General features: G+C 33.0%; 52 protein-coding genes (1 of these 52 running past the window's edge). 14 read left to right on the forward strand and 38 right to left on the reverse strand.

Going from position 1 to position 57,671, the window contains the following annotated elements; all coding sequences use genetic code 11:
- Positions 1-206 precede the first annotated feature (206 nt).
- Both GKG01_RS04435 and selA read right to left on the reverse strand, forming a co-directional pair.
- Positions 207-1,340 (reverse strand): hypothetical protein, encoded by a 1,134-nt coding sequence (locus tag GKG01_RS04435; RefSeq protein WP_094206888.1) that lies wholly within the window; start codon positions 1,338-1,340, stop codon positions 207-209.
- A gap of 263 nt (positions 1,341-1,603) precedes the next feature.
- Positions 1,604-2,992 carry an L-seryl-tRNA(Sec) selenium transferase gene (selA, locus tag GKG01_RS04440; protein WP_154254473.1) on the reverse strand — a complete coding sequence of 463 codons (1,389 nt, stop codon included), beginning with the start codon at positions 2,990-2,992 and terminating at the stop codon, positions 1,604-1,606.
- A 330-nt stretch (positions 2,993-3,322) separates the two neighbouring features.
- Here selA and GKG01_RS04445 point away from each other — a divergent pair, with 330 nt between their 5' ends.
- The 7 genes from GKG01_RS04445 (at position 3,323) to grdD (ending at position 10,039) form a co-directional block, all read left to right on the forward strand.
- Entirely contained in the window at positions 3,323-3,697 is a 375-nt protein-coding gene (locus GKG01_RS04445) for a GrdX family protein (RefSeq protein WP_094205388.1), read from the forward strand.
- Between the two features lie 21 nt (positions 3,698-3,718).
- Entirely contained in the window at positions 3,719-4,039 is a 321-nt protein-coding gene (locus GKG01_RS04450) for a thioredoxin family protein (RefSeq protein WP_002835444.1), read from the forward strand.
- Positions 4,040-4,138: 99 nt separating this feature from the next.
- Positions 4,139-5,431, forward strand: a complete 1,293-nt coding sequence (locus tag GKG01_RS04455) for a glycine/sarcosine/betaine reductase component B subunit (protein ID WP_094206886.1) — start codon at positions 4,139-4,141, stop codon at positions 5,429-5,431.
- A gap of 59 nt (positions 5,432-5,490) precedes the next feature.
- On the forward strand, positions 5,491-5,967 hold the full coding sequence (gene grdA, locus GKG01_RS04460) for a glycine/sarcosine/betaine reductase complex selenoprotein A (protein WP_080545251.1): 477 nt from the start codon (positions 5,491-5,493) through the stop codon (positions 5,965-5,967).
- A gap of 18 nt (positions 5,968-5,985) precedes the next feature.
- Positions 5,986-7,296, forward strand: coding sequence for a glycine reductase complex selenoprotein B (gene grdB, locus GKG01_RS04465; protein ID WP_154271629.1), 1,311 nt, complete (start codon positions 5,986-5,988; stop codon positions 7,294-7,296).
- A 39-nt stretch (positions 7,297-7,335) separates the two neighbouring features.
- A complete protein-coding gene (gene grdC, locus GKG01_RS04470; protein ID WP_154271630.1) occupies positions 7,336-8,883 on the forward strand; it encodes a glycine/sarcosine/betaine reductase complex component C subunit beta in 1,548 nt (515 codons plus the stop codon).
- Positions 8,884-8,893: 10 nt separating this feature from the next.
- Positions 8,894-10,039 (forward strand): glycine/sarcosine/betaine reductase complex component C subunit alpha, encoded by a 1,146-nt coding sequence (gene grdD / locus GKG01_RS04475; RefSeq protein ID WP_002835450.1) that lies wholly within the window; start codon positions 8,894-8,896, stop codon positions 10,037-10,039.
- 158 nt (positions 10,040-10,197) lie between these two features.
- Here grdD and GKG01_RS04480 read toward each other — a convergent pair whose 3' ends face one another.
- Together GKG01_RS04480 and GKG01_RS04485 are read right to left on the reverse strand one after the other, a co-directional pair.
- Complete coding sequence (locus GKG01_RS04480; RefSeq protein ID WP_154271631.1) at positions 10,198-11,070, reverse strand: YitT family protein; 873 nt, start codon at positions 11,068-11,070, stop codon at positions 10,198-10,200.
- 102 nt (positions 11,071-11,172) lie between these two features.
- Positions 11,173-11,958: a PfkB family carbohydrate kinase gene (locus tag GKG01_RS04485; RefSeq protein ID WP_154254469.1), complete on the reverse strand. Its 786-nt coding sequence runs from the start codon at positions 11,956-11,958 to the stop codon at positions 11,173-11,175.
- Between the two features lie 146 nt (positions 11,959-12,104).
- Between GKG01_RS04485 and murC the strand changes: the two genes are divergently transcribed.
- Entirely contained in the window at positions 12,105-13,490 is a 1,386-nt protein-coding gene (gene murC / locus GKG01_RS04490) for a UDP-N-acetylmuramate--L-alanine ligase (protein WP_154271632.1), read from the forward strand.
- 1 nt (position 13,491) lies between these two features.
- Positions 13,492-14,430 (forward strand): linear amide C-N hydrolase, encoded by a 939-nt coding sequence (locus tag GKG01_RS04495; RefSeq protein ID WP_154271633.1) that lies wholly within the window; start codon positions 13,492-13,494, stop codon positions 14,428-14,430.
- 70 nt (positions 14,431-14,500) lie between these two features.
- On the opposite strand, the gene GKG01_RS04500 is transcribed toward GKG01_RS04495, so the two are convergent.
- The 21 genes from GKG01_RS04500 to GKG01_RS04600 all read right to left on the reverse strand — a co-directional run bounded on the left by GKG01_RS04500 (position 14,501) and on the right by GKG01_RS04600 (position 37,745).
- Entirely contained in the window at positions 14,501-16,264 is a 1,764-nt protein-coding gene (locus GKG01_RS04500; RefSeq protein ID WP_256369387.1) for a catalase, read from the reverse strand.
- Between the two features lie 174 nt (positions 16,265-16,438).
- A complete protein-coding gene (locus GKG01_RS04505; protein ID WP_154271634.1) occupies positions 16,439-17,719 on the reverse strand; it encodes a dicarboxylate/amino acid:cation symporter in 1,281 nt (426 codons plus the stop codon).
- Positions 17,720-18,066: 347 nt separating this feature from the next.
- Positions 18,067-19,434, reverse strand: coding sequence for an MATE family efflux transporter (locus tag GKG01_RS04510; RefSeq protein WP_154271635.1), 1,368 nt, complete (start codon positions 19,432-19,434; stop codon positions 18,067-18,069).
- A gap of 19 nt (positions 19,435-19,453) precedes the next feature.
- Positions 19,454-20,299, reverse strand: coding sequence for a DegV family protein (locus GKG01_RS04515; RefSeq protein ID WP_154271636.1), 846 nt, complete (start codon positions 20,297-20,299; stop codon positions 19,454-19,456).
- Positions 20,300-20,311: 12 nt separating this feature from the next.
- Positions 20,312-21,073 carry an FAD-dependent thymidylate synthase gene (gene thyX / locus GKG01_RS04520; protein WP_094205377.1) on the reverse strand — a complete coding sequence of 254 codons (762 nt, stop codon included), beginning with the start codon at positions 21,071-21,073 and terminating at the stop codon, positions 20,312-20,314.
- Positions 21,073-22,461: a cysteine--tRNA ligase gene (cysS, locus tag GKG01_RS04525; RefSeq protein WP_154271637.1), complete on the reverse strand. Its 1,389-nt coding sequence runs from the start codon at positions 22,459-22,461 to the stop codon at positions 21,073-21,075. Before cysS ends, thyX begins: the two co-directional genes overlap by 1 nt.
- 8 nt (positions 22,462-22,469) lie before the next feature.
- Complete coding sequence (gene gltX / locus GKG01_RS04530) at positions 22,470-23,939, reverse strand: glutamate--tRNA ligase (protein ID WP_154271638.1); 1,470 nt, start codon at positions 23,937-23,939, stop codon at positions 22,470-22,472.
- Positions 23,940-24,024: 85 nt separating this feature from the next.
- A complete protein-coding gene (locus GKG01_RS04535) occupies positions 24,025-25,422 on the reverse strand; it encodes an MATE family efflux transporter (protein WP_154271639.1) in 1,398 nt (465 codons plus the stop codon).
- A gap of 1 nt (position 25,423) precedes the next feature.
- The gene (locus GKG01_RS04540) at positions 25,424-25,969 is read right to left on the reverse strand and encodes a GNAT family N-acetyltransferase (RefSeq protein ID WP_154271640.1); all 546 of its coding nucleotides are present in this window, start codon (positions 25,967-25,969) and stop codon (positions 25,424-25,426) included.
- A gap of 132 nt (positions 25,970-26,101) precedes the next feature.
- A complete protein-coding gene (hcp, locus tag GKG01_RS04545) occupies positions 26,102-27,763 on the reverse strand; it encodes a hydroxylamine reductase (RefSeq protein WP_154271641.1) in 1,662 nt (553 codons plus the stop codon).
- An 88-nt stretch (positions 27,764-27,851) separates the two neighbouring features.
- Positions 27,852-28,505, reverse strand: coding sequence for a Crp/Fnr family transcriptional regulator (locus tag GKG01_RS04550; RefSeq protein ID WP_154271642.1), 654 nt, complete (start codon positions 28,503-28,505; stop codon positions 27,852-27,854).
- 83 nt (positions 28,506-28,588) lie between these two features.
- Positions 28,589-29,608, reverse strand: a complete 1,020-nt coding sequence (locus GKG01_RS04555) for a Wzz/FepE/Etk N-terminal domain-containing protein (protein ID WP_154271643.1) — start codon at positions 29,606-29,608, stop codon at positions 28,589-28,591.
- Between the two features lie 2 nt (positions 29,609-29,610).
- On the reverse strand, positions 29,611-30,903 hold the full coding sequence (locus GKG01_RS04560) for a hypothetical protein (protein ID WP_094206867.1): 1,293 nt from the start codon (positions 30,901-30,903) through the stop codon (positions 29,611-29,613).
- A 59-nt stretch (positions 30,904-30,962) separates the two neighbouring features.
- Complete coding sequence (locus tag GKG01_RS04565) at positions 30,963-31,904, reverse strand: 2-hydroxyacid dehydrogenase family protein (protein WP_154271644.1); 942 nt, start codon at positions 31,902-31,904, stop codon at positions 30,963-30,965.
- Positions 31,904-32,695 (reverse strand): PHP domain-containing protein, encoded by a 792-nt coding sequence (locus GKG01_RS04570; protein ID WP_154271645.1) that lies wholly within the window; start codon positions 32,693-32,695, stop codon positions 31,904-31,906. The genes GKG01_RS04565 and GKG01_RS04570 overlap by 1 nt, the downstream gene beginning before the upstream one ends.
- A gap of 51 nt (positions 32,696-32,746) precedes the next feature.
- Positions 32,747-33,388 (reverse strand): deoxyribose-phosphate aldolase, encoded by a 642-nt coding sequence (gene deoC, locus GKG01_RS04575; RefSeq protein ID WP_154271646.1) that lies wholly within the window; start codon positions 33,386-33,388, stop codon positions 32,747-32,749.
- A 1-nt stretch (position 33,389) separates the two neighbouring features.
- Positions 33,390-34,094: a purine-nucleoside phosphorylase gene (gene deoD / locus GKG01_RS04580; protein WP_002835475.1), complete on the reverse strand. Its 705-nt coding sequence runs from the start codon at positions 34,092-34,094 to the stop codon at positions 33,390-33,392.
- 155 nt (positions 34,095-34,249) lie between these two features.
- Entirely contained in the window at positions 34,250-34,789 is a 540-nt protein-coding gene (raiA, locus tag GKG01_RS04585; protein ID WP_094209488.1) for a ribosome-associated translation inhibitor RaiA, read from the reverse strand.
- Between the two features lie 150 nt (positions 34,790-34,939).
- Positions 34,940-35,203 (reverse strand): metal-sensing transcriptional repressor, encoded by a 264-nt coding sequence (locus GKG01_RS04590; RefSeq protein ID WP_002841343.1) that lies wholly within the window; start codon positions 35,201-35,203, stop codon positions 34,940-34,942.
- Positions 35,203-35,403 carry a heavy metal-associated domain-containing protein gene (locus tag GKG01_RS04595; protein WP_154271647.1) on the reverse strand — a complete coding sequence of 67 codons (201 nt, stop codon included), beginning with the start codon at positions 35,401-35,403 and terminating at the stop codon, positions 35,203-35,205. The genes GKG01_RS04590 and GKG01_RS04595 overlap by 1 nt, the downstream gene beginning before the upstream one ends.
- Positions 35,403-37,745: a heavy metal translocating P-type ATPase gene (locus GKG01_RS04600; RefSeq protein ID WP_154271648.1), complete on the reverse strand. Its 2,343-nt coding sequence runs from the start codon at positions 37,743-37,745 to the stop codon at positions 35,403-35,405. The genes GKG01_RS04595 and GKG01_RS04600 overlap by 1 nt, the downstream gene beginning before the upstream one ends.
- Positions 37,746-37,859: 114 nt before the next feature.
- On the opposite strand from GKG01_RS04600, the gene GKG01_RS04605 reads away from it, so the two are divergent.
- The gene (locus tag GKG01_RS04605) at positions 37,860-39,308 is read left to right on the forward strand and encodes a nicotinate phosphoribosyltransferase (RefSeq protein ID WP_154271649.1); all 1,449 of its coding nucleotides are present in this window, start codon (positions 37,860-37,862) and stop codon (positions 39,306-39,308) included.
- A 78-nt stretch (positions 39,309-39,386) separates the two neighbouring features.
- Here the strand turns inward: GKG01_RS04605 and GKG01_RS04610 are convergent, their stop codons facing one another.
- Entirely contained in the window at positions 39,387-39,905 is a 519-nt protein-coding gene (locus tag GKG01_RS04610; protein WP_154271650.1) for an adenine phosphoribosyltransferase, read from the reverse strand.
- A gap of 184 nt (positions 39,906-40,089) precedes the next feature.
- Between GKG01_RS04610 and GKG01_RS04615 the strand changes: the two genes are divergently transcribed.
- Entirely contained in the window at positions 40,090-41,334 is a 1,245-nt protein-coding gene (locus GKG01_RS04615) for a hemolysin family protein (protein WP_154271651.1), read from the forward strand.
- Between the two features lie 270 nt (positions 41,335-41,604).
- Here the strand turns inward: GKG01_RS04615 and GKG01_RS04620 are convergent, their stop codons facing one another.
- Together GKG01_RS04620 and GKG01_RS04625 are read right to left on the reverse strand one after the other, a co-directional pair.
- The gene (locus tag GKG01_RS04620) at positions 41,605-42,213 is read right to left on the reverse strand and encodes a ribonuclease H family protein (RefSeq protein ID WP_154271652.1); all 609 of its coding nucleotides are present in this window, start codon (positions 42,211-42,213) and stop codon (positions 41,605-41,607) included.
- Entirely contained in the window at positions 42,206-43,651 is a 1,446-nt protein-coding gene (locus tag GKG01_RS04625; RefSeq protein WP_154271653.1) for an alpha-amylase, read from the reverse strand. Before GKG01_RS04625 ends, GKG01_RS04620 begins: the two co-directional genes overlap by 8 nt.
- A gap of 89 nt (positions 43,652-43,740) precedes the next feature.
- Between GKG01_RS04625 and rlmB the strand changes: the two genes are divergently transcribed.
- Together rlmB and GKG01_RS04635 are read left to right on the forward strand one after the other, a co-directional pair.
- Positions 43,741-44,475 (forward strand): 23S rRNA (guanosine(2251)-2'-O)-methyltransferase RlmB, encoded by a 735-nt coding sequence (rlmB, locus tag GKG01_RS04630; protein WP_094206856.1) that lies wholly within the window; start codon positions 43,741-43,743, stop codon positions 44,473-44,475.
- Complete coding sequence (locus GKG01_RS04635) at positions 44,465-44,998, forward strand: NYN domain-containing protein (protein WP_094205354.1); 534 nt, start codon at positions 44,465-44,467, stop codon at positions 44,996-44,998. Before rlmB ends, GKG01_RS04635 begins: the two co-directional genes overlap by 11 nt.
- A gap of 134 nt (positions 44,999-45,132) precedes the next feature.
- On the opposite strand, the gene udp is transcribed toward GKG01_RS04635, so the two are convergent.
- The 10 genes from udp to hprK all read right to left on the reverse strand — a co-directional run bounded on the left by udp (position 45,133) and on the right by hprK (position 56,903).
- Positions 45,133-45,906: a uridine phosphorylase gene (udp, locus tag GKG01_RS04640; RefSeq protein ID WP_094206855.1), complete on the reverse strand. Its 774-nt coding sequence runs from the start codon at positions 45,904-45,906 to the stop codon at positions 45,133-45,135.
- Positions 45,907-45,963: 57 nt separating this feature from the next.
- Positions 45,964-46,479, reverse strand: a complete 516-nt coding sequence (locus GKG01_RS04645; RefSeq protein ID WP_094206854.1) for a tryptophan transporter — start codon at positions 46,477-46,479, stop codon at positions 45,964-45,966.
- A gap of 391 nt (positions 46,480-46,870) precedes the next feature.
- The gene (locus GKG01_RS04650; RefSeq protein ID WP_094203338.1) at positions 46,871-47,323 is read right to left on the reverse strand and encodes an OsmC family protein; all 453 of its coding nucleotides are present in this window, start codon (positions 47,321-47,323) and stop codon (positions 46,871-46,873) included.
- Positions 47,316-48,491 carry a cobalamin-independent methionine synthase II family protein gene (locus GKG01_RS04655; protein ID WP_094206853.1) on the reverse strand — a complete coding sequence of 392 codons (1,176 nt, stop codon included), beginning with the start codon at positions 48,489-48,491 and terminating at the stop codon, positions 47,316-47,318. Before GKG01_RS04655 ends, GKG01_RS04650 begins: the two co-directional genes overlap by 8 nt.
- Positions 48,481-49,308 (reverse strand): PhnD/SsuA/transferrin family substrate-binding protein, encoded by an 828-nt coding sequence (locus GKG01_RS04660; protein ID WP_102164640.1) that lies wholly within the window; start codon positions 49,306-49,308, stop codon positions 48,481-48,483. The genes GKG01_RS04655 and GKG01_RS04660 overlap by 11 nt, the downstream gene beginning before the upstream one ends.
- A 15-nt stretch (positions 49,309-49,323) precedes the next feature.
- Positions 49,324-49,521 (reverse strand): acyl-CoA dehydrogenase family protein, encoded by a 198-nt coding sequence (locus GKG01_RS04665; protein ID WP_316058445.1) that lies wholly within the window; start codon positions 49,519-49,521, stop codon positions 49,324-49,326.
- A gap of 54 nt (positions 49,522-49,575) precedes the next feature.
- Positions 49,576-50,697, reverse strand: a complete 1,122-nt coding sequence (locus GKG01_RS04670) for an acyl-CoA dehydrogenase family protein (protein WP_154271654.1) — start codon at positions 50,695-50,697, stop codon at positions 49,576-49,578.
- Positions 50,698-50,705: 8 nt separating this feature from the next.
- On the reverse strand, positions 50,706-51,833 hold the full coding sequence (locus GKG01_RS04675; protein WP_154271655.1) for an acyl-CoA dehydrogenase family protein: 1,128 nt from the start codon (positions 51,831-51,833) through the stop codon (positions 50,706-50,708).
- A 294-nt stretch (positions 51,834-52,127) separates the two neighbouring features.
- Positions 52,128-55,808: a pyruvate:ferredoxin (flavodoxin) oxidoreductase gene (gene nifJ / locus GKG01_RS04680; RefSeq protein WP_154271656.1), complete on the reverse strand. Its 3,681-nt coding sequence runs from the start codon at positions 55,806-55,808 to the stop codon at positions 52,128-52,130.
- Positions 55,809-55,943: 135 nt separating this feature from the next.
- On the reverse strand, positions 55,944-56,903 hold the full coding sequence (gene hprK / locus GKG01_RS04685) for an HPr(Ser) kinase/phosphatase (RefSeq protein ID WP_154271657.1): 960 nt from the start codon (positions 56,901-56,903) through the stop codon (positions 55,944-55,946).
- Between the two features lie 222 nt (positions 56,904-57,125).
- Here hprK and GKG01_RS04690 point away from each other — a divergent pair, with 222 nt between their 5' ends.
- Positions 57,126-57,671, forward strand: partial view of a cell wall-binding repeat-containing protein gene (locus GKG01_RS04690; RefSeq protein WP_154271658.1) — the beginning only. Its footprint extends 1,161 nt past the window's final position; the window shows 546 of its 1,707 coding nt (coding positions 1-546); its start codon is at positions 57,126-57,128; its stop codon lies off the right edge, out of view.

Consider the following 57,671-nt stretch of genomic DNA (forward strand, 5'->3'; position numbering starts at 1 on the left):
TTCTTTTTTAAATTCATAACTATATTTCATAAAAATACCCTCCTTACTGGTTTGTCCAGTAAAGAGGGTACATATCAAATTAGGCTGTTTTTTTGTTAGATATTCGATTTTTACAATAAATTATTTTGTTATTAATTTATCTGATTAATAGTAAATTTTTATAAATAAACTCATTAAAAAGTCAGCGATACAAATCGCCGACTAATTTAATCTTCAAATTCAATATTATTTCTTTGTGCTGCTTCCATTCTTTGTTTTTTAGCTTTTCCAGTTGCACTTCTAATTATCATCCATGCTAATAGAACCATTCCTATATATCCATTAACAACGTAAACGATGTTTACTAATGAGTCAAACTTCAAAGTCAATCCAATGATTGCCCCAACAATACCAGCTATTAAAGTAAATAATTTGTATTTCTTAGTTCCTTCATCAAAGAATCTTCCTGTTACAGTCCATAACAAAGGAACAGATGTTGTAAATATACCCAACATTATAAATATAGAGAATATTGTTGCAAGAACTGGATGAATTTTACCGGCTAAAACCAATACCGGAATTTGTGAATCGTACAAATCAGGAATTGATAATATGATTGCTATACTCATTATGAATATTGCAACTGAAAATCCAGTAGAACCTATGAAAACACCAGCTTCAGCATCTTTTAAGCTTTTTGCAGTGTTTCCAACTTCTGCCAAGAACGCAACTAGCCATATCATATTGAACCCTACATATGATCCAGCTGCTAGGAAGAAGTTCTTACTAGCTACTTTAATTTCTCCACTGTTAACTAATTTTTCTATAAGATCAAGACTTGATTGTAAATTACCCATATTCATGAATATAGAAATTAACCCTATTACTATTGCCATTATCGCAATAACTGGTCCAATCTTACCAATAACATCTACAATCTTACCTAGTCCAAGCATTACGACTAAAATAACAACCGCAGCCATAATAGCTCCACCTACATATTTCGGTGCATTAAAGTGTTGAACAGCTGTCGCTTGTGCACCGGCAATCATTACTGTATAAGATAAAAAAATAAAAAATACCGCGTAGTAATCTACGATAGTTCCTATCTTATTTCCACACATTAATTTGTAAATTTGGTTTGGTTTTTCAAATTTTGAATAATAACCGTCGTTTAAGAATGATAATCCTGCAAACGTAAACAAACCAAAACAAATCATAATTCCTATAAGTCCATATAGTCTATATGAAGAAAAGAATTGTAAAATTTCTTGGCCCGTTGCAAATCCAGATCCTATAAGTAATGCGATAAACGCTCCAGCATAGGTGATTACCTGACCTATGTTATACTTTTTTTTCATAATTTACCTCCTATTGATTTTTCTTCTGATTGACATTATTTAATGTGTATCGTTTTCCAAAAAATGCAAAGAGTTAAATATTATTAACTTAAAAATTTTACATTAAAACAATAAACAATAAAAAAAACAAGGATCAAATCCTTTTTAGTCATTATAACATATTAATTCTAACTTTGTAAATATTTTCCTACATTTTTTCTAAATTTTTTGTTCAAATAGTCAAAAATCCCGAATTAAAAATCCGGGATTTTCCTCAGAGTTCTCTACGATAAATTAGATTTTATTACATTTACAATTCTTTCAAAATCTTTTTCAAAAACACACCTTAAATCCATGAAGAATGTATCATCATGAACAGTTCCAATAATATGTTCATCAGATAGTCTAAGTCTACGTTCAAATTCTGATACTTTCATTTTTGGTCTAATGGCAATAGAATACGAATTTAGTTTGTCTAATGGGTATGCCCCACCTCCAACTTCGCTTTGAGATTCCACAATTTCCATATTCAAATCTACTTCTTTTTCTATCATAGATTTAAGTTTTTCTGCTTTTTTGAGAATTTCTTCTTTTGGCATGGATATCATCTTCAATGTCGGGATATTTGCAATTGCCTTTTCATCATCTAAGTAGAATTTTAGAGTTTCTTCCAAAGCACCTAGTGTAAACTTATCAACTCTGAACGCTCTTAATAATTGATTTTTCTTAATTTTAGATATCAATTCTTTCTTTCCAACAATAATTCCTGCTTGAGGTCCACCTAAAATCTTGTCGCCAGAGAATGATACCAAATCAATTCCTTCATTAATACAATCCTTCACAGTTCTTTCATAACTAAGCCCAAACTTTGACAAATCTATCAACGAACCTGAACCCAAATCTTCTATTAAATGTATGCCTTTCTCATCACACAAATCTCTCAATTCATCTCCACTTACACTTTCGCTAAATCCTACTACAGAATAATTGGAAGTATGAACTTTCATTATAAGAGCAGTTTCTTCATTAATATTATCTTCATAATCATATAAATGTGTTTTGTTAGTTGAACCAACTTCTACTAATTTTGCACCAGATTTTTCCATAATTGAAGATATTCTAAAAGATCCTCCGACTTCAACTAGTTCTCCTCTACTTATAATAGCTTGTTTATTTTGAGCTAAAGTATTTAAGGCAAGAAAAACAGCCGCCGCATTATTATTTACAACTACAGCATCCTCTGCTTTTGTGATTCTTTTTAAAAGTTCTACAGCATGAACATATCTGGAGCCTCTTTTTCCTTCATCTAAGTCGTACTCTAAGTTAGAATAATTCCCTGCGATTTTACACAAATTATCAACTACTTTTTCATTTAATAATGATCTACCAAGATTTGTATGTAAAATAACTCCTGTAGCATTTATTACTGGTTTCAATGATGGAGAAAAATTTTTGTCCATCAGTTCAAATGCCTTATCAATAACATCTTTGTTATAAAAATCAAACTCTTCTTTATTTAATATTCTATTTCTAAAAAATTCTATGGATTCTCTCACAGAATCTTTAATTAAACTTTCAGGATATTCTTCATAAGCCTTTAAAATTTCTTCCGATTCTAAAATTTCTGAAACTTGAGGAAGTTTCTTGAACATTTCTTGTAAATTAGCTCCCATTTTTTTGTCCTCCATTTTCTTCTATATATTATATACGTATTTGACATTAACTTATGAGTAAATTATAATATAAGAGCAGAGAATTGTCTATCATATAGCGATTGGAAGATCGTAATCGCTTTTTAAATCAGAATAGAATTCGAATTTTTTATTTACGTTTTAATGTTTTGGTTTTAACAAATTAAATTTCATTTGATAAAGTAATTTGTGATTTTTTATGAGCGGTTATTATGATTTTCTATATATGATTACATTTGAGTGATTTTGTTATATAATAATATTGAGCTAGAAAATAGCTTATAACGAATCAAAAGACAGGTAGGGTAAAAGATGTTATTAATCACAAACAATGAATTTTTTAAAGATGCTATCAAAAGGAATGATGTAACAGTTGAATACATTGATATCGACTACATCGGAATTTTGAAAAAAGCTCGCGATTTAATTCATCAAAATTATCGCCTAGTCACTCACCCACTTTATGGATCAGTAAAACCAAACGAAACTGTTTTTAGATCTGTTATTTTGGAAAAGGGTGACAAATTTGATACTGATTCTTTGATGATGATTGAAGAATCTATCAACACTGCAACTAAGTTTATGAATATTTCTAAACCAAAGCGTTGGCCGCCCGAAATCTTAGATGATTTCAGGGTTGTCGATTTCGACATCATTAGTCAGACTTTGGATAGAATATTAATATAAAAATTTTAGGAGGCATTTGAAATGTTAGAATTAGACAAGAAAACTTTTGAACCAGAAGTATTAGAAGCTGAAGGATTAGTATTCGTAGACTTCTGGAGTGACGGATGTGAACCATGTAAGGCACTTATGCCAGGCGTTCATGAATTAGCTGAAAAATACGGTGACAAAATTAAATTCTGTTCACTAAACATTACTTCAGCTAGAAGAGTTGCTATCAAACAACAAGTATTAGGATTACCAACTATGTTAATGTACAAAGACGGTCAAAAAATTGATGAAATCAATAAAGATGACGCTAATTTGGAAAACATAGAAGCAATGATCCAAAAACACTACAACTAATCTAAAACTAGATTAAAGTAGAAGTAAATTAGTTAAAAACTCATTAGGGGTCACTCCCCTATTGAGTTTAAATAAAAAATTATTATAGGAGGTTAAGATATGCGTCTTGAATTAGGTAAGATTTTTATTAAAGACATCATCTTTGATGAAGGTGAGTCAAGAATCGAAGACCACATTTTGTATCTTAATAAGAAAGAATTAGCAGATGTATCAGGTGTAGCTGATGATGAACACTTAGAATCAATTGATTTTGATATCGCTCATCCAGGCGAAAGCACTCGTATAACACCAGTTAAGGATGTTAACGAACCAAGAGTTAAAGTTGAAGGTGGAGAAGTATTCCCAGGAATTTTAAACAAAGTTGATCCTGTTGGTTCAGGTAAAACTATCGCTCTTAAAGACATTGCTGTTGTTACAACAGGTAAAATCGTAGGATTCCAAGAAGGTATCATCGATATGTCAGGTTTAGGTGCTGAATACACTCCATTCTCTAAGACAGTTAACTTAGTAGTAACTATCGAACCAGTTGAAGGTGTTAAACAACACAATCACGAAGCTGGCGTTAGAATGGCTGGTTTAAGAATCACTGATTTCATCGGTAGATTAGCAAAAGATTTAGAAGCAGATGAATGGGAAACATTCGAAACTCTTCCAATCTTAGAACAAGTTAAACAATATCCAGAATTACCAAAAGTTGTATATGTTTACATGTTACAAACTCAAGGTTTATTACACGACACTTATGTTTATGGAGTTGACGCTAAGAAAATTATTCCAACTTTCTTATACCCAACTGAAATCATGGACGGAGCAATTTGTTCAGGTAACTGTGTAAGTGCTTGTGACAAAAACCCAACTTACGTTCACTTAAACAATGGTGTAATCAGAGAATTATACAAAGAACACGGTAAATCAATCAACTTCTTAGGAGTTGTAATTACTAACGAAAATGTATACTTGATGGATAAGATCAGACACTCTGACATGACTGCAAAACTTTGTGAATTCTTAGGAGCTGACGCTGCTATCGTATCACAAGAAGGTTTCGGTAACCCAGATACTGACTTAATCATGAACTGTAAGAAGATTGAAGGCAAAGGAATCCAAACTGTTATCATCACTGATGAATATGCAGGACGTGACGGTGCTTCTCAATCATTAGCAGATGCTGACCCAGCTGCAAACGCAGTAGTAACTGGTGGTAATGCTAACCAATTCATCACTTTACCAAAGATGGACAAAGTAATTGGTCATATCCAATTCGTTGACACTATCGCAGGTGGATCTGATGGAGCATTAAAAGATGACGGTACTATCGAAGTAGAAATCCAAGCAATTACTGGTGCTACTAACGAAACTGGATTCAACAGATTAACAGCAAAAACTTATTAATTAATATAAAAAAGATTTATTCAAAACTAAATAAAATATAAACTTAAGAAAGGATAATTATGGGATTTTTAGAAAATAAAAAAGTTATCATAATTGGAGACCGTGATGGAATTCCAGGTCTTGCAATTGAAACATGTGTAAACACAGTTCCTAACACAGAAGTAATTTTCTCATCTACAGAATGTTTCGTCTGAACTAGTGCAGGAGCTATGGACTTAGAAAACCAAAAGAGAGTTAAAGACTTCGCTGAACAATACGGAGCTGAAAACGTAGTGGTTCTTCTAGGTGCCGCAGAAGCTGAAGCTGCAGGTCTTGCAGCTGAAACAGTAACAGCAGGTGACCCAACATTCGCAGGCCCATTAGCAGGCGTTGAACTTGGATTGTTAGTTTACCATGTTGTTGAAGAAGAATGTAAAGAACAATTCGATGCTGACGTTTATGATGAACAAGTTGGTATGATGGAAATGGTTCTTGACGTTGATGAAATCGCTGAAGAAATGAACGATATCAGAAGCGATTATTGTAAATTTTTATAAAGAAAGGAAGTAAGCTTAATGGATAAAATTAAAGTTGTTCATTATATAAACCAATTCTTCGCTGGTATTGGTGGAGAAGAAAAAGCTGATATAAAACCATTTATAGCAGAACAATTACCTCCTATCTCTGCTCAATTAGCTAAAGCATTGGGAGAAGATTTTGAAGTAGTTAGAACTGTAGTATGTGGTGACTCATATTTCGGTGAAAATATGGAATCTGCTCAAAAAGAAGTATTGGGAATGATCAAAGAAGCTAACCCAGACTTCGTAGTAACTGGTCCTGCATTCAACGCTGGTAGATACGGTGTTGCTGCTGGTACAATGGCTAAAGCAGTTAAAGATGAATTAAATATTCCTGTATTAACAGGTATGTATCCTGAAAACCCAGGTGCAGATATGTACAAAAAGGACGTTTATATCGTAGAAACTAAGAATAGTGCCGCTGGTATGAGAGACGCTATGAAGAAAATCGGTAAATTAGGTCCTAAGGTTGCTAAGGGAGAAGAAATTGGCGCTCCTAAAGAAGAAGGATATATTGAAAGAGGAGTTCGTGTTAACTTCTTCTCAGACAAAATCGGTTCTCAAAGAGCTGTTGAAATGCTTATTAAGAAAATTAATGGCGAAGAATTCGAAACAGAATATCCAATGCCTGCATTCGACAGAGTTGAACCTGGTAAAGCTATCAAAGATTTATCAAAAGCAAGAATCGCTCTTGTAACTTCTGGTGGTACAGTTCCAAAAGGAAACCCAGATCACATCGAATCATCTTCAGCAACTAAATACGGTTCTTATGATTTCTCAGGAATCAATGATTTGACAGATGAAAACTCTGAAACAGCTCACGGTGGATACGACCCAGTATACGCTAATGAAGATGGCGACAGAGTATTACCAATCGATGTTATGAGAGAATTAGAAAAAGAAGGCGTTATTGGTTCATTACACGAAACTTGGTATTCAACTGTAGGTAATGGTACTGCCGTTGCTAACGCTGATGCTTTTGGTACAGAAATTGGTGAAAAATTATTAGCTGACAATGTAGACGCAGTTGTTCTTACTAGTACCTGAGGTACTTGTACACGTTGCGGTGCAACGATGGTAAAAGCAATTGAACGTACAGGACTTCCTGTTGTTCATATTTGTACAGTTACTCCTATCTCATTAACAGTAGGTGCTAACAGAATTGTCCCAGCTATTGCTATTCCTCACCCATTAGGAAACCCAGCATTAACTAAAGAAGAAGAATATAGTCTTCGTAAAAAGATTGTTATGAAAGCATTAAACGCTTTAACTACAGAGGTAGAAGATCAAACAGTTTTTGAAGACTAATTCAAATATAAATAAATAATAAAGGAGAATAGTTAACAGATGAATTTTCCAGTATTAAAGGGAGCTGGCTATGTATTAGTCAACACTCCTGATATGATTATCCAAAATGGATCAACATGTCAAACTGAAAGAGTAGTAAACCCAGATTCTGAATTCTTAAAAGAAGTTGGAAAACACATTAGAAGTTTTGATGAGGTAGTAAAATATCTTCCTAACCAAGTTTATATAGGAAATGTTTCTCCTCAAGAACTTGAAAATTACGAAATGCCATTTACTGATCACTCTTACGAAGAAGGTAAGGCTGATGGTAAAATGGGTAAAATCGTAAAACAAGACGTATTCATCGCATTATTACAAATGTCTGATGCATTCGACTTAGTAAAACTTTCTGAAGAATTCGTAAACGAAATCAAACCAGTTATCGAAGAAGAATATCCTATTTTAGAACCATATTTTGGTCACCTAAAAGGATCTGATATTTCAAATGCTCAAGAATTATTCGACACTCACATGGCAGAAGCTTTATACCATGACGGAAAAGTATGTGGTTATATCAAAGCAGCACATGATATCGACGTAAACTTAAGCGCTCACACAATGTTCGAAAACTTAGTAGTAAAAGCTTCAGGTGTACTAGCAGCTGTAGAATTAGTTACTAAGAATGACATTAACAGAGATGATATAGATTATGTAATCGAATGTTCAGAAGAAGCCTGCGGAGACGTTAACCAAAGAGGTGGCGGTAACTTCGCTAAATCTATCGCTGAAATCGTAGGATTACAAAATGCAACAGGCTCTGATACAAGAGGATTCTGTGCAGCTCCTATTCACTCATTAATCGAAGCAAGTGCTTTAGTTAAATCTGGTGTTTATAAAAATGTTATGGTAGTAGCAGGTGGTTCAACTGCTAAATTAGGTATGAACGCTAAAGACCACGTTAAAAAGGGCTTCCCAGTTCTTGAAGACGTAGTTGGTGGATTTGCAATTTTAATCTCAGAAAATGATGGTGTTCACCCAGTATTAAGAACTGACATCGTAGGACGTCACACAGTTAAGACTGGTTCTTCACCACAAGCAGTTATCTCAAGCTTAGTATCTCATTCATTAGAAGAAAATGGATTAAAGATTACTGATGTAGATAAATACTCTGTAGAAATGCAAAACCCAGATATCACTAAACCTGCTGGTGCTGGAAATGTTCCTGAAGCTAACTATAAGATGATCGCTGCCCTTGCTGTTAAACAAGGAGACTTAGACAGAAAAGAATTAGCTAATTTCATTAAAGAAAAAGGCTTAGTAGGTTGGGCTCCAACACAAGGACACATCCCATCAGGTATTCCTTATGCAGGACATGCTATTAAAGACTTAACTGAAGGAGATTACAACAGAGTAATGTTCGTTGGTAAAGGTAGTTTGTTCCTAGGTAGAATGACTAACTTATTTGATGGTGTATCTATCGTTATGGAAAGAAATGATGGTAAAATGGAAGATGAATCATCAGTTTCATCTGAATCAGAAAAGGATCAAATTAAGAAAGTAATCGCAGAATCCATGAGAAAACTAGCTGAAAATCTTTTAGCAGAATAGAGGTGTAGACATGGATAATAAAAAAATTTCCGAAGTATTTCTTGAAATATCTGAAGCTATCGAAAGCGGAAAATTTGGTAAGAAAGTAAAAATCGGTCTTACTACTTTAGGTAGTGAACACGGTGTTGAAAACATGAAAAAAGCTATTGAATTAGCTGATTCTGATCTTTTTGAAGTAGTTGTTATCGGTGAAAAAGTTGATGACGAACATGAAACTTATGAAGTTGACAACGATGAAGATATGTACAAAAAGATGGAAGAATTACTTGACAGTGGCGAAATTCAAGCCTGTGTAACTCTTCACTACAACTTCCCTATCGGTGTTTCAACAGTTGGTAGAGTAATCACTCCTGGTACTGGCAAAGAAATGTTCTTAGCTACTACTACAGGAACTAGTGATACAGAAAGAACAAAAGCTATGGTAAGAAATGCAGTTGCAGGTGTTATCGCAGCTAAATCTTGTGGTATCGCAAAACCAACAGTTGGTATTTTGAATATCGATGGTGCTAGACAAGTAGAAAAAGCTTTGAAACACTTCAAAGACAACGGATTTGATATCGAATTTGCTGAAAGCCAAAGAGCTGATGGTGGTATCGTAATGAGAGGTAATGACCTTCTTATGGGAAGCTGTGATGTAATGGTAACTGATTCATTAACAGGTAACTTATTAATGAAGATGTTCGGTTCATTCACATCAGGTGGTAACTACGAAACTACTGGTTTTGGATATGGTCCTGGTATCGGTGAAGGCTACGAAAGAAACATATTTATAGTATCTCGTGCTTCAGGTGCTCCTGTAGTTGCAAATGCTTTAAAATATGCTTACCAAACAGTAGCTGGTGGAATTGATAACAATAAAAAATCTATCTATAAACAAGCTGAAAAGGCTGACTTCAAAGGCATCTTAGATTCTTTAACTAAGAAAGAAGCTCCAAAGGAATCTTCTGAAGAAGTTAAAATGCCAGACAAAGAAGTAGTATCTGCAACAATCTCAGGAATTGATATTCTTGAAATTGAAGATGCTGTTCAAGCTTTATGGAAAGAAAATATATACGCTGAAAGCGGTATGGGCTGCACTGGTCCAATCGTTCAAGTGTCTGATGCAAACTTAGATAAAGCATCACAAATACTAAAACAAAATGGTTATATAGAATAATTCTATAGGCTTTTAAAAAGATGTGTGATTTTTCACACATCTTTTTTTTGAGCTATTTTAATATTTTTCTCAATTTTTCCCTACTCTTCTTCCCCACTAAAAAAACCTCAGATTAAAAGTTTAATCAAACTAATAATCTAAGGTTGTCTTTAATTAAATTACTCTATTATATTTCTCCATCTCCAACCGTATGTTTCACTTGCATTACAAACAATAACGAAAGCTAATGGATCTATTTCTTGGATGTATTTCTTTAGCATAATAAAATCTCTGTTGCTTACAACTGTTTGAACGATTTCTTTTTCCATTCCAGAATAAGCACCCTTTGCTGTGTATATATTAGCAGATCTTGTAAGATTGTCTACTAAGAACTTGCTTACTTCATCAGGCTTTGATGTGGTAATCGTGCAAAGTTTTGATGTATTCATACCATTGATGGTAAAATCTATTATTAAGCCATTAAGTACAGTACCTACAAGTGAGTATATAGCTATTTCTGTTCCGTAGGCATACCATGCTGATAATGTTATAAGGAAATCCACCATCAAACATCCTTTACCCAACTCAATTCCCAAGTATTTATTCAATATCTTAGCGAATATGTCAGAGCCGCCAGTTGATGCGTAGTTATTAAGTACAATTCCTACTCCTGTTCCGTAGATCATTACTGCTGCAATAAGTTGAATCATTTTTCCTTCAAACAATGGTTTGTCCATAGGAAATAAAATATCCAAAATCCACACCAATAAACTAAGTCCCAAAGAACATATTATAGTTTTAAGTCCAAATGCCTTACCAAGCATGATAAATCCTACAATAAATAAAACCGTGTTGATGATAATCAAAATTGGACCCGTTGAAATAGGAACGAAATTACCTATTACAATTGCCATACCAGCTGCCCCACCTAATGACAATTTATTTGGTGCTAAGAAAAAATGAATTCCCAATGCAATAAGAATGACACCAACTGCCATCATAATCACGCTTTTTCTTTTATTTCTCTTTTCTAAAGCGTCTAAATCAATCATATTATCCCCCTAGTATTTTTTTGCAATAATATTATAACAATTGAATATACAATTTACAACGATATATTCATTAATTTCTAATAATTATTTGATAATTCTAAATTACAAGATATCTATAAATCTTTCTATTGGTAGTCCACGAGCCTTGTCCTTAATATCCAAGGAAAGTTTCAGTAGTTCAGTCGTTTTTAAACTAGCATACTTTGCTGACTCAAATATTGATTTATTTTCTGAATATTGACTTATGAATAATGCTGAGAACAAATCCCCTGTTCCCGCATAAGATGTGTCGATGTATTCATAATATATTTTATCTGATACAAAATTCTCATCCATACAGAAAACAAAATGTTCATTATTTTCTTCTACACTTGTAATGACGGCGTATTTTGCACCCATTTGGATAAGTTTTTCTGCCACATCATTAATCGGTTCATTCATCTTACAAGTAATCATTCTAGCTTCTGTTTCGTTTGGAATAATTACTGTAGCTATATCTATAAGTTTTCTGAAATTTTCAATATTGTCATCGTCCAATCCATTATAAAGTTTTCCATTATCTGCCATGATTGGATCAACAATAACATCTGGTGAGTTTTTTTGTTTTTTTATGAAGTCTTTAATTATGTCCACTTGTTTTAAGCTATATAAAAATCCTGTAGCTATTAAATCAAAACTAAAGTCCAATTCTTCCCATACTTTTGTAGCTTGTTTCATGTATTCTGTCGTATCTAATATCGCAAATTTGCCATAATCCAAAGTGTTACTTACAACAGCTGTTGGCAAATTAAAAACGCTTTTACCTTTGTTGCTTAGCACAGGAATCATACAACTAAGAGCGACTCTCCCATATCCTGGCATATCGTTGATTAGTAATATATCTTTCATGTTTTCTCCTCCATCTAATTATAACACTAAAACTACATTTGTATATCAAATAAATCTTAATGTTTTTGTAGATTTTTAAGCTCTTAAAAGCTCATTATTTCTCAATTTTTTGTGATATAATATCAGTTGGAAATAAGGAGGGGCTTATGTTCAATTTTAATATAGAAGAGCACAAATTTAAATATATACATTTTATAGGAATCGGTGGAATATCAATGAGTGGTATCGCTGAATTGTTGAACCATTACGGATACAAAGTTTCTGGAAGTGATAGAGAAGAATCCGACGAAACTAATAGACTAAAAAGTCTAGGAGTTGAAATATTTATCGGACAAAAAAGAGAAAATATCAAAAATCCTGACTTAATTGTATACACTGATGCAATCTTAGACGACAACGAAGAATTAATCGCTGCTAGAGAACTAGGAGTAGATGTTGTAAGCAGGGGTGTCTTCCTTGGAGCTCTCATGAGAAATTACAAATACTCCATAGGAGTTAGTGGATCTCATGGCAAATCAACTACAACATCAATGATAGCGAAAATATTAATTGATGCAAAAGTTGATCCGTCTATACTTTTAGGTGGAAAACTTGACGAAATCCAAGGCAATGTTCACTGTGGAAATAGTGAATACATGCTTACAGAAGCTTGTGAATACAAAGCAAATATTCTCAATTACTATCCTTCAATGGCTATTATTTTGAATATTGATGAAGATCACTTGGATTACTATAAGGATTTGAACCACATTGTTGCAACATTCATTGGCTACATGAAAAACTTGGACGAAAATTCCAAAGCTATTATAAACATAGACGATCCAAACTGTGAACCTCTATTATCTCACATCAAAGGAGAAATCATAACATTTGGTATAGAAAATGAAAAGGCTGATTACAACGTTCACGATATAACTTTTAATGAAAATGGCAATCCTACATTTGTAATTTCATCTAATAAGTTTGACAAAGACGAAGAATTCTCACTTTCTATAATTGGACGTCACAACATATACGATGCAGCGGCTGCGATTATCGCATGTTACGAATTCCACATCGATATCGACACTATAAGAAAAAATATGAAGGAATACCAAAATCTTCATAGAAGAATGGAAACTGTAGGATTTTACAATGGTTGTGAAATAAAGACCGATTACGGCCATCACCCTACTGAAATCAAAAATACGTTGAAAGCATTAGATGAGCACAAAAAGGGTAAATTCTACTGCGTATTCCAACCTCACACTTACTCAAGAACAAAGATGTTATTGGATGATTTTGCAAATTCATTCTATGATTGTGATGAAGTCATTGTAACAGAAATTTACGCTGCAAGGGAAAAATTCGACAGCAGCATTCATTCTACAGATTTGGTCGAAAAACTAGTTAAAAATGGCGTGAATGCAAAATACTACAAAACTTTTGAAGAGGCACGTGATTATCTTCGTTCTAAAGTTTCAGAGAATGACATGGTATTGACTACTGGTTGTGGAAACCCTGATGTACTTGCGAAGATGATAGTGGAATAATATGTGTACAACAATTATTGTAGATTATCCACAAGGCTCTGTGATGGCACGTACGCTTGATTTTGAAGTTCCTTTGGAATACAACATGATTTATATTCCAAGAGGATTTCATTATGCTGATGATTTGTATCACAAACCTATGCGTTCAAAATACAAAATGATGGGAATGTGTTTTAGAAATCTGTACCCTATAAAAGATGGTGTAAATGAACACGGCCTGTGCGGTTGTACTAATATGTTTATCGCAAATAATTTATTTAGCAATCATCCAGTTGAAGGAAAAATAAACACAAATTCACTAGATTTTATGAATTTTGTACTTGGAAATTACAAAACTGTTGAAGAATTGTTAAATGATTTGGACAATATTCACCTAGCCAACAAAGATGTTGATGAAAATTCTGTGATATGCCCTGATTTCCACTTTATGTTTGTCGACAGAACAGGTGATTCAACGGTTTTGGAATACAAAAATCACAAATTAGTCCCATGTGGAGATAATCCTAAAGTAATGACTAATTCACCAAAATATTCTTCACACGTTAAGAGATATGAAAAATCCGTCGGTGATTTGTCCAAGTTTAATCAGATAAAAGATTTGACAGGAGCCTATGATCCTGTGAGTAGATTCATCAGAGCAAAATACATCCTATCAACTCACAAGAAATCTAATAATGTAAATGAAGCATACTCATCAGCATTTAGTATCTTAGAGCCTCTAAAAATCACTGAGGGCTTCTTTAAGAACGATTCACATGATTACTATACATTTACTAGGTATATAAGTGCTTTCGACACACAGACCGCTTCTATGGCTGTTAGAACACATTCTAATACTCAAACTTATTTGATAGATTTTGATGATATACCAGATGAAAATGAAATATACTCATACTATTTTGAAAACAAATTAGAATTTAAGAGAATTCAAAAAGGATAGGCACGGCTGCCTATCCTTTTGGTTTATAATGAAACAAATATCATACCTTGATATCATTAATTTCAATTATTTATAATAAATATGGGTCGTTTTCTGGATCTGATAAAATTTTTGGATCTTCTACATTTGTATCTCTGCCTTCTTCAGGTAAGTCTTTTGCTGATTTTGGATCAGCTGGTTTAGTTGGTTTTTGTAATTCTTTATATTTTTCTTGATCCTTTTCCCATTCTTCTCTCGATTTAGATTCCAATGGAGTTAAATCAACATCATTTAGATCAATTCCCAAAGCTTCTGCTACTCCTTTTCCATATTCTGGATCAGCTTGATAACAATGGTTGATGTGTCTGTACTTGATTTGAAGCGTTGAATCTTCCATATTTCTAGCAGTATTTTCAAATAATACTAATTGTTGTTCAGGTGTCATCGCTCTAAAAAGCATTCCTGGTTGTGTGAAGTAATCATGGTCGTCTTCTCTGAAGTCATATCTTTGAGAATCTCCACCTTTGTCAGCAGGAAGTTCAAATTCACGATGATCTTTCCATGCTCCATAACTGTTTGGAGTAATTGATATTTCAGAGCCTTTATTTCCATCTACCCTCATTCTTCCATCGCGGTGATAATCGTGAGGATTTTCAACTCCTAAAGGACTATTTACAGGAATTTGATGGTGGTTTACACCAAGTCTATAATTTTGTGCATCATTATAGAAGAATAGTCTTGCTTGTAGCATTCTATCTGGTGAGAATCCAATGCCTGGAACGTTATTTGATGGACTAAATCCAGCTTGTTCTACATCTTGGTAGTAATTTTCAGGATTTTTATTAAGTTCAAATTCTCCAACAGGAATCAATGGAAAATCTTTTTTGTACCATACTTTAGTCAAATCAAATGGATTATATTCAAGCTCATCTGCTTGTTTTTCAGTCATTATTTGAACATACATCTTCCATTTTGGATAGTCTCCTTTTTCAATGGCTTCAAACAAATCTGTTCCATTTGAATCTGGATCTTTCGCATTAACCATATCTGCTTCTTGGTCTGTCAAGTTTTGGATACCTTGTTGACTTCTAAAATGGAATTTTACCCACACTCTTTCATCATCTGCGTTTATAAAACTATAAGCGTGAGAACTGAATCCGTGCATAAATCTAAATGAAGAAGGAATTCCTCTATCACTCATAGTAATTGTCACTTGATGTAATGCTTCTGGAAGTGAAGTCCAAAAATCCCAATTTGTATTCGCTGATTTTCTATTTGTTTTTGGATCTCTTTTAACAGCGTGATTCAAATCTATGAAATTCATTGGGTCTCTTAAAAAGAATACAGGAGTATTATTGCCAACTACATCCCAGTTTCCATCTTCAGTGTAAAATCTAAGTGCAAATCCACGGATATCTCTGTCAGCGTCTGTAGCTCCTCTTTCTCCAGCTACAGTTGAAAATCTTGCAAACATTTTTGTTTTCTTTCCTACTTCACTGAAAATCTTCGCCTTAGTGTATTTTGTTATATCATCTGTTACAGTGAATTCTCCCCAGGCTCCCCAACCTTTGGCATGCATTCTTCTTTCTGGAATTACTTCTCTATTAAAATGTGTTTGTTTTTCAAAAAGCCAAACATCTTGCATAGATATGTGTCCTCTTTTTCCAGAAGTCATTGAATCGTAATTGTTATCAACTGGTTGACCTGATGCTCTTCTAAGATGAGGGTCTTTTACTTCATCGTTTTCTGATGGCAAATTTTCACCTAGACCGTTTTTTACGGAAGGTCCTTTTTGCATGTAAGCTACAGAATCTTTATCCATTTTCATGTTTTTTTCTTTCTTTTTATCTTTCATAATTTCCTCCTATTGATACCTTCAATCATAATTAGTATGCCTTCATCTTTATATTAATACCCAATTAATCTTTTAAGCTAAACTTATTTTGAACAAAATAATTGTATTTTCAACTGAAATCACAAAAAATAGAAGCTATTTTGTAACTAACAAAATGCTTCCATTTTTAATCAATTATGCATTATATTTTTCCATATCTAAATCGTGTTGCATAGCTGCTACCATAACACCAGTAGATCCACCTGCGTGAACGTTAGTTGAAGTACGTGCCATATCTGCAACACCTTGGATAGGGCTTAATACTAAAATCATTTCAACTGGCAATCCCATTGTAGCAAAGATTGCTGTAGCTTGAATTGTTCCTGTTCCTGGTACCCCTACTGTTCCCATTGAAGCGAACAAGCATGAACCAACCATGATTAAATATTGAGTAGCAGAGAATGGAATATTAAGAGCGTTAATTGTAAACATCGCTAATAAAATTGGCCATACTGCTGCACATCCTGGCATACCAAATGTAGTACCAATTGACCCTGCAAATGATGCAATTTCTGTTGGAGTTCCCATGTCTTCTTGTTCTTTAATGTTTGCTGGCAAAGATCCAATTGAACTTTGTGTAGTGAATGCTATCAACCATGCTGGGAAGAATTTACGTTGGAACTTGAATGGATTGATGTGTGCAATCAAGCTCATCATAGCTGATGTAGTGATGAATGTGTGGAACAAACATGCTACATAAACCATTAATAATAAGAATAATAATGATTTAACAAATGATAAATCCAATGTAGCTACTTGGTTAGCTAATAAAGAGAGAACTGCGTAAGGAGTAAATTCTATGATTTCTCCGATTACTTTGTTCATTACTTTGTTACCAGCTTCTACGAAATCTAAGAATGGTTTGATTTCTTCTTTATTATTGTATCTAAGTACAACAATACCGATTATAATTGCGAAAATTACTATAGGCACGATTTTGTTGTGACTCATACTATCAATAATGTTTTTAGGGAAGAAACTTACAAATACGTCTGCGAAAGGTGGAACTTCCTTAACCTTATCTGCAACATCCATTTTGATATTTGCATTCATTCCTATATTTACTAATTTACCTAAAATTATAGACAATATAGCAGCTAAAACATTGTGTAAAGCTAAAATTGCGATTGTTTTGCCACCCATTGATCTCAATTTTTCTGAGCTTTCCAAGGATGCAACTGTAGTTATAATTGAGAATAATAATAGTGGAATTACAAATGCTTGTAATAAACTTGCAAATACACGACCAAATATTGCTACATAGTCAGTGCTTCCTTTGAAAATAAGTCCTACTATAGCACCCATTGCTGTAGCTAATAAAATTCTAATCATGAATGAAGTACCTTTTTTCTTCAAACGATCGATAACTACGCACAATGCGAAAGCTACAACTAAAGCGATTAAGCTTTTAATCATTTCAACATCTCCTTTATATATTTTTGTCACACTAATCTTATCATATTGTCTTATAATAGACAATGATATTTAATTGATACTATCGTTTTCATCATGTCTTATTTATTGTATTATCCTATATATCAATTTTCTCTGTAAATTCTGAGGTTTATTGTGTTCTTTTCAAAATTTATATAAATAATGGTTTGATAAAGATTTTAAAATCATTTTGCAATTTATGCCAGTTATCGTTAATATATCAACGCTTTTTATTTATTTAATTTTAAATTGAAATTTACAAATATTATTTCATTTTTGTAATATATAGATTTTCTCAATAAAAAAAAGACCGATGTTAAACATCAGCCTTATCTTTCCCATCTACCTCGTTTGTAAATAATAAATCCCACTATAACTGTCAGAGCATTTGACACTAACATTGATATCCATATTCCTGTAGAACCAAGATTTGTCAAGCTCTTTAATATCATAATAAGCGGAAGTCTTAAAACCCATAGCCTTGCAAGTGACAAATACATTGTAAGCTTTGTTTTTCCAACACCTTGGAAGAAACCATTAATCGCTGAGAAATATCCCATGAAAAATGTAATTATCGCTGAGAAGTACATGTACTCACTCGCTTGTCTCCAAAGTTCAATATCTGAACGATCTTTGATAAATATGGATAGCAATTGATCTTTGAATAATAATATTATTATCGCAGAAGCTAAAGAGAAGAAAGTTATTATAACATTTGCCCTTTTGAAAATATCCTTACTTCTTTCTTTTTTACCTGCTCCCATATTTTGTCCAGTGATTGATGTTAACGCCATTCCAATTCCTATAGCCCCTTGGTTGAATATATCGGACAATCTGTTGCCCATTGAAAATGCAGCAAGTGTCGTTGTGCCGTATGATTGGATAAATCCATTAAGAACAGTAAACCCAATAGCCTCGCCACTTGATCCAAGTGAGGCTGGGATAGCGATGGAGAATATGTGTTTGATTATTCCCATATCTAGTCTGAAGTTTTTGAAACTAACTTCAATTTCAGATTCTTTTTTGACAACTCTTATCGCAAAAACTACAAGCAATACTTTAGATAACACTGTCGCCCATGCAGCACCTGCAAGCCCCATGTTGAGTCCTGGAATTCCCAAAACATTATCAAAAATAAAGAATGGATCTAATACGACATTTGTGATGGATGATATTGTCGAAATAATCGTCATGGATTTCGTTCTTCCTTGAGAATTGAGTATCGATTGATATCCGAAAAATATCATATCAAACAATAGCCCTACAGAGTTTATTGCAAGAAATATGTATGATTTGTATTCAAAGCTTCCTGTCGCTCCCATCCATCTCACAATAAATGGTGCAGTAATTACACCTAGAATGCTAAAGATAACTCCAAGTACTGTGGTAAGTATTAATGTATGCACAGCGTATATTGAGCAGTCTTTTAATTTTCTAGCTCCAAGTCTTTGACTCATTAAAGAAGTAGCTGCTACACTTACCCCAAGTCCCACTGCTATAAACAAATAAAGCACCGGCCAAGTAAAAGATGTCGCAGCATAATCTTCAGAACTGATTTGAGCTACATATATTCCGTCAGTTATACCATAAAGGGTTTTGATTAGGTTACTAATCATCAATGGGATACTTAATTTAAAAATCACATCCGTGATATTTCCGTTTGTAATAAATTCTATGTTACTTTTTTTATTTCCCATTCACTCGCCCCCTATTAATTTATAATTTAAAATATCCTATTCCAAATAATCCCGGTCCAGTATGGATACTTAATGTTGGAACGATTTGTCCTTCGTAGTAGAACTTTGCTCCTTCAATTAAATCATTCATACTTTCCTTGGCCTTTTCCATTGCGCTTTGATTATCACCGTTTAATAAAACCAAGTAATAGTCTTTGATACCTGATAACTCTTTTTTCACTATATCAATAGCGTGGTTGATGTTTTTCATTGTACCACGATTTTTTTCTACTGTATAATATTCTCCGTCTTCATTACAAGATATTATAAGCTTCAAATTTAATAAATTACCAACGATCCCAGTAATTTTACCTATTCTACCACCTAAAGACAAATATTTTAAAGTATCCAAAGTTATAACTGGTACTGAATCTTTGATTTTTTGTTTCATTTTTTCAATTACAGATTCAAAAGATAACCCTTCGTCGATTAATTTTCTCGCAAATATTGCAAAAAATCCCGTACCAATTGAAATATTTTTTGAGTCAAATACTTCTACTTGCACATCTTCCACTTGATCTTTCGCAAGCATAAATGCATTGTACATTCCACTTAGTTTTGAAGAAATGGAAATGCATATTATCTTGTCAAACCCCTTGTTTTTTATTTCATTTAATTTATTAACGATATCTCCAAGAGATGGGATGGATGTTTTTGGAACTTCTCTATCTATATTTTCATATATATATTTAGGATCAACAGTATAATCATCGTAGGATACATCTGAGTAGTTTATTTGAAGCGGCATCAATTCAATGCCGTATTCTTCTGCTATTTTTGGTGTAATTTCACTACCTGAATCTGTTAAAATTGCTATCTTTCCCATAATATCTCCTAACTAGTCAAGGCTATTAAAATATTCTCTAACTTCTTTTATTTTTCCACAAGTCATCTTTCCTTCTGGACAACTTCCTTTAACACAACCTGGCCCTGCTTTTTTGAAAATTTGTGGACACACTTTTTTCGCTTCAACAAGCATTAGTGTAGCCATTTCTCTGATTTCCCATTGCGCTCTTTGACAACACCTAGCTTCAAAGAAATGCAACAGCTCACGTGCATTCATTGTCATGACAATTTTTGTCTCAGTAGCATTTGAAAACACATATCTTGCATCTTCAATGGAGCTTTTTTCTGACATTGATTTTGCTTTTTTCTCGTCAACACCAGATTCGATTAATCTGTCGTATTCTTCTTGTATCAAAATTTCTGTGAGTTCGTTGTATGCATCAATCGTATGCTTCATGTGTTTCTCGTAGATTTCTAAAGCCTTGGGATTATTTTTTATTTTTGGAGGGATAATATACTCGTAATTATTCGCTCTCACATATCGTTGAGATTTTTGTGAGTAACTTGCTAATCTGTGTCTGACCAATTGGTGGGTCAAAGTTCTAGATACACCCTCAATTGCAAAAGTAAAACTAATGTGTTCGACTGGCGACATGTGCCCCAAATCCATTAATTTGTCTATGAAATTTTCTACATTTTCATCAGTTAGTCCTTCTTCAATCTCCATAACAGAACTATCAGAATAACAAAGTTTTGCACTTGATGCGACAAGCTTTTGTGCATCAGGAGTGTATCTAATTAGATTAACCTTCATTAATTACTTCTCTCCCATATAACTCCATCTCTTGTGTCTTTCAACACAATTCCCATAGATAAAAGTTTATCTCTTATTTCGTCTGCTTTTTTGAAGTCTTTTTCTTTCCTAGCAGCATTTCTTTGTTCAATCAAATCTTCGATTTCAGAATCCAAATCATCGTCTTCTTCTTTGAATAAAATTCCCAAAACATAAGAAATATCATCCATCAATTTCTTAGCTTCAGTTAGTATGTTTTTCGATGTGTTTTCATCGTAATTTTTGTTGATATATTTAATAAAATCAAACAATACACTAATCGCATCCGATGTGTTGATGTCATCATCCATAGCTTGTTCGAATTTTTCTCTGAATGTTTTTATATTATCATCTTTTTCTTCTTTTTCAGAAGAGTTATCCAAAATTCTATTCAAAAATTTCTTAGCAGTATACAATCTTTCCAGAGAGTTTTTTGTAGCAACTAATGTGTCGTGACTGAAATCAATCGGATTTCTGTAGTGAACTGATAACAACCACAATCTAATAACTTCCAAATCAAATTCTTTTTCTATGTCTTTTAATAAGAAGAAATTATTCTTTGATTTGCTCATTTTTTCCTTATCTACAGTTATCATTGAGTTGTGTAGCCAATAATTTGCAAAATGAGCTCCAGTGCATGTTTCTGATTGTGCGATTTCATTTTCGTGGTGTGGGAATTGCAAATCTTCTCCACCAGCGTGAATGTCAATAGTGTCACCCAAAATTGATTTACTCATTACAGAGCATTCCAAGTGCCAACCAGGTCTTCCCATTCCCCATGGACTTTCCCAAGCCGGTTCACTTTCTTCTTTTCTCTTTTTCCACAAAGCAAAATCCATTGGATTTTTCTTTTCGCTATTTACATCAATTCTAGCCCCAGCACGCAAATCATCGATATTTTTCTTGGATAATTTACCATAATCTTTTGCTTTTGTTATATCGAAGTACACATTGCCATCGACATTATATGCTGCACCTTTGTCTTCCAAAGTTTTCACGAATTTAATCATCTCATCGATATATTCAGTAGCCTTTGGATGAATTGTGTCTTCTTCGTCAAAATTAAGTCCAGATACATTATCCAAATAAGCTCCAATGTATTTCTTGGTGATTTCTCTGAAATCTATATCTTCATCTTTTGCTTTATTTATGATTTTGTCGTCGATATCAGTGAAGTTACTTACAAATTTAACACTATATCCTTTGTAAATAAAATATCTTCTCAAAGTATCAAATACCACAATCGGTCTTGCATTTCCAACGTGAATATAATTATAAACTGTAGGACCACATACGTATATACCGACATTTTTTTCTTTTATTGGTTTGAATTCTTCCTTTTTTCGTGTCAGTGTATTGTATAACTTCATATCTTCTCCTATCTATTTAAAGCTTTGTTTATCCTATCTAAAACTTCTTGTTTTCCTAAAACTACCATAATAGAATCCAAGTCTGGTCCGTGAACATTTCCAGTAATTACAGCCCTTGTAGTCATCCACAAATCCTTGCCCTTGATTCCTGTCTTCTTTTGAACTCTCTTCATAACTCCTGATGCAAATTCTTTTTCGATTTCATCAACTGATTCGACTTCTTCTTTTAGTGCATTCATCAATTCGTCTAATTTTTCGTAGTTTAGGAATTCCTTAGCATCATCATCCATTTCGTAATCCTTGAACAAGAATTCAACTTTTTCAGTAATTTCTTGTAAATAATCCAACTCTTCTTTGAATAATGAAGCAATTTCTAATAATTTGTAATCTGGATAATCTTCAGAAATCACACCATCTTCAACCAAGTATGGTTTTAACATTGATGCTAATTTTTCGTTTTCTATTTCTTTTATATAATGTCTGTTAATCCAGTTTAATTTTTCTGTATCGAAAACTCCTCCAGATTTTGAAACTCTACTAAAATCAAATTTATGTTCCAATTCTTCCATCGACATAATTTCTTGGTTATCTTCACTTGACCAACCTACTAGTGCAAGGTAATTATCGATAGTTTCTGGTAAATATCCTTTTGTACGGAAATCTTTGACTGCAACGTCGTCATTTCTCTTGGATAATTTCTTACCTGATTTGTTTAAAACAACTGGTAAGTGAACGAATTCTGGAACATCCCATCCGAAACATTGATACATATACACATGCTTTGCTGTTGAAGAAATCCATTCATCACCACGAACGATATGCGTGATTCCCATCAAATGGTCGTCAACTACAACTGCAAAGTGATAAGTTGGAAATCCGTCTGATTTTATCAACACTTGATCGTCCATATCATTAGTGTTGAAAGTAATCTTACCTTTAATCGCATCGTTAAAAGTGATTTCTTTGTTTTCAGGAAGTTTCAATCTAATAACATATTCTTCGCCGTTTGCAATTCTCTTCTTAGCATCTTCAACACTAATTCCTCTGCAAAGGCCGTCATATTTTGGCATCAAACCATCTGCTTTTTGTTGTGCTTTTACTTGATCCAATCTTTCTTTTGAGCAGAAACAATAATATGCGTAACCCTTTTCGATTAATTCATCGATATATTTTTGGTACAAACCTTGTTTTACTCTGTCAGATTGAACATAAGGACCACATTCTCCAACTTCAGTTACGTTTCCTTCATCATCAAGAACAACTCCTTCGTCCGGATCAAGCCCTGCCCATTTTAATTGTTCCAATAAATTTTCGATAGCACCGTCAACATATCTAGTTCTATCAGTATCTTCAATTCTCAAAAGAAATTTTCCGTTATTTCTTTTAGCATACAAATAATTATATAAAGCTGTTCTAAGTCCACCAATGTGCAAAAATCCTGTTGGACTTGGAGCAAATCTTACTCTTACTTCACTCATAATATCCTCCATAAAAAATAAATTTAACTTATCTTATTATATCACAAATAGCCAAATTCAACATTTATTAATAAACCCAAAGCGATTATTTCGCCAAGTTTTTTACCCAAATTTTCTTTCCAACTAAATACAATCCCAAAACAACCTTGTACAAATCAATCACAGAAATTATCAAATACATCAACACGACATTTAAATCTGTAAACTTTGCCAATAAAAACGAAATCGGATACGAAATCAAAACAATTCCTACAGAATCAAAAAGCAAAGTCAAAATAGTTTTGCCACCACTTCTGAGTGTAAAATATGATGCATTGTATAAAGCAGATATCCACAAAAACGCTCCACCAACTCTAAGCATATTTGTCGCCATCGATTTTACATCATCAGTTGTGTTGTAAAATTCTGGAAAAAGTGGCGCCAAAATAATCAACACAATTCCAACTACAAGTGCTAACATCAACGAGAACACAATTAATTTCCTGTCTGTGTCCACAGCTTCATCGACATTTCCACTACCTAAAAGTCTCCCTACCATAATTGAAATACAATCTCCCATCGCCAAATTAAAAACGATGAAAAGTCCTATAATTGTCTGAGAAATATTGTACGCAGCCAAAGCTTCAATTCCTCTTGTTGAATAAGATTGTGTAATCGCAGCAATCCCTACAGAATACAAAACTTCATTGATAATCAAAGGGATTCCCGCAACAGTTATATTCTTGAAAAGCCCTGTATCGACATGGAAATTTTTGAAAAAATTAGAATAAAATGTAAATCTAAGTTTGTTTTTGTTTGCAAAATAAATAAACAATGAAAGTTCAACAAATCTTGAAATAACAGTCGCAATCGCAGCGCCTTTTGGTCCCAATGCAGGAAATCCTAAAAGTCCGAAAATCAAAACCAAGTTGAACACAAAATTCACTAAAACAGTAATAATCGACGTTATCATCGGAAGTCTAGTTTCGCCATTCACTCTCATTGAGGATGAGATGGATTGTGAAAAAGCAAAAGGTATAAATCCTATAGTCATTATCTTGGTATAATCTAGTGCAAACTTCATAGTCGTATTAATATTTTTTACAGTATCCGTATCTGGATTCATAAATAAATACAATAATTTCTCGCCAAAAACCCAGAAAATTAACACACTAATCACAGAAACGATAAAAGATAACACGATATCAAAATACAAACAGTTTTGTACATTCTTGTAATCTTTCTTACCTGCAAATTGTGCCGCAAAAATACTAGCCGCTGACACAAGTCCAAAAATTGCCAAGTTAAATACAGTAATCAATTGGTTAGCAACAGAAACTCCACTCATCGCAAAAGTTCCAGTCTGTCCAACCATAATATTGTCCAACATATTTACAAACGATGTAATAAGTTGCTGAATAATGATTGGAATTGCTAGTATCAACACACCTTTGTAGAAATTTTTATCCCCGAAAAACTTACACTTCTTTAATACTAAATTCAATCTATCCCTCCTTCAAATTCTTTAAGTAATAATAGTGGCAAAGCTTATTTGTTCCATCAAAGTTTTCATACAGATGTTCACCATAAAATTTGAACCCACATTTTTCAATAACTCTTGCACTCTTTTTATTCTCAACAAAACAACTGCAAGAAACATAATCGTAGTCCAAATCCTTTAGCAAGTGATTTACAAAACACTTTACAACCTTTGTCATAATCCCACGATTCCAATAATTTTTGTTCAGACTGTAGCCAATTTCAACGCCTGTCTTATCTTCAAATTCTGGCTGTTCATACAAGTAATCGTCTTCGTATACTCCAATCATTCCTATCAGTTTGTCTTCCTGAAAAATACCATATTCTAATTTTGAATCGATGAAATCTTTGAGAATTTTCTTGGATTGTTCGATTGTTTTATGTGGTTTCCAGCCCGCAGATGGTCCCACCTCATTTTGCATAGCGTATTCATAAAAATCTCTCAAATATTTCATTTCCAACGCTTTTATTTCTACATCTTCACATTTTAAAATAAAATCTTCGTATTTCATTTGTATCTCCAAGTTTTTTCAATCTATATAATAATATATCTTTAAAAATTGGAAGTCAATCGATTTTAAAACAAGATTTTTTCAAACAAAAAAGAGCCCTTTCGGACTCTTAATTAAATGAATTTTCACGAATTATTTTGTTTTTATTCCAAATTTTTTCATATCTTCATCAACTTCTCCTATTGGAGCAATTCCAAAATTTTCTACCAAAACATTGGCTACATTTGGAGATAAGAATGCAGGAAGAGTTGGTCCAAGATGAATATTTTTAACGCCTAAGCTCAAAAGTGCAAGTAGTACGATTACTGCTTTTTGTTCATACCATGCAATGTTGTAGCTAATTGGCAAATCGTTGATATCATCAAGACCAAAAGCTTTTTGTAAAGCTTGTGCAATTACAACCAATGAATAAGAATCGTTACATTGACCTGCATCTAAAACTCTTGGAATTCCATTGATATCTCCTAAGTTTAATTTGTTGTATCTGTATTTTGCACAACCAGCAGTTAAAATAATTGTGTCATCAGGCAATGCTTTAGCAAAATCTTCGTAGTAATTTCTACCTTTTTGTCTTCCGTCACAACCAGCCATTACTACAAATTGTTGAATATCTCCATTTTTAACAGCTTCAACAACTTTGTCTGCCAAAGCTAAAACTTGATTATGTGCAAATCCACCGACTATTTTACCGTTTTCGATTTCTTTTGGTGAATCACATTTTTTTGCAAGTTCGATTATTTCTGAGAAATCTTTGTGGCCATTTTCATCTGCTACAATGTGTTTCATTCCAGGATATGCTGCAACGCCAGTTGTGAATACTCTATCTTTGTAAGAATCTTTTGGTGGAGTTATGCAGTTAGTAGTCATCAAGATTGGACCATTAAATGATTCGAATTCCTTGTCTTGTAACCACCAAGAATTTCCGTAATTTCCCACGAAATTATCGTATTTTTTGAAAGCTGGATAATAATTTGCAGGTAACATTTCACTGTGAGTGTACACGTCTACTCCTGTGTTTTGAGTTTGTTCCAAAAGCATTTCCATATCTTTCAAATCATGACCTGAAATCAAAATAGCAGGATTGTTTCTAACTCCTATGTTTACTTCTGAAATTTCTGGATTTCCGTAAGCAGATGTATTTGCACTATCCAAAAGAGCCATTGCTGCTGCACCATTTGATCCAGTTTGTAATGTTAAATCTATCAAATCTTCTACGGACAAACTATCGTCCATTAATTTTGCTAACGTACTTTCCATAAATTCGTCTACATTTTCATCGAATTTTCCCAAAACATTAGCGTGTCTATTGTAGGCTGCCATTCCCTTCAATCCGTAAGTAATAAGTTCTCTAAGACTTCTCTTATCGTCATCCAAAGTATTCAAAACACCGATAATTTGTGATTTCAATTTTAATTCATCATCGTCTTTTTCGTTATACAAAGCTGCCTTTGACAAGTTTTCTTTGTCATCTAAGCCCTCGATTAATTTTTGGTTCAAATCGATAGTTTCTTTTACTTTTTCTAACAAATCTTCATAGTAGAAGTTTGCGTTTGTAATTGTAGTAAACAAATTATTGTTGACATAAGAATGTAAATTAGAGATATCTTTGTTTTCTTTTCTCATTCTAGTTAGGATTTCGCCTAATCCTTTTGTAACCCAAACAAGCAAATCTTCGATGTTTGCAACATCTGATGTTTTACCACACACGCCTCGTTTTGTACATGCAATGTTTTTTGCAGTTTCTTGACATTGATAACAAAACATTTCTTCATTTTTTTCAATAGTTTTTTCCATTTTCTTTCCTCCTGATTTTTTCTAACTTATGGTTTAATTATAATTAATTTAAAGTTTGGGTTTCTGTAACATAAGTTACATTTGTTCATTACAATAAGTTTTCCAATTCTTCTCTGTTTTTAATTTTAATTTCAGATCCGTTTAATTCTATAAGACCACTATCTTCCATGCTCAATAATTCCCTTGATAATGAAGGTCTGGTCGTAGCCATAAAATCTGCCATCTGTTGTCTTGTCATTCCAGTTTTTGATACGTCTTTTTTTTCTGTTTGAATTAAAAAAGTTGCGATTTTTTGCCTCAATGAAAAACTAGACAACAATCTTACCTTGCTATTTAAGAAAAATGCTTTTTCTGCAAGAATCGTTATAAGATTAGTCATAATTTTATTTTTAATCGGAGTGGAGTTTTCAGATATATCGAAAAAACTTACAGGAATTTCAAGAATTTCGCAATCAGTGTTGCACACTAATGTAAAATCGCTAATTTTATTCAAATATGAATACACCTCAGCCATTACTTCCCCATGATTTTTGAAAATATTCACCACAGTATTTTTCCCATTAATATCCGTCTTTTCAAGACTGAGCTTTCCACTTTTCAAAACGTAGATTTTATTACAAATATCTCCTGGGGAAAATACGTACGAATTTTTGTTGTATTTGTTTATTATCGAATTTGATTCAATGAGAAATTGCTCAAATTCTTCTTCTGTAAAATTTTTAAAAAGTTTTGAATTTATCATTTAATCACCATTATTTTTATACCCAATAATTTTATATGTACAATAAAAAACGCACCAGAATTTTCATTCTAATGCGTTTGGCTTTAAGCGTATGGTAAATATTTTTTGTCGTCTGAATTGTATTTGGAGATTTCAACTGCTGCTATTGGATTAATTCCCAACGATTTTATGGCTTCTAATGTGTTTTTGATTTCTCCTAATCTTGAATCGTCTTTCTTGTAAAGTACGATTGCGTTTTGAATGTCTTTTGTCAAATCTGTAAGGTCTACTTTTTCTGAAATTGGACTTACAGCGGTAATTTTCTTATCGAAATTTGAATTGTATGCTTTGGCTAAATTTGCTGTGTTTTGATCAAAACTAAACACACCAACATTATCAAAATTATCTATTCTTCTGTTCAATAAGCTCAATGCACTATTTGAATTTTCATTGTAATCATTTGAAAGTACGCTAACTGTTTCAAGTCCCAATTTATTTTGCAATTGTTCTTTACTGAAAATATTAGGATCTTTGTAGTAAGAAGCGAATGCATATGCTAGACCGATTAACATTCCCAAGAACAATCCTATTGCTGTGTCCATTTTATTGACAAGTTGTTTGATTTTCTTCTTGGCATTAGGTGCATCAACGACTTGAATGTTATCTTTTTTCATTGTTTTTTTAGTCAAATCTGTAATAGCTTTTAATGATTCTTCCAATACTTTGTTAGTTTGTTCAGCGCTTTCACTTGAATATTCCATTTCAATAATTGATGTAGATGGAACGCTTTTTACTTTCAAATCTTTCTTTAAATCAGAAGAGCTAACACCATTTCCTACTTTTTCTGCTACTCTATCCAAAACAGAATTTGATTTAATCAATTGTTCAACATTTGAAACCAATTGTGTATTGATCATTGCGTCTACTTTGGAAACAACTGCTCCTTCTTTTTCAAAATCTTCTGGACTTCCCACCATTATTGAAACTTTTGATGAGTAAGAGTCCTTTCCCAAAACATTATTAAAAACATTTGTCAATAACGCACACACAAGCATTATTATTATAATGTGTGGCAATTTTCTAAGTATTGCTTGCCACGCTTCTTTTAAATTTAATTCTTCCAAGTTTATATCTCCTTAACTTTTTTATCTCTTTTACTCAATAACCACATTAAAATTATGCTCATTATCAATCCGTGATATAGAAGTCCTGTAAGTAAATCTACACTAATAAGATTGAACACAGGAACAATAGTTATTGCTATCGCTACCCACAAAGGCATTTTTTTGTATGAGATTTCATCCATAATTCCAATTAACCAACCAGTTACTGCAGAATAAGTTAACATTCCGTAAAAACCAAAGTTAGCGTATCCATTTGCAATGAATCCAGTGTTTACCCAAGTATTTGGATGACCGTAATAAATCATCGAAATCAATGCTTGGATTGGATAATTATATGGATACAATCTTCCACCAAATACCCAAGATTTGTCTGTCAAATACACGAAATCAATGTTTTTGAATGCATCGTAATATCTAAAATGATTATCTGCAGTTACCATGAAGACACGTCTTACAATTACACTTATCGGTTGCCAATTGTCAGTTATCAAATAAAAAGCTAAGCACAAAAATGTAAGCCCCGCTAGTCCCATAGTCATTAAATTTCCAGTGTATTTGTTTCCCTTTACGATAGCTATAAAAATTACCAAAACTGGATAAAATAGCATTGACTTATGTGAAGTAAATCCAAAGAAAAATACTTGGCAAATCAATGTGATTACAGTTCCTAATTTTTTTCTATCCCAAAGGCAGAACACCAACAAAGTTGGGTTGATAATTTTACCATACCAGTTCATAAAATATGCAAATGGTCCTGGGAAGATTACTTCCGCGATTTCCCTTCTAGTGTCGTAAACTTTTCTAAAATCGAAATTCAAATATTTTAGTCCGCCTCGCATTATTATCCAAGTAAACATCAATATTCCAACCAGTGCAAAAGCATAGACAATGAAATTTTCGTTGATTTTTTTATCCGAGAAAGATACTCTCAATTTCGGTGAATTAGCGAAAATTTGCATAGTATAAAACGATGCTATTAACATGTACATATATAATCTGGAGAAATCCTTATAAGGATATATATTTAAACATGGTATGATTATCAAAACATAAAATAGCATCAGATAAAAATCACTGACTCTCTCTACTTTATGCCTTATCGTATAACACATTATCACAACCAAAGCGTACGATTCTATCAATTTGTAAATATTTAAATTGTTTACAAGTCCCATATACGAAAACAACGGACTTATTGCATAAGAGTAGCTCAAATCCAAAAACAATTTAAACATCAATGATAAAAACACAAAAAACCCTTTTGATTGGAACAATGCTTTTATATCATCAGTCATAAAATCCCCTTTTCATTTTTTTACTAGATTAGTATACCATAATTAAACGCGATAATAAACTAATTTACTTTATTTTTAGGGATTTCTCCGTTTTTAAATTGCATAATATTGTCAAAAGTATATTCTCCCATTTGAACTCTCGCAAGTTTAGTAGCATTTCCCAAATGAGGCGCCAATAAAATATTCTTAGCATTTCTCAAATCTTCTGAAATTTTAGGTTCAAATTCGTACACATCCAATGCACAACCAGCAATTTCTCCATTATTTAATGCATTTATCAAATCTTGTTCGCTAATAACTTTGCCACGCGATGCGTTGATTAGAAAAGCTGTTTTTTTCATTTTTGAGAATGCTTTTGCATCTATTAAGTGATACAATTCGTCGCTATAAGCTGTGTGTAAAGTTATTACGTCACTGTTTTCAAGTAAATAATCTAACTCTACTTGCTTTGCTCCATCAACTTCTTTTTTGCTACGATTGTAGAATATCACATCCATGTCAAACGCATTGGCTTTTCTCATAACTTCAGTTCCAATTCTTCCAAGTCCAATTATCCCCAAAGTTTTTCCCTCCAATGTTTCTCCCAAACCATACACAGGCTTCCATCCTTCAAATGAATTATCATAGCAATCAGAATTCATCTTCGTAATATTTCTGAGTAAATCTATTATCAAACCAAAAGTCAATTCTGCAGTCGATTTTGTAGATGCAGATGCTGGTGCGTTTGTGACAATTATTCCTTTTTCTTTTGCGTAATCAATGTCAACATTATCAAAACCAGCGCCGTAATTTGCAATTATTTTCAAATTTTTCGCTGCATCGATAATTTCTGAATCGATTTTTTCACTCAAAGGACATACCAAGGCTTCTGCATCTTTTATTCTTGCTTTCAATTCTTCTTTTGACAAAAAATCCAAACTATCGTGATAATCTACTTCAAAATTTTCTTCGTATTTTTTAATAATTTCTTCAGGGATTCTATTAGTAATCAAAACTTTCATTACATATCCTCCATTTTAATAGTTGCCATTTTTCTATTTTCAAACATCGCCAAATACTTTGCATCCACACTTTTTAATAATTTGAAAGCATCATCAAAGTGATATCTGTAATAATTTTCATAGTGCGCATCGCTACCAACTGAGAATAATTTGCCCTTCATTTTTACGTATTTTTTGAGCGCAAATGTGTAATATTCTAAGTTGTCGTATTGGTACACACTTCTTGTGTTAAGCTCCAATGCTTTTTCATCATTAATGATTTCTGCAAAAACTTTTGTCAAATATTCATCTACAATGTCCATATTTTTAGATTCCAATCTGTTAAGTCTCAATGCATAATCAATGTGTGTTAATACGTCAAAATCCTTGAAATTATTCACAGCTTCCAGCATTTTTTCAAAATAATTTGTAAGAAACTCTCTTTGAGAGTAATCTTCTGGCTTTGGATTCATAAAATCTTTGCCATCGTATTGATGAACTGATAGAAGTTGAATGTCATAATCTCTGCTGTTCACAGTGTTTTTGATTTTCTCTAAGTTTTCGGTTGTGTATCCAATTTCTATTCCTTTTAAGATTTTTTGTGAACTTTTTTGGTTGTGTTCTTCAATCACTTTCGCGTATTTGTCATAATCAATGTCCACATCCTCAACTCTACCATCATTATAGGTAAATCCATAATCCAAGTGTTCAGTTGTTATTATGTCACCTTTGACAAGTTTCAAATAATTCTCAAATTTTTCTTTACTATCAAATGAAAATTCCGTATGACAATGTTGATCTCTATAATACATATAACTCCTTAAATGAACGAAAAGATGCTAAATATTTAGCATCTTTTACAATTATCCTTCTACTATTTTAATACCGCTTGATGCTCCGATTCTGTCTGCTCCATTTTCTATCATAGATAAAGCTTCTTCTCTAGAATGAATTCCACCACTTGCTTTTACCATAGCTTTGTCTCCAACAGTATCTTTCATCAATTTGACATCTTCTACTTTTGCTCCGCCTGTTGAAAAACCTGTAGAAGTCTTCACGAAATCAGCGCCACACTTCACGGAGATTTCACAAGCTTTTTTCTTTTCTTCATCAGTTAATAAACAAGTTTCGATAATTACTTTCAAAACTTTTCCTTTTGTGGCATCTCTTACAGCTTGGATATCTTTTTCAACATAATCATAATCTTGTTCTTTTAATTTGCCAATATTGATAACCATGTCAATCTCATCTGCTCCATCTTCGATTGCTGTCTTTGCTTCAAAAGCTTTTGATTTGATGCTCATAGCTCCAAGCGGAAATCCCACAACAGTGCACACCAAAACGCTTGAATTTTCCAAAGACTTTTTAACCAAAGATGTGTAACAAGAATTTACGCACACGCTTTTAAAATCGTATTTAACTGCTTCTTCGCAGATTTTTTTGATGTCAGCTGATGTTGCATCTGCTTTTAATAAAGTATGGTCGATATATTTATTTAATTCCATATTATTCACCTAATTCTAATGCTATTTCCATCATTTTTGTAAATGATGTTTGTCTTTCTTCAGGAGTAGTTTGCTTATCTGAATGGAATGAGTCAGAAATTGTCAAAATAGTCAAAGCTCTTGCGTTGTTTGCTTTTGCTGTCAAATACAATCCGTAGCTTTCCATTTCAACTGCTAGCACGCCCATTTTTTCCCATTTTTTCCATTCTTCAGATTTTTGGTTGTAGAAAATATCTGCTGAGAATACATTTCCAACATGAACGTCGATGTTTTTTTCTTCTGCAACATTTACTGCTTTTCTCAACAAATCATAATCACAAATCGCTGAAAAAGTTCCTTCCAAATCGAATTGGTGAGCAAAATTGGAATCTGAACAACTTCCCATCGCTATTACGACATCGTACAAATCCAAATCTTTACTGTAAGCTCCTGCTGAACCAATTCTAATTAGATTTTCTACTCCGTATTCGTTGATAAGTTCGTAAGAATAAATTCCTATAGATGGAATTCCCATTCCAGTTCCCATAACAGAAATTTCTTTTCCTTTGTATTTTCCAGTGTATCCGAACATATTTCTAACTGCGTTGAATTGTTTTACATCTTCCAAGAAATTATCTGCAATAAATTTCGCTCTCAATGGATCTCCTGGCAATAAAACTGTTTTTGCGATGTCTCCTTTTTTCGCTTCGATATGTGGTGTTGACATAATTACCTCCTAATAATTTACAATGACAACCTCAAAAATTTTTCTGATATATTTTTGATTGCATTTTTTCTTAAACTGATTTTAACATTATTTCCACTTAAATAAGAGAGAAATCCTGTTTCTCTCTTATTATATCATCAATTTGAACATTTTTGCTATTTTTCAAATCCTGGAACTAATAATCCATAGTTGCCATCTTTTCTCTTGTAAACAACATTTACATTATTAGTTTTTGAATCCAAGAACACGAAGAAATCATGATCGATTAATTCCATTTGCATGATAGCTTCTTCCTTGTCCATTGGTTTGATTCCGAATTCTTTTGTCTTAACGATAGCACCTGTTGGGATTTCTTTGTCGTTGTTTTCTTCAACAGCTTCAAATCTTATTGAATTACTTTCTGTAAATCTCTTTTGTAATTTTGTTTTATGTTTTCTTATTTGTCTTGCTAACGCGTCTTCAACTTTGTCGATAGCTGTTTTAATATCTTCGTTGGATTCTTCCGCCCTTAAAACAACTCCTTTATCTAAAATCATAGTGACTTCAACTCTCGCTTTATCTTTTTCTTTTTTGAATACTACACGAGCTTGTTGTTCGTCATGGAAATATTTATCTAACTTGTGTAATTTAGATTCTGCCATTTGTTTCAAATCATCAGTCAATTTGATATCTTTTGTTACATAATTAAGTTTCATAAAATTCCTCCTGTTTATGAATTAAGAAATAATTTCTTATTTTCTTATTCTATATATACCCAATTTACATTTTTGCAAACGATACTAATCACTAAATTAAAAAACAAAAAACTTCCCCTTACAAATTTTCATTTGCTGGGGAAGTCTTCATTATTTGATATATTTGTCAATAATGTTGATTACTTCTTCAATTTTTTCATCTGCATTATCATTTTCTATTGCATGCTTAACACATGTTCTCATATGTCCATTTAAAATGTCGATGTTCGCTTTTTTCAATTGACCAATACAACTCAAAATCTGAGTGGAAATATCCACACAGTATCTGTCCTCTTCAATCATATTTACAATCGCATCGAGTTGTCCACGAACAGTTTTGATTTTTTTGAGGGCTTTTTGTTTGTGTTCTGTCATTATTTCACAGTAGCCTCAAATCCTATTTCATCAATAGCTTTGATGATGTCATCATCATTAAAATCGCCTTCAACTACGGCTTTTTTGTCTTCTAATGAAACATTTACATCTGTAACTCCATCGACTGATTTACAAGCTTTTGTCACTGATTCCACGCAATGATTGCACACCATATCCAATACTTCAAATTCTTTTTTCATTATTTTTCCTCCTTAAAATTTTTAATTCTTAACGAATTTGTAACTACGGTTACCGAACTGAACGCCATTGCAGCACCTGCTATCATTGGATTCAAAAATCCAAATGCAGCAATCGGAATACCAATAACATTGTAGAAAAACGCCCAGAACAAATTTTGTTTTATTGTTTTTATTACTCTGTGACTTAATCTTATCGCAGTATTAACTTTATTTAAATCGCCATTTATAATTGTGATGTCACTCGCCTCAATCGCAACATCAGTACCAGTTCCAATAGAAAATCCAACATCACTTGTTGCAAGTGCTGGAGCATCGTTTATTCCATCTCCAACCATTCCTACTTTTTTGCCTTGATTTTTCAAATCCAACACTTTATCTGATTTGTCTTTTGGCAAACATTCTGCTATCACATGGTCGATGTTAGCTTTCTCTGCGATATGTTTTGCAGTATTTTCGCTATCACCAGTTATCATATATACATCTATATTATTGTCTTTTAATCTTGAAACAGCTTCTGGTGAGGATTCTTTTATTTTATCTGCAATCAAAATATATCCGTAAAATTCATCGTTCTTTCCAACAAGCACAACTGTATTTCCTTGAGATTGATATTTTTGAATATCTACATTGACATTAATATTATTATCTCTCATCAATTTTTCATTGCCAATATAGTAATTGTCATTATTTATTTTAGCTGAAAGTCCTTTACCAGTAATCGAATCGAAATCTTCAACTTTAAAGAACTCCGAACTATTTTTTTCATATTCTTTAACTATAGCATCTGCAAGTGGGTGCTCTGAGTTTTTTTCAATTGAGGATACGATTTTTAAGAATTCTGTATCTTTTGATTGGTAATCTACAACTTCCGGTTTACCATTTGTTATTGTTCCTGTTTTGTCCAAAATAACTGCATCTATTTTGTTTGCAGTTTCTAAAACTTCAGCACTTTTTATTAGAATTCCAAGCTCTGCGCCTTTGCCGCTTCCTACCATAATAGCTGTAGGAGTTGCAAGTCCCAATGAACAAGGGCACGCTATTACAAGAACTGAAACTGAATTTAACAACGCTCTGTCGAATTGTTTTGTCACAAAATAAGTGATGGCGAATGTAATCACAGCGATTACAATAACAATGGGTACAAAAACAGATGAAATCTTGTCTGCTAGTCTTTGAATTGGCGCTTTGTTGGATTGTGCATCTTCCACTAATTTCACGATTTGACTTAGAACTGTATCTTCACCAATTTTTTTCGCTTCAAACACAAATGATCCATTTTTATTGATCGTAGAACCAATACATTCATCTCCGACTTGTTTTTTCACTGGCATTGATTCCCCAGTAATCATCGATTCATCAATCGATGAGCTTCCTTCAATTATAATTCCATCAACAGCGATTTTCTCTCCTGGTTTTACAAGAATTTTATCTCCAACCATTACATCTTCAATATCAGTTTCGATAGTTTTACCATTTTTTATTACGTTAGCTTTTTTCGCTTGAAGTCCCATTAATTTACTTATAGCATCAGTAGTTCTAGTCTTCGCTCTTTTTTCGAAAACTTTTCCGAGTAAAATCAAAGTGATAACAACAGCAGACGATTCAAAATACAATTGGTCAGATCCTATTAATACATGATAAATCGAGTAGAAGTAGGCAGCACTTGTTCCCAATGCTATTAGAACATCCATGTTTGCTCCTCCACCTCTTAGTGATTTGTATGCATTCACATAATATCTTCTTCCGATGTAGAATTGAACCACAGTTGCCAACGCCCATTGAAAATATCCGTTATTTAAAATCGTGTGAACTCCTGCCATATGAAAAAACATCGCTGAAAACAAAGGAATTGAAAAAATCGCAGAAATTATAAAATCTCTTTTCAATTTTTCGTATTCAGTTATATTTTTTTCGTTAGCTATTTTATTGTCTGTTTTTATTTCTGCAGAATATCCTGCTTTGTCAACTAATCTTTTTACATCAGAATTGGTCTTGTATCCTTCATAAAAACTTACTGTAAGTGAGTTTTGCAACAAATTCACGTTAACATCTTTGAAATTATTTTTGTTCAAAACTTTTTCAATTCTAGATGCACATGACTGACAACTCATTCCTTCGATATCAAACTTCGATGTCTTCACAGGAACATCATATCCCGCTTTTTTTATTTTGCCTACTATAGTTTCTATATCGTATCCTTCTTTTAATTTCAAATATGCGTATTCTTGAAGCAAGTTCACGTTAACTGTGTCGATGTATTCGTATTTACTTAAAACTTTTTCTATTCTAGCCGCACATGATTCACAGCTCATGCCTTGTATTTTTAATTTTATTTCTTCCATTTTTCTCCTTTCTACCCCCCTACTGGTGGTATGGTTATTATATAATATTTAAAATACTTTGTCAAAGATTTGGATTTGGATTATAATATTCATAATAAAATATGGAGGCAGATTATGGATTGGAAAAATTATGAAAATTTAAGCATGTTATCTGATTTCTACGAATTTACAATGATGAATGGATATTTGGAAAACAATATGGAAGATGAATATGCTTATTTTGATTTGTATTTTAGAAGAATTCCAGACAATGGAGGATTTGTTATCGTTGCAGGATTAGAAGAGGTGGTAAAATATATTCAAAATTTGAAGTTTGACGAAAAAGACATCGAATATTTCAAAAGCAAGAATATGTTCAGCGAAAAATTCTTAGATTATCTTAGAAATTTCAAATTTGAATGCGATGTTTGGGCAATGCCTGAAGGTTCAGTTGCATTTCCTAACGAACCTTTGATGATAGTTCGTGGACCTGCTCCACAAGCGCAATTGATAGAAACTTTCGCACTTTTATCAATCAATCATCAATCATTGATTGCAACTAAAACGAATAGAATTGTTCATGCAGCTGAAGGAAGAGTTGTTATGGAATTTGGCGCAAGACGTGCGCAAGGTGTGGATGCTACAGTTCTGGGTGCAAGAGCAGCTTTCATAGGTGGCGCTACTGCTACAAGCAATACTTTAACAGATATCACTTACGATGTTCCTGCTTTTGGTACAATGGCTCACTCATGGATTATGATGTTTGATTCAGAATACGAAGCTTTCAAAAAATACGCAGAAATTTTCCCAAATTCTTGCTCACTTTTAGTGGACACTTACAACGTTTTAAAATCCGGTGTTCCAAATGCGATAAAAGTTTTCGACGAAGTTTTGAAACCTCGTGGAATTAAGAATATGTCCATCAGAATTGACAGTGGTGACCTTGCTTATTTATCAAAACAAGCCCGTAAAATGTTGGATGATGCTGGATATGAAAACTGTCAAATCATGGCAAGTAATTCACTTGATGAATACACAATCGCTGATTTGATTGAACAAGGAGCAAAACTAGATGGATTTGGCGTTGGTGAAAGATTAATAACTGCAAAATCAGATCCAGTTTTAGGCGGCGTGTACAAATTATGTGCGGTTGAAAAACCTAACGGAGAAATCATCCCTAAAATTAAAATCAGTGAAAATATCGAAAAAATCACAACTCCTGGATTCAAAACAGTTTACAGAATTTACGACAAAAGTAGCGGCAAAGCAGAAGCCGATTTAATAACTCTTCACGATGAAAAAATCGACGAATCAAAGGATTTGGAAATCTTCCACCCTATTCACACTTGGAAGAGAAAAACATTAACCAACTTCACAACAAAAGAATTGTTGGTTAGAGTGTTTGATAAGGGAGAATTGGTATACGAACTTCCAACATTAGATAAAATAATCGAAAGAAAAAATGAACAAATTGCTGAACAATGGGAAGAAGTAAAAAGATTTGAACATCCTCATTTGTTCCACGTCGATTTGTCACAAAAATTGTGGGATATAAAATACAATTTATTAATGCAAAGCAAATAGTAAATTTAGCACAACCATAAAATTTTGGTTGTGCTTTTTTGCAATTAAAAATCCACATGCATGACATGTGGATAAGATTTAGATATCGTATTGTACTAAAGTATTGATGTAATAATTTTTGTTAACATCTCTTCCGCCAAGTTCAGTAAGTTCAATCAAAAATTCCATAGCAGTGATTTCGCCACCGTTTTTTTCAACTAACTTAGCTACTGCATTCACAGTTCCACCTGTTGCCAATAAGTCGTCAACTATAGCAACTTTGTCGCCTTCATGAATCGCGTCTCTGTGTACTTCTAATTTGTCGGTACCATATTCCAAATCATAAGAATACTCTGACACTTCTCCAGGAAGTTTTCCAGGTTTTCTAACAGGAACAAATCTAACTCCAAGCGCATATGCTACAGCTGATCCGAACAAGAATCCTCTAGCTTCTGGAGCTGCTATCACAGTTATCCCTTTGTCTTTTAAGTCTTCTACCATAAGGTCTACTGCGTATTTATAGGCTTCTTTGTCATTTAACAATGTAGTAATGTCTTTGAATGAGATTCCTTCTTTTGGAAATCCGTCTATAACTCTAATTTTCTCTTTTAAATCCATTTTCATCACCGTTTCTTTTTTACTGTATTATCTACATCTATAGTATACCATATTGTGAGATTTGTTTGTTGTTAAATTATTTTTAGTTTTCTAAATCGTTATGTTTTTTATTTAAAAATTTTGTCAAAATATTTTATTTACAACTATATTTATATATGTTACGATATGTTTGGAGAGTGATGTAATGGACAGTTCGAGTGTCTCGCAAATAATTGCGTTAGTGTTCTTGGTTGCAATGTCCGCTGTATTTTCATCAAGTGAAACGGCGATAACATCTGTAAGCAAAATAAAAGTTCGACAATTAGACCAAAAGGATAACAAAAATGCACATTTACTGAAGAAACTGCACGATAATATGCAAACTACCATATCTACTATTTTAATTGGTAACAACATTGTAAATATCGCAGCGAGTTCTATAGCTACAATTTTATTCACAAATATTTTTCATCAAAACGGAGCTTTGATATCTACAGTTGTAATGACTGTTTTTGTATTGATTTTCGGTGAAGTTATACCGAAAACAATTGCACAATATAAAAACAAATCCGTAGCTTTAAAATTTTCTAGGTTTATTTATTTTTTGACGATAGTTTTCAAACCAATTGTAAAAGTATTAAACCTTTTAACTCGTTTAATAATCAAGCTTTTTATTGGAGATGACGAAGATAGTTCGACACTTACCGAAGAAGAACTAAAAACTTTGGTGGAAGTTAGTGAAGAAGAAGGCGTCATTAAAAACCAAGAAACTGAAATAATGATAAATGCGTTGGAATTAAAGGAAACTTTAGCAGTTGATATTATGACTCCAAGAACTAGCATGGCATCAGTGGATATCGAAGACGCAGAAAGTGATTTGAAGGAAATTATCAAAAATATTACTTATTCTAGAATTCCTGTTTACGAGGACAATATTGACGATATTATAGGCGTTCTTCACATAAAAGAATTAGCGCACAAAATCATCGAAGATGACCGAGATTTTAAAGTCAGAGATATCCTAAAACCAGCATTTTATGCTTATGAATACATTCCAGTAGTGGATTTGTTCAAACAAATGAGAACTAAAAATATTTCCATCAGTATAATTATCGATGAGTACGGTGGAACTAGTGGAATTGTAACGATGGAAGATATTTTGGAAGAACTTGTCGGAGAAATCGACGATGAATACGACCACGAAAAAGAAGTAACTAAACTTAGCGACAACGAATATTTAGTCGATCCTGAAATGAGAATTGATGAAGTAAACGAAAGATTTGACCTTGACATTCAAAGCGACAAATTCGATTCAATCGGAGGATTTGTAATAGAATTATTGGACAGAATGCCTAAATCAAAAGATGAGGTTGAATTTGAAAACTTGAAATTCGTCGTAGTCAATGTTGATAAAAGAAAAATTACACAACTAATGATAATATTCAAATAATTTACTCTCACGAGATTCGTGAGAGTTTTTTTGTGGGAAAAGTTCCAAATATAATAACATAAACAAAAAGTAGAAAATCATTTTTGCACGAACATCTGACTACATAAATTGGCGATTTCAAAATCTCGAACTACTAAAATCCAAAACTCAAGCAAGGCTCTCAAACAGTTGGATTTTTTAACGTAGTTCTTCGATGAGAAATCACAACAATTTATTCCGTATGATATTCTTAGCAAAAATGTAATCTACTTTAATTTTTTTAATATTTTATTATTTCCCTATTCCCAACGCCTCTTTTGCCAATTCATCAGCCATATCGTTATAAGTATCGTTGGAGTGACCTTTAACTTTTACAAAATTAATATCGATTTGAGGCTTTATTTCGTCGATAAATTTCTTGTAGCTTTTGGTTAAATTATTGTTTGTTTTCCAGTCGCCATTAGCCCAGCTTTCAATCCCTTGATAATCATAAAAAATCGTGATTTTGTTCATTTTAAGTTCGACTGCTTTTTTAATTGCAAATACCGATCCACTTACTTCTCCCGATACATTTCTATGCGTTGAGAATTCTGATTTGGGAAATTTTTGATTGAATTTGTCGATTTTACTATTGTGAAACAGCACACAACCAAAACTATATTCTCCCGTATCTTTTTTGAATGATCCATCTACATAAGCCACACACTCATTTTCACTTAAGTTATCAATGGACGCTACTTTTTTATTATCTTCGCCATTTATAAAATTATCTGCCTCTTCTTTTGTCTTAAAAGATTTGAAAATCGCTCCCTTAAAACCATTTACTTGTTGTTGGCACTCTGACCAACTATTGTATATCCCAGGATTTCTCCCTATTTTTACCGCATAAAATTTACTCATTACATACCCACACGCTCAAAGTTCCAGCTCCCACTTCAAAATCTCCAAAACCATCATCGTCTATTACAATTTCATTAGAATTTGTTCCAGTGATTTCCGTATACTTTTTACCTGCATTTTCCTTTCCAACATTCATTCTCAAAGTGTTGATGTCAGCTGTGCTGATTACAACAGCCATTGGATTGTGAAAATCATCACCGTGTCTAATCCAACCTATCAAATTCTCATTTTCCATATAATCTGTCTGTTCTCCAAATGCGTAGTGTTTTCTGATGTACATCAAATTATCTATAATATCCTTTTGCCCTTCGATATTAAATTCTCCACCTATTTTACAATAATCGCCGTAGAATATGCAAGGATATCCGTCTTTTCTTAGTAGAATCAAACCGTACGCAATCTTTTTAAACCAAGGTTCAACAAATGATTCCAATGATTGACCAGGTTCGCTGTCGTGATTATCCACGAATGTAACTGCAATGGTTGGATGTTCTTTTACCAAAGTATTATCGAAGATTTTTCTCATATCAAATTTATCGCCCATTTTCGATGCAGAATACATATTAAAATGAAGTGCCACATCGAACAAATCCACGTCATATTTCGTATCGTACAAATAATGATTGGTGTTGTCCTTATCTTGTAACCAAAATTCACCGAAAAAATAAAAATCGCGATTAACAACATTTTGTATATGTTTGGTGAAATCAATTATGAATTCATCGTCAATGTGTTTAAGCGCGTCGTATCTGAATCCGTCCACATTAACATAATTCACAAACCATTCTCCCCATCTAAAAAGCTCATCTTTAACATCAGGATTTTTGTGGTCAATATCTGCAAACATCAAATAATCGAAATTTCCTTTTTCGTTAGAAACATTCTTGCTAAATCCTTTGTTTTCTCCAGCGACTTCAAAAATTGCTTTCTTTTGTTGTTTATTATCAAAATCAACTCCATTAAAATGTTGGAAATGCCACACGAACTCAGAATATTTTCCATTCCTACCTTTAAAATCAAACCCAGTCCATGCTTCAATATCATAAGCATCAGTAATTCTTTTCGTCCTGTCGTTAGGATCGACTTCGTAAGCTTTAAAAGTTTCTGAGAAATCAGCTCCAGCTTTGTGATTTAAAACTACATCTGCATACACTTTTATATCATTTTCGTGCAAAACCTCGATTAATTTTTTCAATTCTTCTACAGTTCCATATTTTGTGCGCACAGATCCTTTCTGATCAAATTCTCCCAAATCGTACAAATCATACACACCATAACCAACATCATTTGTTCCTGTTGCTTTAAACATTGGAGCAATCCACAACGCATCAATACCTTTTTCTTTTAAATTTTTCGCTTCTTTCGTCAAATTTTTATAATAATTTCCATCGTCTGGTAAGTACCATTCAAAAGCCTGCATCATTATTTCGTTTCCCATTTGTTCCTCCTATTAATTGTAAGAAATTGCTTTATATTGTATAATCTAATAAGATTATAACATTAAAATGATAAGAATAAGGAGAATAAATGCAATATTTAGTCGGTAGAAATCCTGTTATGGAAGCTTTGGAAATGGATATGGGAGTAACCAATCTATACATACAAAAAGGCGAATTAAAAGGATTTATTAAAAAAATAGAAAAAAAAGCTTACGATATGGGAATTAAAATCGAATACGTCGATAAAAAATACATCGAAAAATTCGCAGAAAACACTGCTCATCAAGGTGTTATGGCAAAAATGCCAAGTTTTGGTTATTCAAGCGTTGATGAAATGATAATTTACGCCAAGAAAAAAAATGAAGATCCTTTTTTGATAATTTTAGACGAAATAACAGATCCTCACAATTTAGGATCCATCATTAGAACTGCAGAAGTTGCAGGATGCCACGGAGTTATAATTCCAAAACACCGAGCTTGTGAAGTCAATGCAACTGCAATCAAAACAAGCGCAGGAGCTGTTTTCAATATCAAAATCGCACGTGTAACCAACATAACCACGACAATTAATTATTTAAAAGAACATAACATTTGGATTTACGGGGCTTGTGGCGAAGCTTCACAAACTCACACACAAGCTAACTTGAAAGGACCTATCGGCCTTGTAATCGGAAACGAAGGCAAAGGAATTTCGAGATTAGTCAGAGAAAATTGTGATCAATTAATTAAAATCCCTATGTATGGAAAAACAGAATCACTCAACGCATCAAATGCTGCGAGCATTCTAATTTATGAAGTCATACGCCAAAGGTATGAAAAATAAACAAATTTATCTTTATGTCGATGGTTATAATATAATAAATGCATGGCCTAATTTGTACAAATTATCAAACGATGTGGATTTGGATAGTGCCCGTGAAGAGCTCATTGATATAATGAAAGAGTATCAAAATCTAAGCGGAGAACAAGTTTATGTAGTTTTTGATGCTTATCTTGTAAAAGGTGGAATGAGCATTGAAGAAAAGCGTGATAATTTGACGGTGGTTTACACAAAAGAACACGAATCTGCAGACAGATATATTGAGAGAAAAGTCAACGATATGAAAAAGCACGACAAAATGTATGTGGCAAGCAACGATGGAATGATTCAACGAATTATTTTATCGCGTGGAGGAATTAGAATTAGCGCCAATGAACTTTGGAAAAATTATCTAACTTTAAAAGAAAACCTCAGAAGATCTAAGCTAAGGAAAAGAAAACAATCTACTGAAAATATTGTTACTATAGATGATGAAATTTATCAACAATTAGAAAAACTTCAAGATGAAATAAAAAAACAAAACTAGGTTATGTGACCTAGTTTTGTTTTTTTAACATAAGGAGATACCCATTTAATGGATAAAATGAAAACGTTATTAACTGTTTTTATTATATCACCCTACATATAAATTGTCAAAATTTAAAATTAAATTTCCACCATTTATTCTTGTTTATCTTTCTCTATCAAGTTTTTTATTGCTTCAATTGCAACTTTAATGGCTACATCAGTATCATGACACACAGGATTGTCTAAGTGTTTTTTCTCACGTTCTTGGTTTGCTACAACCAAAAAACAAGATCCACATCTTACTCGAAGATAATTTGCAACTACAAAAAGAGCTGCCGATTCCATCTCACTTGCCAATGTGCCAAGCCTTTTCCAAGCTTCCCATTTGTTTAATAAATCGTATGACACAGGCATTTTTTCTGGCTCGTGTTGTCCATAGAAGCTGTCTTTACATTGAACAACTCCAACGTGGTAATTGTGCCCCAAATCTTTTGAAGCTTTTACCAATGAATTTGTCACATCTAAGTTTGCAACTGCAGGAAATTCTATCGGAGCGTATTCTTTACTCGTTCCTTCAGCTCTTATAGCTGAATTTGCTATAACCACATCAGAACTTTTTACATCTTCTTGAATTCCCCCACAAGTTCCAACTCTTATGAAAGTATCTGCACCTGCTTTGACAAGTTCTTCCATTGCTATTGCTGCAGAAGCACCACCGATTCCAGTGCTTGTTACAGAAACTTTTTCTCCATTTATAGTTCCAGTGTATGTTACATATTCTCTATGATCTGCTACTAATTTTGCATCGTCAAAATACTTTGCAATTTTTTCGCATCTTTTTGGATCTCCTGGAAGGATTACATACTTCCCTACATCTCCATTTTTAATATTCAAATGATATTGCACGCCTTCTTCTGCGTATTTCATAAAATCACCTCTTTTTTATCTATATTACTAGTATATACTAATTTTAGATAAATAGCATTATTGAGCGTTGATTTTGATGTAATTTGTGCGATAAATTATTTTTTTGAAGAAAATTCCCACAATTGTATTCAAAACTGAAGTTGGTAAACACACTGCAACAAACATTGATGGTAGTAGCTCTACAAAATTTTCTGTACCCATTCCCATTGGAATTGCAAGAGATAAAAATACAAATCCACTTGTCAAAGTTCCTATCGCAAATATGAGATTGGATTTTCTGCTGGTTTTTCCCATCAATTTGAACAAATAAAATACAATAATTCCTGAAACTAATTTATCAATTATGTTTGGAAGCTGTCCCATTGGGAAACTTGTTGTAAAAGCTGCAATTGCCCCTGCAAACAAACTCAACACAAAAGCTTCTTTTACATTATCCATAAATAATATTGCCAAAAACATCATTACTAACAAAAAATCTGGTTTTACTCCCATGAACAACGCAGGTGTAACGTAATGAAGCAATAATCCTACACTTAAAAATATCGAACTTACTGTTAATTTTTTTGAATCCATAATATCTTCCTTTCTTTTTCATAAAATTTTTCTCTTCTAAAATCATTTCATAAGTTCATTTCATTACACTCACCTGCCTTTATAATAAAAAAACACCTGTTCCCCAAAAGGAACAAGTGTCAAAACTCGCGTTACCATCCTAATTTATGTGCAAAAATGCACACATCTCTTTCAGATACTTCCATATCCTATCCCTGTAAAGTGAGAATCACTTTTTGAACTACTATTTTTCATTCAAAATTCAGATAACCCCATTCATATAAACTTCTCTTAGAAATTCGCACCAACCATTTCCTCTCTTGAAGTTTCATTTATACTACTATCTTATCTATTGAATTTAATATTTTTAAATATTTCCTAATATTATATCACAAATAAAATAATTTACAAGTTATAAAACAGTTTTAAAATTAACATTTACCAAATCTTTTATAGAATTGTAAATCAAAGTTCTATCCAAAACTTCATCCAAAAACTCTTGCAATTCTTCTCCTTCATAAAATGAGAAGAAATAAATGTCAATATTGATTTTGTTGATAATACTCTTATCTTCAAAACCTATAACATTTAACAGATACATCGGATTGTCGATATCTAAGTTCACCTTAGCTTCGATATCTTGTAATATAGTGTTTCTTTTCTTTGCAACTCTCATCATAGTCAAAATCAACTCTGAAACGATGGAGCTTACGAAAAAATCAATTGATGTAAATTCTTCTTTTTCTGAATCAAATGAAATAGATGAGTCCACAGGAATACATGATTTTTCGTTGTAAACTTTGACCAAATCATCGGATACAATAGCTCTGAAACTCTTTTGGAATGAATTTATATCATCATTCATATTCTTTCCTCAATTTATTTCTAGCATCAATCATCGATTGTAGTTTTTCTCTTATGTGGTCGTATTCATTTACTGGTCTATTGGAGAATGTAGCAAATCCACAGTCTGGGTTTAGCCATAATTTATCCTTGTCGATAAATGTAAGAGCTTCCTTGGCTCTTTTGTAAATTCCATCTGTATCTTCCTTATCATCCAATCTTGGATTTAACACTCCAAGTCCCAAAATCACTTTGTTATTGATTCTTTCATCAGCTAGTAATGCTTTTAATTCCCCAGCTCTTGGAGTAGAAAATTCTAACGCCAATAAATCAGCATTGATATCTGCAAACAAATCTAAAAGCGGAGTATAAGGGCCTGTCAATAAAATACTTTCGTTTTTACTCCAATTACCACGACACACGTGAAGTGAACAAATAGATTTGTCCCTATCGACACTATCCATCACGCTTTTTATCAAATGTGTGGCAAACTTTAACTCTTCAGTTGGATCTTTTCTAGTAGACAAAGATGCACACATAAATGTTCTTGGTTTACCTTCAGTGAACACAATTTCTGTAAGAACTGGTTCATCAAATTGAATTACATCTACTCCGATTTCTTGAAGATTTTTGATTTCTTTTCTGTAGATATCAATTACATCTTCTCCCAAATCTTCCTTACTGTCGTAATATTTGGAACTAACATTTGCAAGCCACATACTTCTTGTAACCAAGTAAGGACCAGGCATTGTAATCTTAACAGGCTTATCAGTTAATGATTTCAAAAGTTTTAATTCTTCTGATACAATGTCTCCTTTATATTCCAATTTGCCAGTACAAATAGCGTTCTTAATAGATGTAGCAGGAACATCCAATGTCGTCAAAATATTTTCGAACTCTCTTTTATCATCGACGTAATCTAGCATTTCGGCCATACTCATTTGAGTTACTCCACCTAGTTTTTCAGAAATAAAAGATACGTAATTGTCTCTTTCTATTTCTCCACTTGTGATTACATCGATATCCAAATCTTCTTGTAATTTTACAACTTCTTTAGTCTTATCATATACCAATTGTTCGTAGTCAGAAAGGCTAATCATATTAGCCTTTAACATCCTACGAGCTTTCATTATTTCGTCTCCTCTTGGCATAGATCCTATCAAAGAGGTATTGAATAATTTATTGTTCACTATTGAATTCCTTTAAGAAATTTCCTAAATATTCATTAGCTTCAGTAATTTGTTTGAAACCTTCTCTTCTACCAGGAATCCATTGTTTTAATCCTTCAAGATCCATGATTTCTTTTTCTTTTTCGTTGTTGTAATCCATCTTGAACATAATGTCATCAAATGCTTTGATGTCTTCATCAGAAACTTCAGGATTGAATGTAAATATACAATGGTCAAAGTTATCAGTTTTATCTAAAACTTCAACTTCGTTTTTGTCTAGTGTACCATCACTAATCCAAGCATCATAATTTGTACTTAAACAGAATGATGCATCAACTTCTCCATTAACCATAGCAATCATGCTGTCTTTTTCTCCACCAACGTGGTCTCCATGTAAGCCAACACCGATATCAAATCTTTTTTCAGTGTAATCTTTACCATATTCTAAACCATTTTGATGTAAATAGTTTATAGGAATAAGTCTTGCTTGTGGAGAATCAATAGCTCCAAATCCTATTGTTTTTCCTTTTAAATCAGAAACTTTTTCAAAATTTCCCTTTTTAACTACTAGATAAGTTTTCTTATCTCTATCAGTATCTCTCATACATCCGATCTTATCTTTTCCGTCAGATCTCAAATGAGCGTCTAAATGTGCTAATGGGGAATTCCATGCTCCATCAATTTCTCCATTCATTAAAGCATCTACTTGTAGTTTGTAGTCTTTGAAGAATACTCCTTCGATTTCTGCTCCATTTTCCTTGAAAAATTCTTCAATCATTTCCCATATTACTGTAACTCTTGGAGCGTAAATAACTGCACCTATTTTTAATTTTTTCATTTAATTCCTCCTATTTTATTTACTTGATAAAGATTGTCCTAACATAACATGCAACACATCTAAAGATGGTGCCATAATTTGTCCAGCGTAAGCATCTCTCATCAATTTTTCAATTTCAGTCTTTCTATTGTAACTAATTCCTCCACCCACTCTCATTGCAAGAGTTGAGGATTCCATCGCATGTTCAATTGCAATAACTCTGGAAGCTATTATTTTTTGTAAAGCATCTTCATCATTTCTACCTTTTTATTGATATTTGTGTCCTATTTACTTGTTTTCTGTCGCTAAAATACCACCTAACATTACATGGAGAACATCCAATGATGGTGCCATAATTTGTCCAGCGTAGGCATCTCTCATCAACTTTTCTATTTCAGTCTTCTTATTATAAGTGATTCCGCCGCCAATTCTCATTGCAAGTGTAGCTGAGTTCATTGAATTTTCAATTGAAGTCACTCTTGCTGCAATAATTTTTTTAAGCATATCTTCGCTATTATTAACTATAGCTTCTGCTGCATCTTCTGATAGTGTTCTTGCACTTTGTGCCATTGAATATATCTTAGACAAATACATTTGAACAATTTCAATATCTGCTAAGCATTTTCCATTTGGATATTTTCTACTTGTAGCGTATTTATTAGTAATGTTTGATATTCTAATATTTAAACCAGCATATACACTAGCAAGTCCAAGTAAAAACATCTTTGTTACAACACTTGCGACTTCATCTGCTCCGCCTTCTTCCCCTAGTCTGTAATCAGATGTCAACTTAACATTGTCAAATTTCATTGGACAAGAAACATTTCCTCTCATTCCAACTCCATCCCAATATTCCATATTGAAACTCAAACCTTCAGATTCCAATGGAACAACCCAATATGTCGTTTTACCTTCAAATTCAGCTGATTTACTGTTATATTGATAATAACTTGCATAAGTTGCACTTGTTACCATTGATTTAGTACCCTTGAACACATAGTCATTTCCATTTTTAGTACAGGTCATTTCTGGATTACCAAAATGTGTTCCACTACCAAATTCTGAATCAGCCAATGCCATAAATTTATTATTTTCAACGACATCTTTTACTATTTTATCAATTAAAGTTTTTTGACCATAATCCAACACTCCACTGATTCCAACATTATGCATCATATAGCATAATGCTGCAGATGGATTGTATTCAGCAAATGCCATTGTAACTTCTTGATGTTCTTTTGCTCCTTTGCCAAGTCCGCCCATTTCTTCAGGAATCAAAAGTTTTAAAAATCCTTCTTCTCCCATTTTTTCAAATGCTTCTTTTGGGAAAGTGCAATCCTTGTCAGATTTTTTTCCTTCTTCTTCTAAATATTTTTTTGCAAATTCTTTTGCTTGTTCGTAAATCCCCATTAAGCCTCCTATAAAAGTGGTTGACCTGTGATAGCTTTTCCTAACCAAACGTTAAGAACGTCTAGTGATGGAGCCATGATTTGTCCAGCGTAAGCATCTCTCATCAATCTTTGGATTTCAGATGCGCAGTTATAAGTCTTACCTCCACCTACTCTCATTGCAAGTGTTGAAGATTCAATTGCATTTTCGATAGCACAAACTCTTGCTGCGATAATCTTGCATACTGCATCTTCTTCACCATCAACTAAAGATCTAGCTGCTAATTCTGTAAGAGCTTTTGCACTCATACCATTTGAATAAATCTTACCTAAGTGAACTTGTACTGTTTCAATGTTAGCTAAAGAATCTCCTGAAGGGTATTTTCTCTTCAATGCGTAATCATTAGTAACTTTTGATAATCTTAAGTTCAATCCAGTGTAAACACTTGCTAAACCTAAAATGAAGTATGGAGCTACAACGTTAAATACTTGGTCAACACCTGAACCTTCTTCGCCGATTCTGTTAACTTCGTCTAATTTAACATCTGTCATAGTCATTGGACATGAAACATTACCTTTCATACCAATGCCTTTCCAGTGGCTCATCTTGAATTCTAAACCTTCAGATTCCAATGGAATTAACCAGTTGTTGATGTCTCCTTCTTTTTCAGTTGATGGAGTTAAAATTAAGTAATAGCTTGCATGAGTTGCACTTGTTACCATTGATTTTGTTCCGTTGAAAACGAATTTTCCACCGTCTTTAGTAACTTTGATTTCTGGAATGTAGAAGTGAGTACCAGTTCCGAATTCAGAATATGCTAAAGCCATGAATTTGTTGTTTTCAACTATGTCTTTAACAACTTTTTTCTTTAATTCTTCATTACCATTAGTAAGAACAGTCATTAAAGCAACGTTGTGCATCATGTAGCAAAGACCAGCAGTTGGGTTGCTTTCAGCAAATGCTAAAACAGCTTGTTGGTGTTCAACAGCAGTCTTTCCTAAACCACCCATTTCTTCTGGAATAAGTAATTTGAAGTAACCAGCTTTTCCCATTTCTTCAAATGATTCTACAGGAAATCTACCTTCTTCATCTGATCTCTTTGCATATGGTTCTACATGTTCCAATGCAAATTTTCTTGATTCTTCGTAAAAATTCATAAAACCCTCCTAAAGTTTATATTTCAATTATATGATATCACTAATTCTCTAATAAAACCAGAAATATTGTTAAAAATTACTCATTTATTGAAACTTTCTATAAATCCTACCAATTTCATTCGAATTTTAACAAATTAGAAAATTTCTTGATTTTTTTATCCGTTTTATCATTGAAAAATCAACGTTATAAATTTTTTAATCATTTATAGAAAAAATCTATAAATGATTATTCAAATTGTTAAATTTTTGTAATAAAAAAACACCGTGAGATTTTCTCACAGTGTTTTCGTTATATTATCTATTTGTAGAATTTGGATTTACGACGTCTTCTTTCTTTGCGCCTTCTTCTTCCTTAGCTTTTTCTACAGATTCAACTTTTTTACCTTCTTTATCAAGGTTTTCTTCTTTTTCTGCTGCATCTGTATCTTCTACTGAGTTAGAATAATCCATTTCTGCCATTCTCTTGTAAGTGTTGTATCTTTCCTTAGCATCTCTTTCAGCTTCTTGGAATAATTCTTCAGCTTGTTCAGGGAATGATTTTTGTAATGACAAGTATCTTACTTCTCCTCTGATGAAGTCTTGGAATGATCCAGTTGGTTCTTTAGAGTCTAATTGGAATGGATTCTTTCCTTCTTCTGCAAGAGTTGGATCGAATCTGTATAAGTGCCAGTAACCAGCTTCTACAGCTAATTTTTCTTGGCGTTGGCTCTTACCCATACCAGCTTTAATACCGTGGTTGATACATGGTGAGTAAGCGATGATTAATGATGGTCCATCATATTCTTCTGCTTCTCTAATAGCTTTTAATGTTTGATTTTGGTTAGCACCCATAGCGATTTGTGCTACGTATACGTATCCGTAAGTTGATGCCATCAAACCTAAATCTTTCTTTCTAACTTTCTTACCACTTGCAGCAAATTGTGCTACAGCAGCTGTTGGAGTTGACTTAGAAGCTTGTCCACCAGTGTTTGAGTAAACTTCTGTATCGAATACCATAACGTTGATGTTTTCACCTGATGCTAATACGTGATCCAATCCGCCGTATCCGATATCATAAGCCCAACCGTCTCCACCGAAGATCCATACAGATTTCTTAATTAAGAAGTCTCTGTCTGTTCTTATATATTTCAATAATTCTTCAGCTTCTTCATTGTTAGTGTTGTCATCTAAGTGTTGTAAGATTTCTGCTGCACATGCTTTCGATGTAGCTACATCGTCCATGTTTTCAACGAATTTTTTGAATGGTGCATTCAATGGACTTTCAATATTCAAGTCTAAGAATGCTTGCATTTTTTCTTTTAATTGTAATCTGATCTTCTTGATAGCTAAGTGCATACCATATCCGTATTCAGCATTGTCTTCGAATAATGAGTTAGCCCAAGCTGGTCCTTTACCTTCAGCGTTTGTGCAGTAAGGAGTTGAAGGAGCACTTGCACCCCAGATTGATGAACAACCTGTAGCGTTAGCTATAAGCATTCTATCACCGTATAATTGAGTGATTAATTTAGCGTATGGAGTTTCTCCACAACCAGCACATGCTCCAGAGAATTCAAATAATGGTTGTTGGAATTGTGAGCCTTTAACTGTTTTTTCTGCTGGCATTAAGTCTTCTTTGTATCCAACTTTTTCTACAGCGTAAGTCCAATTGTCTTTTTGTGCAAGATGTTGTTCTTCGAAAGGTTTCATGATTAATGCTTTTTCTTTTGCTGGACATACATCAGCACAGTTACCGCAACCTGTACAGTCTGCTGGTGAAACTTGGATTCTGAATGTTAAATCTTCAAATCCTTTACCAACTGCTTTTTTGCTTTCGAAAGTTTCAGGAGCGTTCTTTCTATCTTCTTCGTTTAATAAGAATGGTCTGATAACTGCGTGTGGACATACATAAGCACATTGGTTACATTGGATACATTTATCCATTTGCCATTCTGGAACGTTAAGAGCGATACATCTCTTTTCGTAAGCTGAAGTTCCCATTGGGAATTCACCATTTGCTCTGTCTTTGAATGCAGATACTGGTAAATCATTACCTTGTTGTGCGTTCATTACACTTGCAACTTCTTTTACGAATTCTGGAAGGTTAGCGTCTTTTTCAACGTCTTCTTCAGCATTTTTCCATTCAGCTGGAACATTGATTTCTACAAGTTGATCGATACCTTGATCTACTGCAGCGTAGTTCATGTTTACAATGTCTTCACCTTTTCTACCGTAGTTAGCAACTATAGATTCTTTTAATTTCTTAATAGCTTCATCTATAGGTAATACTTTAGATAATTTGAAGAATGCAGCTTGCATAATCATGTTAGTTCTTCCACCTAATCCTACTTCTGCTGCAATCTTAGAAGCGTTGATAGTGTAGAATTTAATGTCGTTTTCAGCGATATATTTCTTTAATTTGCCTGGAAGGTGAGTGTCTAATTCATCTTCATTCCAGATACAGTTTAGTAAGAATGTACCACCTTTTCTTAAACCTCTTAATAAATCGTATTGATATACATAAGCTTGTTTTGAACAAGAAATGAAATCTGATTCATCTAAAAGGTAAGTTGAGTGAATTGGGTTGTTACCAAATCTTAAGTGAGACATTGTAACCCCACCAGATTTTTTAGAGTCATAATCGAAGTAACCTTGAGCGTACATGTCAGTACCATCACCTATAATCTTGATAGCTGATTTGTTAGCACCTACTGTACCGTCAGAACCAAATCCCCAGAACTTACATCTTATAGTTCCTTCAGGTGAAGTGTTTATAGTTTCTTTTACTTCTAATGATCTGTGAGTAACATCATCTACTATACCGATAGTAAATTGTGTTCTTGGTTGATCTTGTTTTAAGTTTTCGTAAACTGTGTTAATGTGAGTTGGAGTTGTATCTTTTGAACCTAAACCGTAGATACCACCAACGATAACTGGTTTATTTTCATGATCGTAGAAACAATCTCTAACGTCAAGATATAGAGGTTCTCCTAATGAACCTTTTTCTTTAGTTCTATCTAAAACTGCAATCTTCTTAACTGTTTTTGGAATAGCATTTAAGAAATGTTCTTTAGAGAATGGTCTGTATAAGTGAACTTTTAATACTCCGACTTTTTCTCCTTTAGACACTAAATAATCAACAGTTTCTTCAATAGTTTCAGTTACTGAACCCATAGCTACTATAATATTTTCAGCATCTTCAGCACCATAGTAGTTGAATAATCCGTAGTTTCTGCCTGTAATCTTGTTAATTTCATTGATATAGTTTTCAGTGATACCAACGATATCTTCATAGTATGTATTAGATGCTTCCATACCTTGGAAATAAACGTCTGGATTTTCAGCTGTACCCATAGTCTTAGGGTTTTCTGGATTTAAAGCATTTCTTCTGAATTCATCAATAGCTTCCCAATCAACAATCTTTGCCAAATCTTCATAATCCATAACTTCGATTTTTTGAATTTCGTGACTTGTTCTGAAACCATCGAAGAAATGTAAGAATGGAACTTTACCTTTAATAGAAGAAAGGTGAGCTACTGCTGCTAAATCCATAACTTCTTGTACTGAACCTGAACATAACAATGCAAAACCAGTTTGTCTTGCTGCCATAACGTCTTGGTGGTCACCAAAAATGCTAAGCGCATGTGATGCTAAAGCTCTTGCTGATACGTGGAATACACCAGGTAAGTTTTCTCCGGCAATCTTGTACATATTTGGAACCATCAACAATAAACCTTGTGATGCTGTGAATGTAGATGCCAAAGCCCCTGCAACTAAAGCCCCGTGTACTGAACCAGCTGCTCCACCTTCTGATTGTAATTCAGTTACTTGTACAGTTTCACCGAATAAGTTCTTACGTCCATCTGCTGCCCATACATCAATTGCTTCAGGCATTGGTGATGATGGAGTAATTGGATAAATAGTTGCCACATCTGAAAATGCATAAGCTACGTGAGCAGCGGCTGTATTTCCATCCATGGTTTTCATGTGTTTTGCCATTTATTTAACCCCCTATATATAAATAAATAAATTGTTTAAATTAAAACGGACGAACTCCGCTCTATGAGTTATTATAACTCAATAAAATCCTCATTGCAAGAATAACAAACTTCATCAAAAAATTTTATTGTGAAATTAATTTTTGTTATTTTTTAACTGCTTTCTGTGTTCTTCAGTATCTTTTTTCATATTTGCAATCAACTTATTATTTAACTCTTGTGCCGCATTATAACCCAAAAGTTTTTGCCTTTGATTTCTAACTGCAACCTCAACAATCATTGCAATATTTCTACCTGGTTTTACAGGAACTTCAAGATATGGAAGTTCAACCCCCAAAAGTTCAGTAGTGTGATCGTCAAGTCCGATTCTGTCGTATTCTTTATCGTCTTGCCATTTTTCTAGCTTTATAACCAAATCGATAAACGTAGTTAATCTTACAGAACCTGTGCCGTATAACCTTTGAATATCTAAAATTCCAAGACCCCTAACTTCCAAATAATGTCTAATGTTAAGAGGAGCTTGTGCCAACAATCCTTTTTCGATTTTTCTTATTTCAACCACATCATCTGCAACAAGTCTGTGACCTCTAGTAACCAAATCTAAAGCAGTCTCGCTTTTTCCTACAGAACTGTCTCCCATCAACAAAACACCCATACCAAAAACATCCAACAGAGAAGCGTGGATTGTATCTTCCTCACTGAGAAAATATTCCAATACTTCATCCAATGCTGAGATAAGTCTGGTAGTTGTTCTATCTGAAATTAGTAGAGTTTTATCGTATTCTTCAGCTAATTTTCTAACTTCATCAGGAATTTGAGCATAATGTGAAAAAACAATACAAGGAATATCATATTCCATCATTGCTCTTACTCTTTCTTTTCTAAGCTCCATATCCATCGCCATATAATATGCAAGTTCAGCCTTACCGAACAACTGAATTCTTCTAAATGGAAATTCTTCCAAGAAACCAGATAATTGCAACCCTGGTCTGTTTATTTCAGAATTTGTAATCTCAATTGTTTCGTAATCAGAACTTGTCCTTACAACGTGCAAGTCTAATTTTTTAACAACCGCACTTAATTTTACTGTTTTCATAAGTTCCCTCCTTATTATATTTTATTATCTAATCTGTATATAAGCAAACAATCTTCGATAATAAATGACGAAATCACAACTTAATTGTTACGTTTTTGTAATATTTAACGTTTTTTTAACCTAATTTATTACAAAAAAGTTACAACAAGTTACAAATGTGTTACAATATATTATATTAAATTTGCAGATTAAAAACTTTTAATCGTAAAATTAGGAGGAAAAATGAACAATATCAAAAAACCATTGTTAGTGATGGGATTAATGTTTACCTTTTCTGCTTTAAATGCAACTTCTTCATTTGCTGATGTTGACAATACAAAGCTTGTAGAAGAAGTAAAACATGACGCTTTAAATTACACTACAAATTTGCAAAATACAATTAAAGATCAAGAAAATGTGAATACAGAGGATTCCATCAAATCCAATGATGCACAACAAACTGAAAAAGTTAATACTGAAAATACTGAAAAAGAAGATAAAGAAGAAACTAGTAAGGAAGATTTGAAAGAAGACTTTGAAGATTCAAAAGAACTTTTGAAAAAACCTGCTGAGGTAAAAGCAGTTAAAAGAGCCGATGTGAAGAAAATCACTTCATCAAGTAAATTCGAAACAGCTACTAATATAAGAAATGAATATTTTTCAAAATCAAATACAGTTATTTTGACAAATAGCTCAACATTTGTAGATTCACTATCTGCTGTTTCCCTATCAAGAGGTAACACTCCAATATTATTTACTAACCAATCTTCTTTAGATAGTAAAACATTG

The organism is Finegoldia sp. BIOML-A4 (assembly GCF_009679635.1).
Lineage (GTDB): Bacteria > Bacillota > Clostridia > Tissierellales > Peptoniphilaceae > Finegoldia > Finegoldia magna.

What these genes read in the sequence shown, in the direction of transcription:
- cysS (WP_154271637.1), bottom strand. Translation starts at nt 22,461, where the DNA reads ATGAAGTTATACAATACACTGACACGAAAAAAGGAAGAATTCAAACCA.
- murC (WP_154271632.1), top strand. Translation starts at nt 12,105, where the DNA reads ATGTTCAATTTTAATATAGAAGAGCACAAATTTAAATATATACATTTT.
- GKG01_RS04660 (WP_102164640.1), bottom strand. Translation starts at nt 49,308, where the DNA reads ATGAAAAAATTAAAAATAGGTGCAGTTATTTACGCTCCAAGAGTTACA.
- GKG01_RS04560 (WP_094206867.1), bottom strand. Translation starts at nt 30,903, where the DNA reads ATGACTGATGATATAAAAGCATTGTTCCAATCAAAAGGGTTTTTTGTG.
- hprK (WP_154271657.1), bottom strand. Translation starts at nt 56,903, where the DNA reads ATGAAAACAGTAAAATTAAGTGCGGTTGTTAAAAAATTAGACTTGCAC.
- GKG01_RS04540 (WP_154271640.1), bottom strand. Translation starts at nt 25,969, where the DNA reads ATGAAATACGAAGATTTTATTTTAAAATGTGAAGATGTAGAAATAAAA.
- GKG01_RS04485 (WP_154254469.1), bottom strand. Translation starts at nt 11,958, where the DNA reads ATGAAAGATATATTACTAATCAACGATATGCCAGGATATGGGAGAGTC.
- udp (WP_094206855.1), bottom strand. Translation starts at nt 45,906, where the DNA reads ATGAAATACGCAGAAGAAGGCGTGCAATATCATTTGAATATTAAAAAT.
- GKG01_RS04515 (WP_154271636.1), bottom strand. Translation starts at nt 20,299, where the DNA reads ATGGGAAAGATAGCAATTTTAACAGATTCAGGTAGTGAAATTACACCA.
- GKG01_RS04625 (WP_154271653.1), bottom strand. Translation starts at nt 43,651, where the DNA reads ATGGGAAACGAAATAATGATGCAGGCTTTTGAATGGTACTTACCAGAC.
- GKG01_RS04505 (WP_154271634.1), bottom strand. Translation starts at nt 17,719, where the DNA reads ATGATTAAAAGCTTAATCGCTTTAGTTGTAGCTTTCGCATTGTGCGTA.
- rlmB (WP_094206856.1), top strand. Translation starts at nt 43,741, where the DNA reads ATGCAATATTTAGTCGGTAGAAATCCTGTTATGGAAGCTTTGGAAATG.
- GKG01_RS04645 (WP_094206854.1), bottom strand. Translation starts at nt 46,479, where the DNA reads ATGGATTCAAAAAAATTAACAGTAAGTTCGATATTTTTAAGTGTAGGA.
- GKG01_RS04650 (WP_094203338.1), bottom strand. Translation starts at nt 47,323, where the DNA reads ATGAATGATGATATAAATTCATTCCAAAAGAGTTTCAGAGCTATTGTA.
- selA (WP_154254473.1), bottom strand. Translation starts at nt 2,992, where the DNA reads ATGGGAGCTAATTTACAAGAAATGTTCAAGAAACTTCCTCAAGTTTCA.
- GKG01_RS04595 (WP_154271647.1), bottom strand. Translation starts at nt 35,403, where the DNA reads ATGAAAAAAGAATTTGAAGTATTGGATATGGTGTGCAATCATTGCGTG.
- grdC (WP_154271630.1), top strand. Translation starts at nt 7,336, where the DNA reads ATGAATTTTCCAGTATTAAAGGGAGCTGGCTATGTATTAGTCAACACT.
- GKG01_RS04565 (WP_154271644.1), bottom strand. Translation starts at nt 31,904, where the DNA reads ATGAAAGTTTTGATTACTAATAGAATCCCTGAAGAAATTATTAAAAAA.
- GKG01_RS04435 (WP_094206888.1), bottom strand. Translation starts at nt 1,340, where the DNA reads ATGAAAAAAAAGTATAACATAGGTCAGGTAATCACCTATGCTGGAGCG.
- GKG01_RS04635 (WP_094205354.1), top strand. Translation starts at nt 44,465, where the DNA reads ATGAAAAATAAACAAATTTATCTTTATGTCGATGGTTATAATATAATA.
- GKG01_RS04495 (WP_154271633.1), top strand. Translation starts at nt 13,492, where the DNA reads ATGTGTACAACAATTATTGTAGATTATCCACAAGGCTCTGTGATGGCA.
- GKG01_RS04670 (WP_154271654.1), bottom strand. Translation starts at nt 50,697, where the DNA reads ATGGGGATTTACGAACAAGCAAAAGAATTTGCAAAAAAATATTTAGAA.
- GKG01_RS04605 (WP_154271649.1), top strand. Translation starts at nt 37,860, where the DNA reads ATGGATTGGAAAAATTATGAAAATTTAAGCATGTTATCTGATTTCTAC.
- thyX (WP_094205377.1), bottom strand. Translation starts at nt 21,073, where the DNA reads ATGAAGGTTAATCTAATTAGATACACTCCTGATGCACAAAAGCTTGTC.
- GKG01_RS04500 (WP_256369387.1), bottom strand. Translation starts at nt 16,264, where the DNA reads ATGAAAGATAAAAAGAAAGAAAAAAACATGAAAATGGATAAAGATTCT.
- GKG01_RS04455 (WP_094206886.1), top strand. Translation starts at nt 4,139, where the DNA reads ATGCGTCTTGAATTAGGTAAGATTTTTATTAAAGACATCATCTTTGAT.
- GKG01_RS04480 (WP_154271631.1), bottom strand. Translation starts at nt 11,070, where the DNA reads ATGATTGATTTAGACGCTTTAGAAAAGAGAAATAAAAGAAAAAGCGTG.
- GKG01_RS04550 (WP_154271642.1), bottom strand. Translation starts at nt 28,505, where the DNA reads ATGATAAATTCAAAACTTTTTAAAAATTTTACAGAAGAAGAATTTGAG.
- hcp (WP_154271641.1), bottom strand. Translation starts at nt 27,763, where the DNA reads ATGGAAAAAACTATTGAAAAAAATGAAGAAATGTTTTGTTATCAATGT.
- GKG01_RS04510 (WP_154271635.1), bottom strand. Translation starts at nt 19,434, where the DNA reads ATGGGAAATAAAAAAAGTAACATAGAATTTATTACAAACGGAAATATC.
- GKG01_RS04590 (WP_002841343.1), bottom strand. Translation starts at nt 35,203, where the DNA reads ATGACAGAACACAAACAAAAAGCCCTCAAAAAAATCAAAACTGTTCGT.
- nifJ (WP_154271656.1), bottom strand. Translation starts at nt 55,808, where the DNA reads ATGGCAAAACACATGAAAACCATGGATGGAAATACAGCCGCTGCTCAC.
- GKG01_RS04610 (WP_154271650.1), bottom strand. Translation starts at nt 39,905, where the DNA reads ATGGATTTAAAAGAGAAAATTAGAGTTATAGACGGATTTCCAAAAGAA.
- GKG01_RS04445 (WP_094205388.1), top strand. Translation starts at nt 3,323, where the DNA reads ATGTTATTAATCACAAACAATGAATTTTTTAAAGATGCTATCAAAAGG.
- GKG01_RS04615 (WP_154271651.1), top strand. Translation starts at nt 40,090, where the DNA reads ATGGACAGTTCGAGTGTCTCGCAAATAATTGCGTTAGTGTTCTTGGTT.
- GKG01_RS04570 (WP_154271645.1), bottom strand. Translation starts at nt 32,695, where the DNA reads ATGTATTATAGAGATCAACATTGTCATACGGAATTTTCATTTGATAGT.
- GKG01_RS04600 (WP_154271648.1), bottom strand. Translation starts at nt 37,745, where the DNA reads ATGGAAGAAATAAAATTAAAAATACAAGGCATGAGCTGTGAATCATGT.
- GKG01_RS04675 (WP_154271655.1), bottom strand. Translation starts at nt 51,833, where the DNA reads ATGAATTTTTACGAAGAATCAAGAAAATTTGCATTGGAACATGTAGAA.
- raiA (WP_094209488.1), bottom strand. Translation starts at nt 34,789, where the DNA reads ATGAAACTTAATTATGTAACAAAAGATATCAAATTGACTGATGATTTG.
- deoD (WP_002835475.1), bottom strand. Translation starts at nt 34,094, where the DNA reads ATGTCAACACCACATATCGAAGCGAAAAAAGGAGACATCGCAAAAACA.
- GKG01_RS04620 (WP_154271652.1), bottom strand. Translation starts at nt 42,213, where the DNA reads ATGAGTAAATTTTATGCGGTAAAAATAGGGAGAAATCCTGGGATATAC.
- deoC (WP_154271646.1), bottom strand. Translation starts at nt 33,388, where the DNA reads ATGGAATTAAATAAATATATCGACCATACTTTATTAAAAGCAGATGCA.
- GKG01_RS04450 (WP_002835444.1), top strand. Translation starts at nt 3,719, where the DNA reads ATGTTAGAATTAGACAAGAAAACTTTTGAACCAGAAGTATTAGAAGCT.
- grdD (WP_002835450.1), top strand. Translation starts at nt 8,894, where the DNA reads ATGGATAATAAAAAAATTTCCGAAGTATTTCTTGAAATATCTGAAGCT.
- gltX (WP_154271638.1), bottom strand. Translation starts at nt 23,939, where the DNA reads ATGAGTGAAGTAAGAGTAAGATTTGCTCCAAGTCCAACAGGATTTTTG.